The 55,011-nt window shown below is 59.4% G+C and carries 58 protein-coding genes and 1 pseudogene (2 of these 59 running past the window's edge); 33 read left to right on the top strand and 26 right to left on the bottom strand.

Annotated elements, in window-relative coordinates:
• Positions 1-609 carry the final stretch of an NADP-dependent isocitrate dehydrogenase gene (gene icd / locus ACA043_RS18180; RefSeq protein ID WP_187678468.1) on the top strand. It extends 648 nt beyond the left edge of the window, so only the last 609 of its 1,257 coding nucleotides appear in the window; the start codon falls outside the window, past its left edge; the stop codon is at positions 607-609.
• A gap of 78 nt (positions 610-687) precedes the next feature.
• Here icd and ACA043_RS18175 read toward each other — a convergent pair whose 3' ends face one another.
• Positions 688-969 carry a cold shock domain-containing protein gene (locus tag ACA043_RS18175; RefSeq protein WP_497657606.1) on the bottom strand — a complete coding sequence of 94 codons (282 nt, stop codon included), beginning with the start codon at positions 967-969 and terminating at the stop codon, positions 688-690.
• A gap of 224 nt (positions 970-1,193) precedes the next feature.
• Here ACA043_RS18175 and clpS point away from each other — a divergent pair, with 224 nt between their 5' ends.
• Positions 1,194-1,577, top strand: a complete 384-nt coding sequence (gene clpS / locus ACA043_RS18170; protein WP_016987405.1) for an ATP-dependent Clp protease adapter ClpS — start codon at positions 1,194-1,196, stop codon at positions 1,575-1,577.
• Positions 1,578-1,607: 30 nt separating this feature from the next.
• On the top strand, positions 1,608-3,878 hold the full coding sequence (clpA, locus tag ACA043_RS18165) for an ATP-dependent Clp protease ATP-binding subunit ClpA (RefSeq protein WP_187678466.1): 2,271 nt from the start codon (positions 1,608-1,610) through the stop codon (positions 3,876-3,878).
• Between the two features lie 906 nt (positions 3,879-4,784).
• Here the strand turns inward: clpA and infA are convergent.
• From infA to aat, 3 genes are all read right to left on the bottom strand, one after another.
• Positions 4,785-5,003, bottom strand: a complete 219-nt coding sequence (gene infA / locus ACA043_RS18160) for a translation initiation factor IF-1 (RefSeq protein ID WP_002553999.1) — start codon at positions 5,001-5,003, stop codon at positions 4,785-4,787.
• Positions 5,004-5,115: 112 nt separating this feature from the next.
• The gene (locus ACA043_RS18155) at positions 5,116-5,823 is read right to left on the bottom strand and encodes an arginyltransferase (protein WP_187678465.1); all 708 of its coding nucleotides are present in this window, start codon (positions 5,821-5,823) and stop codon (positions 5,116-5,118) included.
• Between the two features lie 57 nt (positions 5,824-5,880).
• On the bottom strand, positions 5,881-6,561 hold the full coding sequence (gene aat, locus ACA043_RS18150) for a leucyl/phenylalanyl-tRNA--protein transferase (protein WP_497657605.1): 681 nt from the start codon (positions 6,559-6,561) through the stop codon (positions 5,881-5,883).
• A gap of 503 nt (positions 6,562-7,064) precedes the next feature.
• On the opposite strand from aat, the gene ACA043_RS18145 reads away from it, so the two are divergent.
• From ACA043_RS18145 to cysG, 6 genes are all read left to right on the top strand, one after another.
• Positions 7,065-9,473, top strand: a complete 2,409-nt coding sequence (locus ACA043_RS18145) for a DNA translocase FtsK (RefSeq protein WP_187678463.1) — start codon at positions 7,065-7,067, stop codon at positions 9,471-9,473.
• 66 nt (positions 9,474-9,539) lie between these two features.
• Positions 9,540-10,160 carry an outer membrane lipoprotein periplasmic chaperone LolA gene (gene lolA / locus ACA043_RS18140; protein ID WP_008087013.1) on the top strand — a complete coding sequence of 207 codons (621 nt, stop codon included), beginning with the start codon at positions 9,540-9,542 and terminating at the stop codon, positions 10,158-10,160.
• Positions 10,161-10,268: 108 nt separating this feature from the next.
• Positions 10,269-11,591: a replication-associated recombination protein A gene (locus ACA043_RS18135; RefSeq protein WP_110719382.1), complete on the top strand. Its 1,323-nt coding sequence runs from the start codon at positions 10,269-10,271 to the stop codon at positions 11,589-11,591.
• Entirely contained in the window at positions 11,591-11,965 is a 375-nt protein-coding gene (gene crcB, locus ACA043_RS18130) for a fluoride efflux transporter CrcB (protein ID WP_187678461.1), read from the top strand. Before ACA043_RS18135 ends, crcB begins: the two co-directional genes overlap by 1 nt.
• A gap of 15 nt (positions 11,966-11,980) precedes the next feature.
• A complete protein-coding gene (gene serS, locus ACA043_RS18125) occupies positions 11,981-13,261 on the top strand; it encodes a serine--tRNA ligase (protein WP_187678460.1) in 1,281 nt (426 codons plus the stop codon).
• Entirely contained in the window at positions 13,262-14,656 is a 1,395-nt protein-coding gene (cysG, locus tag ACA043_RS18120; RefSeq protein ID WP_497657604.1) for a siroheme synthase CysG, read from the top strand.
• A 62-nt stretch (positions 14,657-14,718) separates the two neighbouring features.
• On the opposite strand, the gene ACA043_RS18115 is transcribed toward cysG, so the two are convergent.
• The 8 genes from ACA043_RS18115 to ACA043_RS18080 all read right to left on the bottom strand — a co-directional run bounded on the left by ACA043_RS18115 (position 14,719) and on the right by ACA043_RS18080 (position 19,343).
• Positions 14,719-15,720 (bottom strand): glutathione S-transferase family protein, encoded by a 1,002-nt coding sequence (locus ACA043_RS18115; protein WP_497657603.1) that lies wholly within the window; start codon positions 15,718-15,720, stop codon positions 14,719-14,721.
• Between the two features lie 91 nt (positions 15,721-15,811).
• On the bottom strand, positions 15,812-16,813 hold the full coding sequence (locus ACA043_RS18110; RefSeq protein ID WP_497657602.1) for a glycosyl transferase family protein: 1,002 nt from the start codon (positions 16,811-16,813) through the stop codon (positions 15,812-15,814).
• The gene (locus ACA043_RS18105; protein ID WP_497657601.1) at positions 16,810-17,145 is read right to left on the bottom strand and encodes a TusE/DsrC/DsvC family sulfur relay protein; all 336 of its coding nucleotides are present in this window, start codon (positions 17,143-17,145) and stop codon (positions 16,810-16,812) included. The genes ACA043_RS18110 and ACA043_RS18105 overlap by 4 nt, the downstream gene beginning before the upstream one ends.
• The gene (gene tusB / locus ACA043_RS18100) at positions 17,142-17,435 is read right to left on the bottom strand and encodes a sulfurtransferase complex subunit TusB (protein ID WP_489880247.1); all 294 of its coding nucleotides are present in this window, start codon (positions 17,433-17,435) and stop codon (positions 17,142-17,144) included. The genes ACA043_RS18105 and tusB overlap by 4 nt, the downstream gene beginning before the upstream one ends.
• Positions 17,435-17,791 (bottom strand): sulfurtransferase complex subunit TusC, encoded by a 357-nt coding sequence (gene tusC, locus ACA043_RS18095; protein WP_497657600.1) that lies wholly within the window; start codon positions 17,789-17,791, stop codon positions 17,435-17,437. Before tusC ends, tusB begins: the two co-directional genes overlap by 1 nt.
• 1 nt (position 17,792) lies before the next feature.
• On the bottom strand, positions 17,793-18,185 hold the full coding sequence (tusD, locus tag ACA043_RS18090) for a sulfurtransferase complex subunit TusD (RefSeq protein WP_401267489.1): 393 nt from the start codon (positions 18,183-18,185) through the stop codon (positions 17,793-17,795).
• 98 nt (positions 18,186-18,283) lie between these two features.
• Positions 18,284-18,988: a YoaK family protein gene (locus ACA043_RS18085; protein WP_401267492.1), complete on the bottom strand. Its 705-nt coding sequence runs from the start codon at positions 18,986-18,988 to the stop codon at positions 18,284-18,286.
• A gap of 25 nt (positions 18,989-19,013) precedes the next feature.
• Positions 19,014-19,343 (bottom strand): DUF6388 family protein, encoded by a 330-nt coding sequence (locus ACA043_RS18080; protein WP_187678451.1) that lies wholly within the window; start codon positions 19,341-19,343, stop codon positions 19,014-19,016.
• Between the two features lie 134 nt (positions 19,344-19,477).
• On the opposite strand from ACA043_RS18080, the gene ACA043_RS18075 reads away from it, so the two are divergent.
• Positions 19,478-19,828 (top strand): hypothetical protein, encoded by a 351-nt coding sequence (locus ACA043_RS18075; protein WP_187678450.1) that lies wholly within the window; start codon positions 19,478-19,480, stop codon positions 19,826-19,828.
• A gap of 101 nt (positions 19,829-19,929) precedes the next feature.
• On the opposite strand, the gene ACA043_RS18070 is transcribed toward ACA043_RS18075, so the two are convergent.
• A complete protein-coding gene (locus ACA043_RS18070; RefSeq protein ID WP_497657599.1) occupies positions 19,930-20,355 on the bottom strand; it encodes a GNAT family N-acetyltransferase in 426 nt (141 codons plus the stop codon).
• A gap of 149 nt (positions 20,356-20,504) precedes the next feature.
• Between ACA043_RS18070 and ACA043_RS18065 the strand changes: the two genes are divergently transcribed.
• The 4 genes and pseudogenes from ACA043_RS18065 to ACA043_RS18050 all read left to right on the top strand — a co-directional run bounded on the left by ACA043_RS18065 (position 20,505) and on the right by ACA043_RS18050 (position 23,590).
• Positions 20,505-20,942 (top strand): hemerythrin domain-containing protein, encoded by a 438-nt coding sequence (locus ACA043_RS18065; protein ID WP_497657598.1) that lies wholly within the window; start codon positions 20,505-20,507, stop codon positions 20,940-20,942.
• A gap of 222 nt (positions 20,943-21,164) precedes the next feature.
• The gene (locus ACA043_RS18060; protein WP_187678447.1) at positions 21,165-21,800 is read left to right on the top strand and encodes a lytic polysaccharide monooxygenase auxiliary activity family 9 protein; all 636 of its coding nucleotides are present in this window, start codon (positions 21,165-21,167) and stop codon (positions 21,798-21,800) included.
• Positions 21,801-21,844: 44 nt separating this feature from the next.
• Positions 21,845-22,843 (top strand): annotated as a pseudogene (locus ACA043_RS18055) (chitinase); the annotation flags it as partial.
• A 156-nt stretch (positions 22,844-22,999) separates the two neighbouring features.
• Positions 23,000-23,590, top strand: a complete 591-nt coding sequence (locus ACA043_RS18050; protein ID WP_497657597.1) for an NUDIX domain-containing protein — start codon at positions 23,000-23,002, stop codon at positions 23,588-23,590.
• Between the two features lie 19 nt (positions 23,591-23,609).
• Here the strand turns inward: ACA043_RS18050 and ACA043_RS18045 are convergent, their stop codons facing one another.
• Positions 23,610-24,125: a methylated-DNA--[protein]-cysteine S-methyltransferase gene (locus ACA043_RS18045; RefSeq protein WP_497659663.1), complete on the bottom strand. Its 516-nt coding sequence runs from the start codon at positions 24,123-24,125 to the stop codon at positions 23,610-23,612.
• Between the two features lie 151 nt (positions 24,126-24,276).
• Between ACA043_RS18045 and ggt the strand changes: the two genes are divergently transcribed.
• The 5 genes from ggt (at position 24,277) to ACA043_RS18020 (ending at position 29,096) form a co-directional block, all read left to right on the top strand.
• Positions 24,277-26,004, top strand: coding sequence for a gamma-glutamyltransferase (ggt, locus tag ACA043_RS18040; RefSeq protein WP_489880240.1), 1,728 nt, complete (start codon positions 24,277-24,279; stop codon positions 26,002-26,004).
• Positions 26,005-26,070: 66 nt separating this feature from the next.
• Positions 26,071-26,604: a cysteine hydrolase family protein gene (locus tag ACA043_RS18035; protein ID WP_489880239.1), complete on the top strand. Its 534-nt coding sequence runs from the start codon at positions 26,071-26,073 to the stop codon at positions 26,602-26,604.
• Positions 26,605-26,699: 95 nt separating this feature from the next.
• Positions 26,700-27,710, top strand: a complete 1,011-nt coding sequence (locus ACA043_RS18030) for a lysozyme inhibitor LprI family protein (protein ID WP_497657596.1) — start codon at positions 26,700-26,702, stop codon at positions 27,708-27,710.
• Between the two features lie 163 nt (positions 27,711-27,873).
• On the top strand, positions 27,874-28,332 hold the full coding sequence (locus ACA043_RS18025) for a GNAT family N-acetyltransferase (RefSeq protein WP_497657595.1): 459 nt from the start codon (positions 27,874-27,876) through the stop codon (positions 28,330-28,332).
• A 128-nt stretch (positions 28,333-28,460) separates the two neighbouring features.
• Positions 28,461-29,096, top strand: coding sequence for a hypothetical protein (locus ACA043_RS18020; protein WP_497614588.1), 636 nt, complete (start codon positions 28,461-28,463; stop codon positions 29,094-29,096).
• 41 nt (positions 29,097-29,137) lie between these two features.
• Here ACA043_RS18020 and ACA043_RS18015 read toward each other — a convergent pair whose 3' ends face one another.
• On the bottom strand, positions 29,138-29,683 hold the full coding sequence (locus ACA043_RS18015) for a hypothetical protein (protein ID WP_497657594.1): 546 nt from the start codon (positions 29,681-29,683) through the stop codon (positions 29,138-29,140).
• Positions 29,684-29,734: 51 nt separating this feature from the next.
• A complete protein-coding gene (locus ACA043_RS18010; RefSeq protein ID WP_497657593.1) occupies positions 29,735-30,052 on the bottom strand; it encodes a DUF7693 family protein in 318 nt (105 codons plus the stop codon).
• 159 nt (positions 30,053-30,211) lie between these two features.
• On the opposite strand from ACA043_RS18010, the gene ACA043_RS18005 reads away from it, so the two are divergent.
• Complete coding sequence (locus ACA043_RS18005; protein WP_497657592.1) at positions 30,212-31,657, top strand: SulP family inorganic anion transporter; 1,446 nt, start codon at positions 30,212-30,214, stop codon at positions 31,655-31,657.
• 78 nt (positions 31,658-31,735) lie between these two features.
• Here ACA043_RS18005 and ACA043_RS18000 read toward each other — a convergent pair whose 3' ends face one another.
• Positions 31,736-32,248: a carboxymuconolactone decarboxylase family protein gene (locus ACA043_RS18000; RefSeq protein WP_497657591.1), complete on the bottom strand. Its 513-nt coding sequence runs from the start codon at positions 32,246-32,248 to the stop codon at positions 31,736-31,738.
• A 54-nt stretch (positions 32,249-32,302) separates the two neighbouring features.
• The gene (locus ACA043_RS17995) at positions 32,303-32,488 is read right to left on the bottom strand and encodes a hypothetical protein (protein ID WP_497659686.1); all 186 of its coding nucleotides are present in this window, start codon (positions 32,486-32,488) and stop codon (positions 32,303-32,305) included.
• Between ACA043_RS17995 and ACA043_RS17990 the strand changes: the two genes are divergently transcribed.
• Entirely contained in the window at positions 32,399-33,196 is a 798-nt protein-coding gene (locus ACA043_RS17990) for an AraC family transcriptional regulator (protein WP_497659662.1), read from the top strand. The genes ACA043_RS17995 and ACA043_RS17990 overlap by 90 nt on opposite strands.
• A gap of 3 nt (positions 33,197-33,199) precedes the next feature.
• Here ACA043_RS17990 and ACA043_RS17985 read toward each other — a convergent pair whose 3' ends face one another.
• Entirely contained in the window at positions 33,200-34,093 is an 894-nt protein-coding gene (locus tag ACA043_RS17985) for a DMT family transporter (protein WP_497657590.1), read from the bottom strand.
• Positions 34,094-34,184: 91 nt separating this feature from the next.
• Here ACA043_RS17985 and ACA043_RS17980 point away from each other — a divergent pair, with 91 nt between their 5' ends.
• Positions 34,185-35,516 (top strand): aminotransferase-like domain-containing protein, encoded by a 1,332-nt coding sequence (locus ACA043_RS17980; protein ID WP_497657589.1) that lies wholly within the window; start codon positions 34,185-34,187, stop codon positions 35,514-35,516.
• Positions 35,517-35,568: 52 nt separating this feature from the next.
• Complete coding sequence (locus tag ACA043_RS17975; protein WP_489880227.1) at positions 35,569-35,955, top strand: c-type cytochrome; 387 nt, start codon at positions 35,569-35,571, stop codon at positions 35,953-35,955.
• Between the two features lie 28 nt (positions 35,956-35,983).
• On the opposite strand, the gene ACA043_RS17970 is transcribed toward ACA043_RS17975, so the two are convergent.
• Positions 35,984-36,874: a LysR substrate-binding domain-containing protein gene (locus ACA043_RS17970; protein ID WP_497657588.1), complete on the bottom strand. Its 891-nt coding sequence runs from the start codon at positions 36,872-36,874 to the stop codon at positions 35,984-35,986.
• 160 nt (positions 36,875-37,034) lie between these two features.
• On the opposite strand from ACA043_RS17970, the gene ACA043_RS17965 reads away from it, so the two are divergent.
• Both ACA043_RS17965 and ACA043_RS17960 read left to right on the top strand, forming a co-directional pair.
• On the top strand, positions 37,035-38,336 hold the full coding sequence (locus ACA043_RS17965; RefSeq protein WP_497657587.1) for an NAD(P)/FAD-dependent oxidoreductase: 1,302 nt from the start codon (positions 37,035-37,037) through the stop codon (positions 38,334-38,336).
• Positions 38,337-38,388: 52 nt separating this feature from the next.
• Complete coding sequence (locus tag ACA043_RS17960; RefSeq protein WP_497657586.1) at positions 38,389-39,477, top strand: polyamine ABC transporter substrate-binding protein; 1,089 nt, start codon at positions 38,389-38,391, stop codon at positions 39,475-39,477.
• A 131-nt stretch (positions 39,478-39,608) separates the two neighbouring features.
• On the opposite strand, the gene ACA043_RS17955 is transcribed toward ACA043_RS17960, so the two are convergent.
• The 3 genes from ACA043_RS17955 to ACA043_RS17945 all read right to left on the bottom strand — a co-directional run bounded on the left by ACA043_RS17955 (position 39,609) and on the right by ACA043_RS17945 (position 42,669).
• Complete coding sequence (locus ACA043_RS17955; protein WP_497657585.1) at positions 39,609-41,261, bottom strand: sensor domain-containing diguanylate cyclase; 1,653 nt, start codon at positions 41,259-41,261, stop codon at positions 39,609-39,611.
• Between the two features lie 157 nt (positions 41,262-41,418).
• On the bottom strand, positions 41,419-41,976 hold the full coding sequence (locus tag ACA043_RS17950; protein WP_497657584.1) for a phage infection protein: 558 nt from the start codon (positions 41,974-41,976) through the stop codon (positions 41,419-41,421).
• Between the two features lie 123 nt (positions 41,977-42,099).
• Positions 42,100-42,669 (bottom strand): chorismate mutase, encoded by a 570-nt coding sequence (locus ACA043_RS17945; protein WP_497614570.1) that lies wholly within the window; start codon positions 42,667-42,669, stop codon positions 42,100-42,102.
• A gap of 199 nt (positions 42,670-42,868) precedes the next feature.
• Here ACA043_RS17945 and ACA043_RS17940 point away from each other — a divergent pair, with 199 nt between their 5' ends.
• The 3 genes from ACA043_RS17940 to ACA043_RS17930 all read left to right on the top strand — a co-directional run bounded on the left by ACA043_RS17940 (position 42,869) and on the right by ACA043_RS17930 (position 45,929).
• The gene (locus ACA043_RS17940) at positions 42,869-44,227 is read left to right on the top strand and encodes an MATE family efflux transporter (protein ID WP_497657583.1); all 1,359 of its coding nucleotides are present in this window, start codon (positions 42,869-42,871) and stop codon (positions 44,225-44,227) included.
• An 86-nt stretch (positions 44,228-44,313) separates the two neighbouring features.
• Entirely contained in the window at positions 44,314-45,309 is a 996-nt protein-coding gene (locus ACA043_RS17935) for an acyltransferase family protein (protein WP_497657582.1), read from the top strand.
• A gap of 62 nt (positions 45,310-45,371) precedes the next feature.
• A complete protein-coding gene (locus tag ACA043_RS17930; RefSeq protein WP_187678423.1) occupies positions 45,372-45,929 on the top strand; it encodes a YceI family protein in 558 nt (185 codons plus the stop codon).
• A 19-nt stretch (positions 45,930-45,948) separates the two neighbouring features.
• Here the strand turns inward: ACA043_RS17930 and ACA043_RS17925 are convergent, their stop codons facing one another.
• Entirely contained in the window at positions 45,949-46,986 is a 1,038-nt protein-coding gene (locus ACA043_RS17925; protein WP_187678422.1) for an AraC family transcriptional regulator, read from the bottom strand.
• An 8-nt stretch (positions 46,987-46,994) separates the two neighbouring features.
• Positions 46,995-47,909, bottom strand: coding sequence for a GGDEF domain-containing protein (locus ACA043_RS17920; protein WP_187678421.1), 915 nt, complete (start codon positions 47,907-47,909; stop codon positions 46,995-46,997).
• A gap of 404 nt (positions 47,910-48,313) precedes the next feature.
• Between ACA043_RS17920 and ACA043_RS17915 the strand changes: the two genes are divergently transcribed.
• From ACA043_RS17915 to ACA043_RS17895, 5 genes are all read left to right on the top strand, one after another.
• Positions 48,314-50,857, top strand: coding sequence for a TonB-dependent receptor (locus ACA043_RS17915; RefSeq protein ID WP_497657581.1), 2,544 nt, complete (start codon positions 48,314-48,316; stop codon positions 50,855-50,857).
• A 60-nt stretch (positions 50,858-50,917) separates the two neighbouring features.
• Positions 50,918-52,822 carry a phytase gene (locus tag ACA043_RS17910; protein WP_497657580.1) on the top strand — a complete coding sequence of 635 codons (1,905 nt, stop codon included), beginning with the start codon at positions 50,918-50,920 and terminating at the stop codon, positions 52,820-52,822.
• Positions 52,823-52,913: 91 nt separating this feature from the next.
• Positions 52,914-53,624 (top strand): protein TolQ, encoded by a 711-nt coding sequence (gene tolQ / locus ACA043_RS17905; protein ID WP_497657579.1) that lies wholly within the window; start codon positions 52,914-52,916, stop codon positions 53,622-53,624.
• A 13-nt stretch (positions 53,625-53,637) separates the two neighbouring features.
• Entirely contained in the window at positions 53,638-54,084 is a 447-nt protein-coding gene (tolR, locus tag ACA043_RS17900) for a protein TolR (RefSeq protein ID WP_497657578.1), read from the top strand.
• Positions 54,081-54,878 carry an energy transducer TonB gene (locus ACA043_RS17895; protein WP_497657577.1) on the top strand — a complete coding sequence of 266 codons (798 nt, stop codon included), beginning with the start codon at positions 54,081-54,083 and terminating at the stop codon, positions 54,876-54,878. The genes tolR and ACA043_RS17895 overlap by 4 nt, the downstream gene beginning before the upstream one ends.
• A 39-nt stretch (positions 54,879-54,917) precedes the next feature.
• On the opposite strand, the gene ACA043_RS17890 is transcribed toward ACA043_RS17895, so the two are convergent.
• On the bottom strand, positions 54,918-55,011 hold the 3' end of the coding sequence (locus ACA043_RS17890) for a YXWGXW repeat-containing protein (RefSeq protein WP_497657576.1). Its footprint extends 119 nt past the window's final position; the window shows 94 of its 213 coding nt (coding positions 120-213); its start codon lies beyond the right edge, outside the window; its stop codon occupies positions 54,918-54,920.

Here is a 55,011-nt window from a genome sequence, read left to right as displayed (position 1 = left end):
CAATATGTGGTCGATAACGATCGCGACTCGCTGACCATCGTGCACAAAGGCAACATCATGAAGTTCACCGAAGGTGCCTTCAAGGAATGGGCCTACGAAGTGGCGGCCGAAGAGTTCGGCGCGACCCTGCTCGACGGTGGCCCTTGGATGCAGTTCAAGAATCCGAAAACCGGCAAGAACGTTGTCGTCAAGGATGCCATCGCCGACGCCATGCTCCAGCAGATCCTGCTGCGCCCGGCCGAATACGATGTGATCGCGACCCTCAACCTCAACGGCGACTACCTCTCCGACGCCCTGGCGGCAGAAGTGGGTGGTATCGGTATTGCGCCGGGCGCCAACCTGTCCGACACCGTGGCGATGTTCGAAGCGACCCACGGCACTGCGCCGAAGTATGCCGGCAAGGATCAGGTCAACCCGGGCTCATTGATTTTGTCAGCGGAAATGATGCTGCGTCACATGGGCTGGGTCGAAGCGGCGGATCTGATCATCAAGGGCACCAACGGCGCCATCAGTGCCAAAACCGTGACCTATGACTTCGAACGTCTGATGGACGGTGCCAAGCTGGTTTCGTCTTCTGGCTTCGGTGATGCGCTGATTTCGCACATGTAATAAAAACAGTTGTAACGAAGCCGCCCGGCTCGAGTGATCGAGTCGGGCGGCTTTTTTATGGCGGGCGGTTTTGTTGCGTCAGCTGGTGACTGATTGCTGCTGAGCGGTGGCCGGAGCGGCTTCTTTCACGGTCTCGGTAGGTACAATATTGTGCGCATGCAGGCCTATGGGGCCTTGCACAATATCAAAACTCACGGTTTGCCCGGCCTTGAGGGTTCTATATCCGTCCATCTGGATAGCGGAGTAATGCGCAAAGAAATCAATCTCTTTGCCGTCCTCGTCTCGACCTTCGTGGGTGTCGGTATTAATGAAACCGAACCCCTTGGCATTGTTGAACCATTTCACCTTGCCGACAGCCATGCTCAAATCCCTCTGCAACAGACTCCATCGCTGGAGTATCATCCAAGTCATCCGCAATCTAATCCGTTAAAAGGATTGACTCCGCGGATCTTTTTTACCCACTGTGGGCTCTATTGGTTGTAACACCGTTTTCCCGATAGTCAAGGTGACCGGGCAGTCGGAGTTGAAAACGTGTGCTGCCGCCCCCACCACTGTATTTGCACAACTGACGAACCTTTCTTTCCATGCATGCAATCAGCCAGATTCGACTAACATTCAATCAGGATCGCCCGCTTCTCCAAAAGGATCTTCCAGAGGAGCACGACGACGATTCGGCAGGCGTTGCTGTTCAGGAAGCAAAGCCTGCGTTACAGGCGCCGCCGATGTACAAGGTGGTTTTGTTCAACGATGACTACACACCGATGGATTTCGTCGTCGAAGTGCTCGAGGTGTTTTTTAACCTGAATCGCGAGCTGGCGACCAAGGTCATGCTGGCCGTCCACACAGAAGGGCGGGCAGTATGTGGAGTGTTTACCCGCGACATCGCCGAGACAAAGGCCATGCAGGTCAACCAGTACGCCAGGGAAAGCCAGCATCCGCTACTCTGTGAAATCGAGAAGGACGGTTAATCGCCGACCACTTGGGTATGAGGTGAAGCTATGTTAAACCGCGAGCTCGAAGTCACCCTCAATCTAGCCTTCAAGGAGGCTCGTTCGAAACGTCATGAATTCATGACCGTCGAACACCTGCTGCTGGCCCTATTGGACAATGAGGCTGCCGCCACCGTTTTGCGTGCCTGCGGCGCAAACCTCGACAAACTCAAGCACGACCTGCAGGAGTTCATCGACTCCACCACGCCTTTGATCCCCGTTCATGACGAAGATCGCGAAACCCAGCCAACCCTGGGCTTCCAGCGTGTACTGCAACGTGCTGTTTTCCACGTACAGAGCTCGGGCAAGCGTGAAGTGACTGGCGCCAATGTGCTGGTTGCAATCTTCAGTGAGCAAGAGAGTCAGGCAGTGTTTCTGCTGAAACAGCAGAGCGTTGCGCGCATTGATGTCGTCAACTACATCGCTCATGGCATTTCCAAAGTGCCGGGGCATGGCGATCACTCTGAAGGTGAACAAGATATGCAGGACGATGAGGGCGGTGAGTCTTCTTCTTCAGGCAATCCTCTGGATGCTTATGCCAGCAACCTCAACGAACTCGCGCGCCAGGGTCGTATTGATCCGCTGGTCGGCCGCGAATCGGAAGTCGAGCGTGTCGCGCAGATTCTCGCGCGTCGGCGCAAAAACAATCCGCTGCTGGTCGGCGAGGCAGGCGTGGGTAAAACCGCGATTGCCGAAGGCTTGGCCAAGCGCATTGTCGACAACCAGGTGCCTGATCTGCTGGCCAACAGCGTTGTCTACTCGCTCGATCTCGGTGCTCTGCTCGCAGGCACCAAATATCGTGGTGATTTCGAGAAGCGCTTCAAGGCGCTGCTCAATGAGCTGAAAAAACGTCCGCAGGCCATCCTGTTCATTGACGAGATCCACACCATCATTGGTGCGGGTGCTGCGTCAGGCGGCGTGATGGATGCTTCGAACCTGCTCAAGCCGCTGCTGTCGTCTGGCGACATTCGTTGCATCGGCTCGACCACGTTCCAGGAATTCCGTGGCATCTTCGAGAAGGATCGAGCCCTGGCGCGTCGCTTCCAGAAGGTCGATGTCGTCGAGCCGTCGGTGGAAGACACCATCGGTATCCTGCGCGGTCTGAAAGGGCGTTTCGAAGCGCACCACAACATCGAATACAGTGATGAGTCGTTGCGCGCTGCCGCAGAACTGGCATCGCGCTACATCAATGACCGGCACATGCCGGACAAGGCCATCGATGTGATCGACGAGGCGGGTGCCTATCAGCGTCTGCAGCCGGTCGAAAAACGCGTGAAGCGCATTGAAGTGCCACAGGTTGAAGATATTGTGGCGAAGATCGCGCGGATTCCTCCGAAGCACGTGACCAGTTCCGACAAGGAACTGCTGCGTAACCTGGAGCGTGACCTGAAACTGACGGTGTTTGGTCAGGACGCGGCGATCGATTCGCTTTCTACCGCGATCAAGCTGTCCCGTGCCGGCCTCAAGTCGCCTGACAAGCCAGTTGGTTCGTTCCTGTTCGCCGGACCGACCGGTGTCGGTAAAACCGAAGCCGCGCGCCAATTGGCCAAGGCGTTGGGGATCGAGCTGGTTCGCTTCGACATGTCCGAGTACATGGAGCGCCACACTGTATCGCGTCTGATCGGTGCGCCTCCGGGGTATGTCGGCTTCGATCAGGGCGGTCTCTTGACCGAAGCGATCACCAAGCAGCCGCACTGCGTATTGCTGCTCGATGAAATCGAGAAGGCGCACCCGGAAGTCTTCAACCTGCTGCTGCAGGTGATGGACCACGGTACGCTCACCGACAACAACGGTCGCAAGGCGGACTTCCGCAATGTAATCGTGATCATGACTACCAACGCCGGTGCCGAAACGGCAGCACGCGCTTCGATCGGTTTCACCCATCAGGACCACTCGTCTGATGCGATGGAAGTGATCAAGAAGAGCTTCACGCCGGAATTCCGCAACCGTCTGGACACCATTATCCAGTTTGGTCGCCTCAGTCATGAGGTCATCAAAAGTGTGGTGGACAAGTTCCTTACCGAGCTTCAGGCGCAGCTGGAAGACAAGCGGGTACTCCTGGAAGTCACCGATGCGGCGCGTAGCTGGCTGGCGGCGGGTGGTTATGATGCGGCAATGGGCGCTCGTCCGATGGCGCGTCTGATTCAGGACAAGATCAAGCGTCCGTTGGCGGAGGAGATTTTGTTTGGCGAGCTGGCCGAGCATGGCGGTGTGGTTCACATCGACATCAAGGACGGGGAGCTGACGTTCGACTTCGAGACTACTGCTGAAATGGCCTGACGGCTGGTTGTAAGTAAAAGGCGCCTTCGGGCGCCTTTTTGTTGTCTGGTGTTTTTGGGGGTATATCCGTTGCTGCGGTGATGGCTTCTTAGGGTTCCGCCCTTACGGCGGGTCACTTTTTCCAGACGCCGAAAAAGTAACCAAAAAGGCTTGCCCTGACGTACGGCCCGCTCGCTGAGGCTCGGGGTTCCTTCGCTGCGGGATTGATCCGGGCGCATCGCCTCCGGTTTGCTTCGCTGCACCTCCTCTCGATGTGTTTGGCTGCGCCAAACGGTCGCTGCGCTCCCACCCCCGGATCAATCCCTCCACTCAGCCTTCCGACGGGCCTTCAGATCAAGAGCTTTACTCGAGCTAACGCTCATTGTGTTGAGTGGGGCGGCATGCGCCGCGTGCGGGGTGTACTCAATTTCTTGTGTGAGCTGGCTTGCCAGCGATGGCGGCCTGACAGCCGACCAAGCTCTGGTAGGTGTACTCACTCCTTGTAGGAGCTGCCGAAGGCTCGGGCCGCGATCTGACGATCTTTTGATCTGCTTTGGCTTTGGCTTTGGCTTTTGATCTTCAGCCCATCGGCAGGCCGAGCGAAGGTGTTCATCCGGGGGGTAGGCGCGCAGCGCCGTGCGGCGAAGCCGCACACATCGAGAGGAGGTGCAGCGCAGCAAACCGTAGGCGATGCGCCCGGATGGGCACCGTAGCGAGGGAACACTGAGCCTCAGCGAAGTGCCGTACGCCGGGGCAAAAGCCTTTTGGTTCCTTTTTGGCGTTTGAAAAAGGGACTCGCTGTAAGAGCGAAACCGCCAGCGGCAGCACCCGCAGCAACGGATATGCCCCCCCCCAAAAAAAACCAAACCCCTAAACCGCAGACAAACAAAAACGCCCGGCAAAGCCGGGCGTCTTGTATTGACTTGATTAACGAGCGCGGTAAGTAATGCGCCCTTTGCTCAAGTCATAGGGCGTCAGCTCGACGCGCACTTTGTCACCGGTAAGAATACGAATGTAGTTCTTGCGCATCTTGCCGGAAATATGCGCGGTTACGACGTGCCCATTTTCCAACTCCACACGAAACATGGTGTTGGGCAGGGTGTCGACGACAGTGCCTTCCATTTCGAAGCTGTCTTCTTTCGACATGCAGTAAAGCCCTCGGTATCCAATGAATGGCCCGGTGCAACTGCGCCAGGCAAAAGCGGCGTGCATTGTGCCCGAAAAATGGGGTTTACGCCAAGGGGTTTAGGGTTTGGGTTTAGTTCAGGATCACCCAGCGCTGATTAATCAGCAGTTCGATGGGGCGATATTGCGTCTTGTAGTTCATCTTTTTGCAGTTCTTGATCCAGTAACCCAGGTAAACCGCCTCAAGCCCGAGGCGCTGGCTCTCGGCAATTTGCCAAAGAATGGCAAAGCGTCCCAGGCTGCGGCGTTCTTCGGCCGGTTCGTAAAACGTGTAGACCGCCGACAAGCCGTTAGGCAGTAAATCGGTCACCGCTACGGCCAGCAACCGTCCGTCGAGACGGAACTCGTAGAAACGGGAGAAGGGCAGGTCGCGTACCAGAAAGGTCGAAAATTGATCACGGCTCGGCGGGTACATGTCGCCGTCGGCGTGGCGCTGTTCGATATAGCGTTGGTACAGATCGAAATATTCTTCACTGAACTGGGGTTTCGCCGGGCGCACCTGCAAATCGGTGTTGCGCCTGAAAATGCGCTTCTGCTGGCGATTGGGAATGAACTGCGACACCGGAATGCGCGCAGGCACGCACGCATTGCAGTTCTGGCAATGGGGCCGATACAGATGGTCGCCGCTGCGACGAAAGCCCATTTCCGACAGGTCTGCGTAGACATGCACATCCATGGGCTGGCTCGGGTCGAGAAACAGGGTCGTGGCCTGCTCCTCGGGCAGATAACTGCAAGAGTGAGGTTGAGTGGCATAGAACTTCAAACGCGCCAACTCGGTCATGATCAACCCTCGGGATAAGCTGGTGAATTAAGTGTAAGCCACGCGCGCAAAAGTCGCTCAGCAAACCCAGTTGGCACGACTGGGTTGATCCAGGTGTCGGGCCAGATAGTCGGCGAACTCGAGGCGGGGAATCGCCCGGGCGCCGAGACTGTGCAGATGATCGGTCGGCATCTGGCAATCAATCAGCACGAAGCCCGAGTCTTGCAGGTGTCGCACCAGCGTGGCAAAGCCGTATTTGGAGGCATTGTCGGCCCGGCTGAACATCGACTCACCGAAAAACAACTTCCCCATCGCCAGCCCGTACAGGCCGCCGACGAGTTCGCCCTCATCCCAGACTTCCACAGAATGGGCGAAGCCGCGCCGGTGCAACTCTACGTAAGCATCCTGCATGGCTTCAGTGATCCAGGTGCCGTCGGCGTAATCCCGTGGCGCCGCGCAGGCGCGGATCACTGCGTCGAAGTCCTGATCGAAGGTTACTTGGTAGCGTTGCTGGCGCAGCAATTTGCCCAGGCTGCGCGAAACATGCAGTTCGTCGGGAAACAGTACGGTGCGTGGGTCAGGCGACCACCACAGAATCGGCTGGCCTTCGGAAAACCAGGGGAAGCAGCCATGGCGATATGCCTGAATCAGGCGATCGGCGGACAAGTCGCCGCCGGCGGCGAGCAATCCATTGGGGTCGCGCATGGCCTTTTCCAGCGGCGGAAAAGTCAGGGAGTTGCGTTGTAACCAAGTCAGCATGGCATCCAGGCTTGCGGAAGGGGAGGGCGGTGCGGGCTGTTCGGCCCGCGCTAAAGTGTGCCGTTAAATGACACGAATGTCGTGCCGATCCTGCTTGACGCAGGCAGGGCTGCAACTTGGTGAGCTTGTTGCGGTCGTAAGCGAGCGCTGCGGGCTGGCTTGCAACCGGCCTGGCAATGCTTCGCTACGTTCATCAAATACACCTCATAAGCCTTTGTCACAAAAGGTAATGCATGCTCAAATTGCCTCACAGGTTTTGTACGCTTGGCTATGCTCAACACTGGGCTTTGAAGCATGGCATCAGACGCACAAACCCGTACAATGCCGGGCTGTTACAGAATATTCGCTGCGCGCCGTGTTTATAGCTGTATTTATAAAATCGGCAGCACAGTGTTAAAAGTAGTCTCTGTTGTGCCCTTCAACTTTTTTACCTGCCTGGATTGGGCAGTTTTTTATCGTCATTCAATAGATGGACGCGCCTCGGGCGCAGGAAAAGTAGCGTTTTGAAGAAATCCACCGAAGCACCAAAAACAGTCGTTCCGCTCTGGCGGCAGCAGTTGCACTACCGACTCAAGGAAGGTGCATTGATCGCCATCGGCGCCTTGTGCCTGTTCCTGATGATGGCCTTGCTGACCTACGGCAAGGACGACCCGGGCTGGAGCCACAACAGCAAGATCGACGACGTGCAGAATTTCGGCGGCCCGGCGGGCTCCTACAGCGCCGACATTTTGTTCATGGTGCTCGGCTATTTCGCCTATATCTTCCCGTTGCTGCTGGCGATCAAGGCGTACCAGATCTTCCGCCAACGCCACGAACCGTGGCAGTGGAGCGGCTGGCTGTTTTCCTGGCGCCTGATCGGTCTGGTGTTTTTGGTGCTGTCTGGCGCTGCGCTGGCGCATATTCATTTTCACGCCGCCACCGGTCTGCCGGCCGGCGCGGGTGGTGCGTTGGGCGAAAGTCTTGGCGATCTGGCCAAAAACGCGCTGAATATTCAGGGCAGCACATTGCTGTTCATTGCGCTGTTCCTGTTCGGCCTGACCGTATTCACCGATCTGTCGTGGTTCAAGGTGATGGACATCACCGGCAAGATCACCCTTGATCTGTTCGAACTGTTCCAGGGCGCGCTCAACCGCTGGTGGTCAGCGCGTACCGAACGCAAGCAACTGGTGGCGCAACTGCGTGAGGTCGATGACCGCGTACACGATGTGGTTGCACCGACCGTCACCGACAAGCGCGAGCAAGCCAAGGTCAAGGAACGCCTGATCGAACGTGAGCAAGCCCTGAGCAAGCACATGTCCGACCGCGAGAAGCAGGTGCCGCCGGTTATTGCACCGGCTCCCGTCAAGGCGCCGGAGCCGAGCAAGCGCGTACAGAAAGAGAAGCAGGCACCGCTGTTCGTCGACAGCGCTGTGGAAGGTACCTTGCCACCGATCTCGATCCTCGATCCTGCGGAAAAGAAACAACTCAATTACTCGCCGGAGTCTCTGGCTGCGGTCGGCCACTTGCTGGAGATCAAGCTCAAGGAGTTCGGTGTCGAGGTCACGGTGGATTCGATTCACCCGGGCCCGGTGATTACCCGTTACGAAATCCAGCCTGCCGCCGGCGTAAAAGTCAGCCGCATTTCCAACCTCGCGAAGGACCTCGCGCGCTCCCTGGCCGTGACCAGTGTGCGTGTGGTCGAGGTGATTCCGGGCAAGACCACGGTCGGTATCGAGATCCCGAACGAAGACCGGCAGATCGTGCGTTTCTCCGAAGTGCTGTCGACCCCCGAGTACGACAACTTCAAGTCGCCGGTCACTTTGGCTTTGGGCCACGACATCGGCGGCAAACCGGTTATTACCGATCTGGCGAAGATGCCGCACTTGCTGGTGGCGGGTACGACCGGTTCCGGTAAGTCGGTGGGCGTGAACGCGATGATCCTGTCGATCCTGTTCAAGTCCGGCCCGGAAGACGCCAAGCTGATCATGATCGACCCGAAAATGTTGGAGCTGTCGATCTACGAAGGCATTCCGCACTTGCTGTGCCCGGTGGTGACCGACATGAAGGACGCCGCCAACGCCCTGCGCTGGAGCGTTGCCGAGATGGAGCGTCGCTACAAGCTGATGGCGAAGATGGGCGTGCGTAACCTGTCCGGCTTCAACGCCAAGGTCAAGGAAGCCCAGGACGCCGGCGAGCCATTGAGCGATCCGCTGTACAAACGCGAAAGCATTCACGACGAAGCGCCGCTGTTGCAGAAGCTGCCGACCATCGTCGTGGTCGTCGACGAATTCGCCGACATGATGATGATCGTCGGCAAGAAGGTTGAAGAACTGATCGCCCGTATCGCACAGAAAGCGCGGGCGGCGGGTATTCACTTGATCCTTGCGACCCAGCGGCCGTCGGTGGACGTGATCACCGGTCTGATCAAGGCCAACATTCCGACCCGAATGGCGTTCCAGGTGTCGAGCAAGATCGACTCGCGGACCATTATCGACCAGGGTGGCGCCGAACAATTGCTCGGCCACGGTGACATGCTCTACATGCCACCGGGCACCAGCCTGCCGATCCGGGTTCACGGCGCGTTCGTTTCCGACGAAGAAGTTCACCGTGTAGTCGAGGCTTGGAAACTGCGCGGCGCACCGGAATACAACGATGACATTCTTAACGGTGTCGAAGAGGCAGGCAGCGGCTTTGAAGGCAGCAGCGGTGGCGGCGACGGCGATGATCCTGAAGCCGATGCGCTGTATGACGAAGCCGTGCAGTTTGTACTGGAAAGCCGTAGGGCTTCGATCTCTGCGGTGCAGCGCAAGCTGAAGATCGGCTACAACCGTGCCGCACGGATGATCGAAGCCATGGAAATGGCTGGCGTCGTCACATCAATGAACACCAACGGTTCGCGTGAAGTCTTGGCTCCCGGCCCGGTACGCGACTGACCCCAAAAGCAACAGGCGGGACAATGATGTGCCGCCGCTTTCCCACGAGTATTCAAGAGGACTCCCATGCGTCTTATCCGCATGCTGCTGCCAGTACTGGCTTTGACCACACTCACGGCCCACGCCGATGACAAGGACGTGGCTCGTCTGACGCAATTGCTTGAAACATCCAAGACCCTGAGCGCGAACTTCTCGCAGCTGACCCTCGACGGCAGCGGTACTCAGTTGCAGGAAACCACTGGCGACATGACCTTGCAGCGTCCGGGCCTGTTCTACTGGCACACCAATGCGCCGGCCGAGCAGACCATGGTTTCCGATGGCAAGAAAGTCACCCTGTGGGACCCGGATCTGGAACAGGCAACCATCAAGAAGCTCGACGAGCGTCTGACCCAGACCCCGGCGCTGCTGCTGTCCGGTGATGTGTCGAAGATCAGCCAGAGCTTCGACATCAGCGCGAAAGAGGCGGGCGGCGTGATCGATTTCACCCTCAAGCCGAAAACCAAGGACACCCTGTTCGACAACCTGCGCCTGTCGTTCCGCAACGGTCTGCTCAATGACATGCAACTGATCGACAGCGTCGGTCAGCGCACCAACATCCTGTTCACCGGGGTGAAGGCCAACGAGCCGGTTCCAGCGTCGAAGTTCAAGTTCGATATCCCGAAGGGCGCTGACGTTATCCAGGAATAACGCATAGGCTCTGTGATGGGGCTTTTGTGGTGAGGGGATAAATCCCCTCACCACAGGTTTTCCTACATGTCTGAAAAATCGTAATAACCGAGGTTTCAACGGTACGTGATGGATCTGTTTCGCAGTGCACCGATAGCCCAGCCGCTGGCCGCGCGTTTGCGTGCGACCAATCTGGATGAGTACGTCGGTCAGGAGCATGTGCTGGCTCGCGGCAAGCCTCTGCGTGAGGCGCTGGAGCAGGGTGCCCTGCATTCGATGATCTTCTGGGGGCCGCCGGGCGTGGGCAAGACCACGTTGGCGCGGTTGCTGGCAGAAGTCTCGGATGCACACTTCGAAACGGTCTCGGCGGTCCTCGCCGGGGTCAAAGAGATCCGTCAGGCCGTTGAAATCGCCAAGCAGCAGGCCGGCCAGTACGGCAAACGCACCATTTTGTTCGTCGATGAAGTGCACCGTTTCAACAAATCCCAGCAGGACGCGTTCCTGCCCTACGTTGAAGACGGCACGCTGATCTTCATCGGCGCGACCACCGAAAACCCTTCGTTCGAACTGAACAACGCTTTGCTGTCGCGAGCCCGTGTCTATGTGCTGAAAAGCCTCGACGAAGCGGCGCTACGCAAACTGGTGCATCGCGCGCTGACCGAAGAGCGCGGCCTGGGCAAGCGCAACCTGACGTTGAACGACGAAGGCTTTCAGATGCTGCTGTCCGCCGCCGATGGCGATGGTCGGCGCCTGCTCAATCTGCTGGAGAACGCCTCGGACCTGGCCGAAGACGATAGCGAGATCGGTACCGAGCTTCTGCAAAGTCTACTCGGCGACACGCGTCGGCGTTTCGACAAGGGCGGCGAAGCGTTCTATGACCAGATTTCCGCTTTGCACAAATCGGTGCGCGGCTCCAATCCTGACGGCGCGCTGTACTGGTTCGCGCGGATGATCGATGGTGGTTGCGATCCGCTGTATCTGGCCCGGCGCGTAGTGCGCATGGCCAGCGAAGACATCGGCAACGCCGACCCGCGTGCGCTGAGCCTGTGTCTGGCTGCGTGGGAAGTGCAGGAGCGCCTCGGCAGCCCGGAAGGCGAGTTGGCCGTGGCGCAGGCCATCACGTATCTGGCCTGCGCGCCAAAAAGCAACGCGGTGTACATGGGGTTCAAGACTGCATTGCGCGCCGCCGCAGAAAATGGCTCGCTGGAAGTCCCGCTACACCTGCGCAACGCGCCGACCAAACTGATGAAACAACTGGGTTACGGCGACGAATACCGTTATGCCCACGATGAGCCGGATGCTTATGCTGCCGGCGAAGACTATTTCCCGGAAGAGCTCGAGCCGATTCCGTTCTATCAACCAGTGCCACGCGGCCTGGAATTGAAGATCGGTGAGAAACTCAACCACCTCGCCCAACTTGACCGTTTAAGCCCTCGGCAGCGGAGAAAATAGTGATTCCATTGATCGTTGCGGTCTCCGTCGGCGGGATCGCCGGCACCTTGTTGCGCTTCGCCACCGGCAATTGGGTCAACGCCAATTGGCCTCGGCACTTCTATACGGCGACGCTGGCCGTTAATATCGTGGGCTGTCTGTTGATTGGCGTGTTGTACGGCCTGTTTTTGATACGCCCGGAAGTACCGATCGAGGTGCGTGCCGGGTTGATGGTCGGCTTCCTCGGGGGGCTGACGACTTTTTCATCCTTTTCACTGGATACGGTGCGTCTGCTGGAAAGCGGGCAAGTGTTGCTGGCCCTGGGCTATGCGGCACTCAGCGTATTCGGCGGGCTGCTCGCGACGTGGGCCGGCCTGTCCTTGACCAAACTTTGATAACGAGAAACCGACATGCTCGATTCCAAACTGTTACGTAGCAACCTTCAGGACGTAGCGGACCGCCTGGCTTCCCGTGGCTTTGCCCTGGATACCGCGCGCATCGAAGCGCTGGAAGAACAGCGCAAGACCGTCCAGACCCGCACCGAAGCACTGCAGGCTGAGCGTAACGCGCGTTCCAAATCCATCGGTCAGGCCAAGCAGCGCGGCGAAGACATCGCGCCGCTGATGGCGGACGTCGAGCGCATGGCGGGCGAATTGAGCGCCGGCAAAGTCGAGCTGGACGCGATCCAGACCGAACTGGACTCGATCCTGCTCGGCATCCCGAACCTGCCGCACGAGTCCGTTCCGGTCGGCAAGGACGAAGATGACAACGTCGAAGTACGCCGCTGGGGCACGCCGACTGCTTTCGATTTCCCGGTACAGGATCACGTTGCACTGGGCGAGAAGTTCGGCTGGCTGGATTTTGAAACCGCCGCCAAGCTGTCCGGCGCACGTTTTGCCCTGCTGCGTGGCCCGATCGCCCGTCTGCACCGCGCCCTGGCGCAGTTCATGATCAACCTGCACGTCAACGAGCACGGTTACGAAGAGGCTTACACGCCTTATCTGGTTCAGGCGCCAGCACTGCAAGGCACCGGTCAACTGCCCAAGTTCGAAGAAGACCTGTTCAAGATCGCTCGCGAAGGCGAAGCCGATCTGTACCTGATCCCGACCGCCGAAGTGTCGCTGACCAACATCGTCGCTGGCGAAATTGTCGATTCGAAACTGCTGCCGATCAAGTTCGTTGCGCACACACCGTGCTTCCGCAGTGAAGCCGGCGCGTCGGGTCGCGATACTCGCGGCATGATCCGCCAGCATCAGTTCGACAAGGTTGAAATGGTCCAGATCGTTGAGCCATCGACCTCGATGGAAGCGCTGGAAGGTCTGACCGCCAACGCCGAGAAAGTTCTGCAACTGCTTGGCCTGCCTTACCGCACCCTGGCACTGTGCACCGGCGACATGGGCTTCAGTGCGGTCAAGACTTACGACCTCGAAGTGTGGATTCCGAGCCAGGACAAATACCGCGAAATCTCGTCGTGCTCCAACTGTGGCGACTTCCAGGCCCGCCGCATGCAGGCGCGTTTCCGCAACCCGGAAACCGGCAAGCCTGAGTTGGTACACACCTTGAACGGTTCCGGCCTGGCGGTCGGTCGTACTCTGGTTGCGGTGCTGGAAAACTACCAGCAGGCGGACGGTTCGATCCGTGTGCCGGACGTGCTGAAGCCGTACATGGGTGGCCTTGAGGTCATCGGCTAAATGAAATATCTGCCGCTGTTTCACAACCTGCGCGGCAGTCGTGTGTTGGTCGTCGGTGGGGGGGAAATTGCCTTGCGCAAATCCCGCCTGCTGGCCGAAGCCGGTGCGCTGCTGCGGGTGGTCGCACCTGAAATCGAAACGCAACTGCGTGAATTGGTTGTCGCCAGTGGTGGCGAGTGTCTGTTGCGCGGTTACGTTGAGGCGGATATGGATGGTTGCGTGCTGATCATTGCCGCCACCGATGACGAAACGCTGAACGCCCAGGTTTCCACCGATGCTCATCGGCGTTGCGTGCCGGTCAACGTGGTCGACGCACCTGCCCTGTGCAGCGTGATCTTCCCGGCGATCGTCGATCGCTCGCCTCTGATCGTCGCAATCTCCAGTGGCGGCGATGCGCCGGTGCTGGCGCGCTTGATTCGCGCCAAGATTGAAACCTGGATTCCTTCCACCTATGGCCAACTGGCTGGGCTGGCCGCGCGTTTCCGTAATCAGGTGAAAAGCCTGTTTCCGGATGTGCAGCAGCGTCGCGGGTTTTGGGAAGACGTCTTTCAAGGGCCGATTGCCGATCGACAACTGGCCGGGCAGGGCGCCGAGGCTGAGCGTCTGCTGCAAGCGAAGATTGATGGCGAAGCCGACATCACCACAGGTGAGGTGTATCTGGTGGGAGCAGGGCCGGGTGACCCGGATCTGCTGACCTTCCGTGCATTGCGCCTGATGCAACAGGCCGATGTGGTGCTGTACGACCGTTTGGTCGCGCCGGCCATTCTTGACCTGTGCCGTCGCGATGCCGAGCGGGTCTACGTCGGCAAGCGTCGCGCCGATCACGCGGTGCCTCAGGATCAGATCAACCAGCAACTGGTCGATCTGGCCAAGGCCGGCAAGCGTGTGGTGCGGTTGAAGGGCGGTGATCCGTTCATCTTCGGCCGGGGCGGCGAAGAGATCGAAGAGCTGGCAGCCCACGGAATTCCATTCCAGGTGGTGCCGGGTATTACGGCAGCCAGCGGTTGTGCGGCGTATGCCGGGATTCCGCTGACCCACCGTGATTACGCGCAGTCAGTGCGCTTTGTCACCGGGCACTTGAAGGACGGTTCCACCGATCTGCCATGGGCCGACCTTGTCGCTCCGGCGCAGACGCTGGTGTTCTACATGGGACTGGTGGGTTTGCCGGTGATCTGTGAGCAGTTGATCAAGCATGGCCGTTCGGCGGATACCCCGGCGGCACTGATTCAGCAGGGCACCACGGTCAATCAGCGGGTCTTCACTGGCACGCTGGCCGATTTGCCGCGAATGGTGGCGGAGCATGAAGTGCATGCCCCGACGCTGGTGATCGTCGGCGAAGTGGTGAAACTGCGCGAGAAACTGGCGTGGTTTGAAGGGGCTCAGGCGCAGGTCTGAGCTAAATCAAAAGATCGTCCGATCGCGGCCCGAGCCTTCGGACGATCTTTTGCTTTTAGCTGTTAACCCCTCTGCCAAACTCCTTTGCCGCCCAGCCGCGCGCGATCATGAGCCACAGTGAAATCCTGCTCCGGCCCCTTCGGCACAACCCCCGTCGGATTGATGGTCTTGTGGCTGCCGTAGTAGTGATTTTTGATGTGCTGGAAATCCACCGTCTCGGCAATCCCCGGCCACTGATACAACTCACGCAGCCAGTTTGACAAGTTCGGATAATCGGCAATGCGCCGCAGGTTGCACTTGAAGTGCCCGTGATACACCGCGTCGAAGCGAATAATCGTGGTGAAAAGGCGAATATCCGCTTCAGTCAGGTATTCACCACTCAGATAACGGTTGGCACCCAGCATCCGCTCCAAGTGATCGAGTTCGGCAAACACCTCATCGAACGCTTCCTCATACGCTTGTTGTGACGTGGCGAACCCGGCGCGATAGACGCCGTTGTTTACGGCTGGATAGATTCGCTCGTTCAGCGCATCAATCTCACCGCGTAGCGGAGCAGGATAGAAGTCCAGATCATTGCCAGTCAGATCATCAAACGCGCTGTTGAACATGCGGATGATCTCAGCCGATTCGTTGCTGACAATGCGCTTGAGCTTTTTGTCCCACAGCACCGGTACGGTGACGCGGCCGGTGTAGTCGGGCGTGTCGGCGGTGTAGCGCTGGTGCATGAAGTCGAAGTGATCGAGCTTGTCGCCGGTCGAGCCGAGAGCCTTGTCGAAGGTCCAGCCGTTTTCCAGCATCAACCAACTGACCACGGAAACGTCGATCAGACTTTCCAGGCCTTTGAGTTTGCGCAGGATCAGCGTGCGATGCGCCCACGGACAGGCGAGCGAAACGTAGAGGTGATAGCGCCCGGCTTCGGCGGCAAAACCGCCTTCACCGCTAGAGCCAGGTTGGCCGTCAGCGGTGACCCAGTTGCGGCGTTGCGCCTGTTCGCGCTGGAACGCACCGTCCTTGCTGCTTTCGTACCACTTGTCCTGCCAGTGGCCATCGACTAACAAACCCATGTTCAAGACTCCTGAAACCAATAATCGTTGGAGTCGAGTCTATTCCGATGAGTTCGAACAAAAAGCGCAAAGATCGGGCGCGAATGATCGGTTAAATCGATTTATTCCGCGCGGCCCAGTATTGTTCGGCGGTTTCGAAAGCCTGCTCGCGGCTCTGGCCGAGACCGCGCAGTGCCAGGGCCATGGTCGAAATCAGCGCCATTTGCGGGTAGCTGTCGACCGCGTCTCCGCGCCAAACGGCTTTCAAATGCTCGACGTCCAGCGAGGCCGGTTTGACGTGGCGCTGTGCCGACAACTGCGGCCATTCCTCGTCCCAACTCTCGCCGCCGCTGGTGCCGTAAAGATGGCTGTCGGCATCGGGGTTGATCTCGATTTCACCGCCGTCACCCTTGACCACAATCGCCGTGTCGCCGAGCAAACCGCTGGCATCGCGGTGTACGGCCTGATAGCCGGGGTGGAAGATGCTTTGCAACCCGCAACGCGCGCCCAGCGGATTGAGAATTCGCGCCAGCGAGTGGATCGGCGAGCGCAGGCCCATGGTATTGCGCAGGTCGATCATCTTTTGCAGTTGTGGCGCCCAGTCGATCAGCGGCATGAATGCCAGGCCACCGTTGTCCAGCGCCGTGCCGACCTGCTGCCAGTTGCGGCACAGCGGTATATTCAGCTCGGCCAACAGCTGTTCGGTATACAAGCGCCCGGCGGTGTGCGCGCCGCCGCCGTGCATGAAGATGCGCACACCGTTTTGCGACAGACACTTGGCCGCCAGCAGATACCACGGCAGATGGCGCTTCTTGCCGGCATAGGTCGGCCAGTCCAGATCGACGTTCAAGGCTGGCGCCTCCAAACGTTCGCGCAGGGCTTCGGTGAAACCGGCCATCTCTTCGGCGCTTTCTTCTTTATGCCGCAGCAACATCAGAAAGGCGCCGAGTTGGGTGTCTTCGACTTCGTCGTCCAGCACCATGCCCATGGCTTGCCGGGCTTCTTCGCGAGTCAGATCGCGGGCGCCGCGCTTGCCTTTGCCGAGGATCCGGACGAATTGAGCGAACGGGTGCTCGGCAGGTGTTTCGAGGGTCAGCGCTGGGAAATCGGTCATAAGCAATTCGTCGGTTTGGGCAGGCCCGCCAGTTTCGCGGCGAGTTTGGCAGGGGTGCCTTTGAACAGTCGGTTCAGGTGCAGGCTGTTGCCTTTGTCCGGGCCGAGTTTCAGCGCGGTGTATTTGATCAGCGGTCGAGTGGCCGGGGACAGTTGGAACTCATCGTAGAAACAGCGCAGCAGTTCGAGCACCTCCCAGTGTTCGGGGGTCAACTCGATATCTTCGGCGGCGGCCAGGGCACTGGCGACGTCGTGTGACCAGTCGCTGAGGTCGACAAGGAAGCCGTCCTTGTCCAGTTCGATGGCGCGGGCGCCGACGGTCATGCAATTCATAGCCAGCTGTTGACCTTGTCGTGTTGGATCGACAGTTCGACGAAGGCCGGGTAGTCGATGGTTTCTGCCCATTCTGGAACCTGTACAGCGCGGGCCTCTGCATCTTCGGCCAGCACGTACAGTTTCACCCGCCGAGTTTGCAGTGCGGTGAAAGGAGCGGTGCCCGGTTGCAGGGCATATACCGCGTCGCCGGATAGCAGCAAAGCGTCGGCATGGCCGATCACTCGCAGGCAACTGGTCAGGCGATCGTCGCCGAACGGGGAATGAGACAACACATGCAAAGTCGACATCAGAGGGTGATCACCTGGTCGTAACGGTCAATAAGGGCGGTGATTTGCTCGGCTGCGAGCGGTTGCGCTTCGTCCAGCGACAGCGTGTTCAGGCCACGGCTGGTGGCGCTGTCGATGCAATAAAACAGCTCTTCAACGTCGAACATTGGCAGCGCTTGCAGGTTGGCGCTCAGGTCTTTCTGTTGCAGGGCCTTGGCCTTTTGCCCGGCGGCCAGTTGCAGCACGCCGTCATCGAGAAACAGCAGACCGATCGGCAGATCGAAGGCACCGCCGGCCAGCACGATGTCCAGCGCTTCGCGGGCACCGGGGCCGGACCATGGCGATTGGCGACTGATGATCAACAGGGATTTGGCCATGTCACGCGCCTCCGAAACAGATCAGGCGGTCAGCGTCTTGCACCGCGTCATGTAACTGGCCGAGGCCGGATAACTCCCACGGCGCGCTGACGGAGACGGCGTCACGCTGATAGCGCTTGGCTTCTTCGTCATTCAGCACGCCCCTGCGCAGAGCGGCGGCGATGCACACCACGCCATCCAGTTGCTGCTCGTTGATGAAGGTGCGCCATTGCTTGGGCAGATCCAGTTCGTCCTGCGGAGTAACCACCGCGTCAGAGGCGTTGTAGACGCCATCCTGATAGAAAAACAGCCGGACAATCTCATGCCCACCGGCCAGTGCAGCCTGCGCAAACAGCAGGGCACGGCGCGAGGAGGGCGCATGGGCGGCGGAAAACAGTGCGATGGCGAACTTCATGACGGACTCGGTCAGCAAAACTGCGGCCATGATAAAGCTTTATCGAGGCGGTCGCGAAACCCAAGTTGCGTACCCGCCCACGGGGAGGCAGACATCGGTCAGCGCGGCATGTAACCCAACTGCCAGCGTCGGGGGATTTTAAGCGAGAGCAGCCCGATCAATGCCGCCAGCAAACCGCTGACAAACATCGCCTTCAGTCCCAGATGATGCTCCAGCACTGCGCCCAGAATGGCGCCGACGAACATCCCGCTCCACGGCACCAGTTGCACGCGCCAGCCACTGCGCCGCTCGCCGAGCATCCAGCGGCCCAGTCCTCGGCCGAACCGCGACAGTGCGCCAGTGACATACGTCAGCCCGACCGGCAGACCATTCACTTCCTCGACCGACGCGTTGAGCATGCCCATCGCAATGATCGCCGCCAGCAGTGCCGGCAGTTGCGAGTCAAACGGCCAGGCTGCCGCCGCGCAGAGCAGGGTGGCGATACACAGTAGAAGCGGCAGCGCCCGTCGTCCGCCGAGACGCGCGACGAGAACGCCCAAGGCATTCCCGACAATAAAGGTTGCGACGAGAATCACCAGGCGCACGGTCAGCCCAAGATCGCCGTCACTGATCGCCACCGCCAGCCTCGTGGTGTTGCCGCTCATGAACGAGACGAAGTCGCCGCTGGCCATGAAACCGATGGCGTCCGTCATCCCCGCCAGCACCGAAAGGCTGGCCACCAGCGCCAGTCCCACGCGCCCACGCCATTTTTTCGAATGCAGATGGCCGGGACTGGCGCGGTGAGTCGAGGCGGAAGGCAGCATCGTCGATTGTTTCCTTGAGCGGCGGTTACGGTTTTATTCCATACAAGTCGCAATACTCCAGCCAGTCCATGCCGGCCATTTCCGCCACCTCGCGATGAACGTTCAGACGCTGGGCCTGATATTCATCAGGCGTTGCTGCCGTCAGTTGCAAGGTCAGTTCCCAGGCAAACAACCCTAGGCTTTCCGCCTCGGCCTCGAACGCTTCATGCAGGCGTTCTTCGCGATACTGTGCCTGGGTTTCACCCTTGGCCTGAGCCAACAGCGGATTGAGATGGTCGAGGGTTTCGCGCAGTTCGGGGCGTGCGTCGAGAAACAGTTTCAGGGCGTGTTCATGTCGCTGCTCGGTAGGCGCCATGTGTTTTCCTTGTGAGGCTGATGACCTTAGGTTGCCGCAGCGGCTCGCGTGTGTCGCGCTATAAATGCAGTAAAGCAGAACGATTCGGGCTGCTGCGGTGATACAGTCCGCTTTTTTCTGAATGAGCGAATGCAATGCGAATTCTGATGGTGGCGCTGGCCGCGACGGTGCTGGCCGGTTGCGCGGGTTCGATGATGGACGATGCTCGCACTAAAACGCCCTACAAAACCCTGACCTCGAACAAGCCCGAGAAAGTCGTCGCCCAGTGTGTGCAATTTGCCTGGCAGGACGAAGCGGTGTTCGGAGTGGACGCCGGGGCTTATCTGCAACCGGGCAAAAAGTCCGGTTCGACGGTCTACACGCGTTCGGCAGAATCGTTTGTCGATGTCAGCACGGAGGCGTCGGGCACGGCGTTGAGTTACTACGCGCAGAAGGACGATTTCGTGGCCAAGCGCCGGTTGGCGGCGTTGGCGACCTGTCTCTGATCATGTATTGAGGCGAGTGCCCCTTCGCGTGCAAGCTCGCTCCCACATTGGAATGCATTTCAAATGTGGGAGCGAGCCTGCTCGGGAAGGGGCTATCAAATTCAATCAATCAAGCGCTTCTGGAAAAAATGCCGCTTGTGCCCCAGCGGATAATCCACAATCTCGCCACACTCGCTATAGCCGACTTTCCGGTAAAACTCAGGCGCCTGAAATGAGAAGGTGTCGAGCCAAATCCCGACGCAATCTTTCTTCCGCGCAAACTCTTCGGCCATCTGCATCAATTTCGAGCCGATGCCCTGACCGCGCCCCTGCTCCGGTACCGCCAACAACTCAATGAACAACCACCGATAGAACGTGTGGCCGTACAGGCCGCCGAGGATCGCGTCGTGCTCGTCGCGAACCAAAAGGGCAATCGGCTCCAATGTCGAGGGGCCTGCTTTGGCTGCGTTGTGGGCACGCAGTGGCGCCAGAATGGCGTTGCGTTGTTCTTCGTTGGGGTTCTGCGATAACTCGATACGCAAGTTCATGGATGACTTCCTTGTGGTCTGAGGTGCCAGATTATCCTGCCCGGTGGTCGTGTTCCAAGCCCTGAAGCAACGCTGGTGGAACCGCCGTTCACGCGCTGCGGTCTAGCCTTAACAGCGTCATTCCAGCACGCGGTTGATGAGGACACCCCATGAACATTTTTGAAGCCCTTCGCGAAAGCCACGACCGCCAGCGCACCTACGCCAAAGCCCTGATCGAAACCAGCGGCGATACGCCGGAGCGCGTCGAGGCCTACAAGCAGCTCAAAGCCGAGCTGAAAGCCCACGAAACCGCCGAAGAGCGCCACTTCTATATCCCCCTGATGAAGTTCGACGACGGTGTCGACCTCAGCCGACATGCCATTTCCGAACACCACGAAATGGACGAAATGATGGAAGAGCTCGACGAGACCGAGATGTCCAGCCCGGCATGGCTGGCCACTGCGAAAAAGCTCTCGGACAAGGTTCATCACCACCTCAAGGAAGAGGAGCACAAATTCTTCCAGATGGCCGGCAAATTACTCGACGAAAAACAGAAAGAACAGCTCGCCGGACAGTACGAAAAGGAGTTTCAGGCGCAGTTACCGTGAGTCACCCATGCGGGATTTCGTAACTTCGACGTGTACGCCTTTGGCTATGCGTCGAGTGCGATTCGCCACAATATACTGTGTTTATATCCAGTGTTTTCGCTGTTTTACTGATTGTGTCGGACAGATCTGCGACAAAACCGCCGATGGACAAAAAAATCACCTCCGTTAGCTTGAAGGCCTCTCCTCGGAAAGGAGAGTTCTTAAATCAACGGAGTGAAAAACATGAATCAACCACAAGCACAAACCCAACTGCGACACGGTCGCGTCACCTCCCCGGCGAGTCGTGGTGCGGTCGCTATTGAGCAAGGATTGCTCGGTGCCTGGCAGGTCAACGAAATGGAAGGCGGCAAGAATTTCCCGGCGCTGGTGGCCGGGCCGTTTCCAGCGCCCTACGAATCCGACTCTGCCAGTGTCGCGCCGCCGGCCGACGGCTACATTCTCAGTGGCGGCAAAACCGATCCGCGTGATTGCGTGAACTTCACGAATGAGGAGATGAGCCAAAAGCTCGGTCGTCCGTTCACCTGGCCGCTGCTCAATGTCACCCCGGGTCAGACCCTCGAAGTCAAATGGGAATACACCGCGCCGCACACCACCCGCGGCTATCGCTGGCTGATCACCAAGGATGGCTGGGACCCGAAACAACGCATCACCCGTGCGCAACTGGAAGCGCAGCCGTTCTTCGAGGACTTCTATACTCAGGTGCCTTACTACAGCCATTCAGCGGAGCTGAAGGCCAAGGTCAATCACTCGGTGAAACTTCCGGCGAACAAGCAAGGTCATCACGTTATCGTCTTGATGTGGATCGTCGCCAACACCGGCAACGCGTTCTATCAGGCCTTCGACGTCGACTTCAAATAACGACGCAGCGTCGTCAAAACCCACACGTTCTGAAGGATTAGAACATGTCAAATATCGACTTCTCTTTAATGCAAAACGCGGCGAGCGATGCGGCGTCATTGATGCCGAGCATTGCCGACAAAAAGATCCTCATGGGCTTCTGGCACAACTGGCCGGCGGGACCGAGCGACGGATATCGCCAAGGCCGCTTTGCCAACATCGCGCTGGAGGAGGTCCCCAAGGAGTACAACGTGGTCGCCGTGGCCTTCATGAAGGGCAGCGGGATTCCGACCTTTAAGCCGTTCAACGTGACCGATGCCGAGTTCCGCCGTCAGGTCGGCGTGCTCAACAGTCAGGGGCGGGCGGTGTTGATTTCCCTGGGTGGCGCGGATGCGCACATCGAGTTGCACAGCGGCCAGGAACAACCACTGGCCAATGAAATCATCCGTCTGGTGGAAACCTTTGGCTTCGACGGCCTGGACATCGATCTTGAACAGAGCGCGATTGATTTCGCTGCCAACAAGACCGTCCTGCCGGCTGCGCTGAAACTGGTCAAGGATCACTACGCGGGCCAGGGCAAGCACTTCATCATCAGCATGGCCCCGGAGTTTCCGTACCTCACCAGCAGCGGCAAGTACGTCGGTTACTTGCAGGCACTGGAAGGCTACTACGACTTCATCGCCCCGCAGTTCTACAACCAGGGTGGCGACGGGGTCTGGGTGCCGGAGGCCAACAACGGTGCCGGCGCGTGGATCGCGCAGAACAACGATGAGCTGAAAGAGGATTTCCTCTATTACCTGACGGAAAGTCTGGTGACCGGCACGCGTGGTTTCACGAAGATCGCGGCGGACAAGTTCGTCATTGGTCTGCCCGCCAACGTCGACGCGGCTGCTACCGGTTATGTGATCGACAAGACCGTTGTAGGCAATGTGCTCAAACGGTTGGCGATCAAAGGACACCCGATCAAGGGCCTGATGACGTGGTCGGTAAACTGGGACAACGGCGTCAGCAAGGATCGTGTGCCATACAACTGGGAGTTCAGTCGGCGTTATGGGCCGCTGATCACCGGAGTGCAGGCAAGCGCACAAGAGGTGGATGAAACGGTGCTGCACGTCGCCCGTTAGTTGTGAATAAAAAAGCCCGGTAGCGCTGCCGGGCTTTTTTTGTCGGTTCGATTAATCGACTATGAACGCTTTCTGATGACAAAAGGATGAGGCGTCATGGCTAACACAGCCGAACGGGTCAATATCATCGAGACTCAGGTGTTGTCCCACGACTGGTATCTCTTGAAGAAAATCACTTTTGACTACCACCGCAATAACGGCGAGTGGCAGCGCCAGACGCGCGAAGTGTATGACCGCGGCAATGGCGCGGCGATTCTGCTTTTCAATCGCGAGAAGCGCTCGGTGGTGCTGACCCGTCAGTTCCGCTTGCCGGTGTTCGTCAATGGTCATGACGGTCTGCTGATCGAAGTGGCGGCGGGGTTGTTGGAGGGGGCGGCGCCAGAGCAGCGCATTCGCGACGAAGCCGAAGAGGAAACCGGCTATCGCGTGCATGACGTGAAGAAAGTCTTCGAGGCCTATATGAGCCCCGGTTCGGTCACCGAGAAGCTGCACTTCTTTATTGCCGAGTACGACTCGGCGTCGAAGGTCAGCGAAGGCGGCGGTCTGGAAGAAGAGACCGAAGAGCTGGAAGTGTTGGAGTGGTCATTCGATGAAGCCTTGGCGGCCTTCCAGCGCGGCGAGATCTGCGACGCCAAGACCATCATGCTGTTGCAGTACGCGGCGATGAATAACCTGTTCGATCGATAAGGCTGCGATCTTCTGATCTTTAAAATAGCTCACCAGTTTTGCCAACCTCTGACCAGTCACCACCTTCCAACGTCAACAATCGCTCTTTAGCCTCAAGCCCCCCGGCAAACCCGGTCAATTTCCCCAATGCGCCAATTACCCGATGACACGGCGCAACGATTGAGATCGGGTTCCGTCCATTTGCCGCGCCCACCGCCCGCACGGCACTTGGATTGCCGATTTGCAGAGCGATCTGGCTATACGTGCGAGTCTCGCCGAACGGGATCGTCAGCAGCGCCGCCCAGACCTTTTTCTGAAAATCCGTGCCGGCAAAATCCAGCTCCAGGTCGAAGCGATCTCGCGTCCCGGCAAAATATTCTTCAAGTTGCCGCGCGGTTTTCAGCAGGATCGGATTGTCCGGCGCTTCACTCATCGGCCCAAGGCGCACCCGGTTGGGTTTATCGTTTTCCCAGAGGATGGCCGCCAGTCGTGAACCGTTCGCGACCAGCTTCAACTCGCCGACCGGCGAGGGCAGGGTGATGAACGTGTAGGGCATGGGGAAGAACTCCGGATCAGCACGGCAACAGCGCCCAGCATACTGCCTGACCGGGAAGGCGCAAACCGCAAACCCGACCATACTGCTTGTTGCTTTTGAAGCGTTCGCCTCTGTTTTGCACAGACCCTGAAAACAAAAAAGAGATCGACTCATGAAGTACGAACCTTTGGCCAAATCGCTGATAGCGACCTCACTGGCACTCAGCTGCCTTATGGCTCACGCCGCCTCGGTGGCACCGGTTGCCGCAGAAAACGGCATGGTGGTCACCGCGCAACATCTGGCCACTCATGTCGGTGTCGATGTGTTGAAAAGCGGTGGTAACGCCGTCGACGCGGCGGTCGCGGTGGGTTATGCGCTGGCGGTGGTCTATCCCGCAGCGGGCAACCTGGGTGGCGGCGGTTTCATGACCATTCAACTGGCGGACGGGCGCAAGACCTTCCTCGATTTCCGCGAAAAGGCCCCTCTGGCCGCGACCGCCAACATGTACCTCGACAAGGATGGCAACGTCATTCCGGATCTGAGTACCCGTGGCCACTTGGCGGTCGGCGTGCCGGGCACTGTGTCCGGCATGGAGCTGGCGCTTAGCAAGTACGGCACCAAGCAGCGCAAGGAGATGATCGCCCCGGCGATCAAACTGGCTGAAGACGGATTCGAGTTGCAGCAGGGTGACGTGGAGTTGCTGGAGTACGCCACGGACGTGTTCAAGAAGGACATGCGCGATTCCGGTTCGATCTTCCTCAGCAACGGCGAGCCGATGCAGGTCGGGCAAAAACTGGTGCAGAAAGATCTCGGCAAAACCCTGCGGACCATTTCCGAAAAGGGCGCCGACGGTTTCTATAAAGGCTGGGTGGCCGATGCCATCGTCACCTCCAGTCAGGCCAACAAGGGCATCATCACCCAGGCCGACCTCGACAAATACAAGACCCGCGAACTGGCTCCGGTGGAGTGCGATTACCGTGGCTACCATGTCGTTTCGGCGCCACCACCAAGCTCCGGCGGGGTGGTGATCTGCCAGATCATGAACATTCTTGAAGGCTATCCGATGAAGGATCTGGGCTTCCATTCGGCCCAGGGCATGCACTACCAGATCGAAGCGATGCGCCACGCCTATGTTGATCGCAACAGTTACCTCGGCGACCCGGACTTCGTGAAGAACCCGATCGAGCATCTGCTCGACAAGAATTACGCGACCAAACTGCGTAACGCCATCCAGCCGCAAAAGGCTGGGGTCTCCGCTGAACTGAAACCCGGCGTTGCGCCCCATGAAGGCAGCAACACCACTCATTATTCGATTGTCGACAAGTGGGGCAACGCGGTCTCGGTTACCTACACGCTCAACGACTGGTTCGGTGCGGGTGTGATGGCGAGCAAGACCGGGGTGATTCTCAACGACGAAATGGATGACTTCACTTCGAAAGTTGGCGTGCCGAACATGTACGGTCTGGTGCAGGGCGAAGCCAACGCCATCGCGCCGGGCAAGGCGCCGCTGTCGTCGATGAGTCCGACCATCGTCACCAAGGACGGCAAAGTGGTGATGGTGGTCGGCACGCCGGGTGGCAGCCGGATTATCACGGCCACCTTGCTGACCATGCTCAACGTCATCGACTACGGCATGGGCTTGCAGGAAGCGGTGGATGCGCCGCGTTTTCACCAGCAGTGGATGCCGGAAGAAACCAATCTCGAAGACTTCGCCGCCAGCCCGGACACGAAGAAGCTCCTCGAGAGCTGGGGCCACAAGTTTGCCGGCCCGCAGGACGCCAACCATATCGCCGCGATTCTGGTCGGTGCGCCATCACTGGAGGGTAAGCCGGTAGGCAAAAACCGCTTCTACGGTGCCAACGATCCACGGCGCAACACCGGGTTGTCATTGGGTTACTGAGAGGCGTAAAAAGGGGGCGGGCGCACGTCCGCCCCTGTCTCAAGGATCGATCAAGGAAGGCCCACCATGACCACCGCATTACTGATCATCGACGTCCAACGCGCACTTTGCTCGGGCGAATACCAGTGCCACGACATCCAGCGCGTGATCGGCACCATCAACGACCTCAGCACCCGCGCCCGAAAGGCCGGGGTTCCGGTGGTGCTGATTCAGCATGAGGAAAAGGACAGCCCGCTGGCCCACGGCGCTGAAGGCTGGCAACTGGCCGAAGGGCTTGAGACGTCCGCCAAAGATCTGCGCGTACGCAAAACCACCCCGGACTCGTTCTACCAGACCGACCTGCGTAAACTGCTGCCGAGCGAAGACTTTGAAAAACTGGTGATCTGCGGCCTGCAAACCGACTATTGCGTCAACGCTACCGTGCGCCAGGCCCATCAACTGGGCTACGACGTGGTGCTCGTGTCAGATGCACATTCCACCGTCGACAACGGCAACATGAGCGCCGAAGACATCATTGCCGAACACAACAAGGATCTGGCACACCTGACCGGTTCCGTGGCGCGGATCGATGTAAAACCTGCCGCCGATATCGTGTTCTGATCACAAATCCTACAGGGGGCGCGTTTTGTGTACACCGAGGATTTCCGGCAGCAGCACTGGCATACTGCCCGTCGCCTGAAGAATGGAATCTCTCGATGCTCGCTTTCACTCACCGTCATGCCCTGGCGCTGACCGTCCTCGCGTTTACCTCCGTTACCCACGCCAGCAGTTTTGATTGCGCCAGTGCCATCAGCAAGACTGAAAAAGCCATCTGTGGCAATCCGGATATTTCAGTCCTTGACGAGAAACTCGCAGAGCGTTGGCGCTCGACCCTGGCCAAAGTCCCCGATCCCAAAGCCCTAAAGACAGATCAACGGCAGTGGCTGAAAAGTCGCAACGCCTGTGGTGACTCGGCTGCCTGTTTACGCCGGGAGTATTTGATGCGTCTGTCCGAGCTCGAACACGCCACTCAGCCCTTCAGTTGGAATGCGACTTGGCAACTGATTCCGCCAAGTTCTTCGACATCGGCCACGGTGATGACTAAACGTATTGATGCCACGCACATAAACTTCGACATCACGGCGGGTGAGGGAGCCAACTCCGGTGATCTGGATGGAGTCGCCACACTGAATGGCAGTGAAGCCCTATATGAAGAAGGCGAATGCAGGCTGAGTTTCACGCCCATCAATGGCGTGCTCGATATCTCGAACGTTAGTTCGGGTGGCGATTGCGGAGGTGGTATGGGCGTGTATTACACCGGCCGTTTTATTGCCTCGCAGCAACCGTTGGCACTGGATTACGACATGCTCAGCCTTGGCCTGGCACGAACGCCAGAGGAAAACCAGGCACTGCACACACTGCTCAAAGACGATTATCAGAGGCTGGTGGAAGTGTCCGGCTCTTTGATGACGGGCGAGCCTTCAACCGACGTGCCAGGTAGTGAGGTCGCGGAGATGTGGATGCGTGGTCTGGGCGGCACTGGCGTCGTGATGCGGGCAAGCGACGCGCGCTTCTGGGTGTTGTTGGTGACTTACAATACAGGCCACGCGCGCCTGCGCTATTACACCAACGTGCGGCAATGGAAAACTCGTCTACCTGACGCCTTGCAAGCCTGGAATGAACGTATGAAAAACCAGCTTGAACTCCCCGTGGACTTCATGCCCTGAACTGCGACACAAATCACAAACAAACCCCCACTAATCTCTCTCATCTACCCGCCGGTGGGTCGCCGACCAAATGAACTGCATCAAGTGCTGAGGATCCACCGGGGCATATTCGACGGGCAGCGCTATGCTGGTTCGAGCATCAATGTGAAAGCAGGGTGTTGAAATGACTATTCATGTATTAAGAGCCAATGCCACGCATCTGGACGCGGTGGCAAAACTGTTCGACGCCTATCGCGGTTTCTATGAACAACCGTCGAACCTTGAGCAATCGCGAGCGTTCATTGCCGAGCGCATGGCCGGCAACGAATCAGCGATTTTTCTTGCTCAGGATGAGAGCAGCGAGGCGTTGGGTTTCGTCCAGTTGTACCCGACCTTTTCGTCCATCGACGCCCATCGCACCTGGCTGCTCAGCGATCTGTTCACTGCGCCGGCCGCCCGTGGACATGGTGTTGGCAGATTGCTGATGAACACTGCACGCGATTTCGCCGTGGAGACAGGCGCGAAAAGTCTGGTGCTGGAAACAGCAACCGATAACTTCACCGCGCAAGGTTTGTACGAGTCACTGGGGTATGTGCGAGATACGGGTTACTACACCTATCTCCTCGATTTACGGCAGGGCTGAGCAAATATTTTTGTCATTTTCCCGAATTCGGTCTTTCCCCAGACGATCACTGTCTCTAGAATCCGCCCGGCTTTCGACATGAAGGCTCATTGCCATCATTTGGCATTGTTCATATAGGGACGGACATCATGCAATTCGGGAAAATTCTGGCGCTGGGCCTGGTGCTCGCGCTGGGCGGTTGTGCCAGTTTCACCAAGGACGAAGTGGCGCCGGTGACATTGCCTTCGATGGCCAACTACGCCAACAAGCCAAACGTCTATGTCGATTTCGACTTCTATCAGGGCGAGCCGAAAAGTGCTTCCGCTGTGGAAGTACCGCAAGCGCGCGATCAACTGAAGCCACAGCTACAAAAAATACTCGCTGATTCCGGCCTGTTCGGCCGTGTCACCCTGGATGAATTCCAGAAGCAGCCGGGCGATTACAGCCTGCGCCTGAAGATGTACAACCATCCGCCGAACGCCGGCTCCATGGTGTTGGCGTTCATCAGTGGTTTCAGCATGGGGGTGATCCCGGCCTATGGCACCGATCAGTACACCCTGAGCCTGGAAAGCGTGGATGGACAAGGGCAGGCCCTGCCCACCGCAAGCAATCACGACGCGGTCGGTACCTGGATCGGCATCTGGTTTATCCCGCTGATGGCCAACACACCAAAAGAGGCGGTGAATGACACGTTCACCCGTCAGGTCAATGCGCTGCTCAAACAAATGGTTGATAACAAAAACCTGAAGTACTCGGCACTCGAAAGCCTTACTCCACGGGCCTGAAGCCAAAAAAAGAGCCGCGATTGCGGCTCTTTTTTTGTCTGTTACTTCAATGCCTGGATGAACTGCGGGTCGCTGTACAGATCCTTCAGCAGATCGCGCAACATCGGGTTGTAAGCGTTGACCGCGTTGGGGATCGCAATAAAACCGAAGAAGCTACTGCTCCATTGGCTGCTGACATCCTTGGTCGCGTTGTACACGACATCGTTGCCGTTGAGCAAGGTGAAGCGCGCCGCAAGCTTGCCGGTACCCGTGCCCATTCCAGCGGTGAGTTCATTCTTCACCACCAGCACTTTCAGCTGACGCTGGGCTTGCGGATCGAGCAGGCCGGCCTTGCGCAATTCTTCGGTTATCGCGTCCTGAATGTGCGCCGGGATACTGCCGGACGGCGAACGGACAGGGTTGGCACGTACCACCAGCGAACCTTCACCGAATTCGGCGGTGACCTGAGGATTGCTGATCGCATGCAGTGGCGGAGTTTGCTTTAGCTTCTGGACGTTCTCAAAGCTCGGCTCGTAGCGGGTCATGGTCATGCCACAGCCTTGCAGCAACAGCGCCAACATCGGGATCAACAACAGCGACTTCTTCACGGCAGTTCCTTGCGTGGGAATAGAGGGGGGCGAATTATGGGCAGAGTGCCATCATTGATCAACCGTGTTTATTATCCCCGCCAATAACCTCTCCATCTGTGTCAATTCCCAAGTGCTCAGCAAACTCACCGGATCGGTGCCATAACGCTGCCACGTCTCAAGCGCACCCTCATGGCCATCGGCGCTGCGGGCGTATTCACAGTGATGCAACCGTTCACCCTCAAAATCCAGCAGTAGATGCCAGCCTTCGATATCCACTGCGACCAGTACGGCCTCGGAGGGTGTCTCGCAACGTTTGAATGCGAGCACGCCCAGTGCAGCCTCGCGCAAACGCTGGCAAACCTCACGGGCGGTCAGCAATGAAGACATGTTCGAACTCGATGAGTGCAGGAGCGCGCCAGCATAATGCGCGAGTCGATCGGTGTCAGCGATCACTGGCCCGATCCCGGACAATTCCGTAACATCCGCAGCCCTCTTTTTCCGCAAAACATTGCGGCCACACTCTTCGGCCGCTCAGTCAGGTACACCATGAAACCGATTCGTCTGCGCGCCGATGTCCTGGCCGGACTCACCACCTCGTTTGCCCTGTTGCCCGAATGCATTGCGTTTGCGCTGGTGGCCCACCTCAATCCGCTGATGGGCCTGTACGGCGCCTTCATCATTTGTACGCTGACCGCGCTGTTCGGTGGCCGGCCTGGGATGGTCTCCGGTGCGGCGGGTTCGATGGCGGTGGTGATCGTCGCGCTGGTGGTGCAACACGGTGTGCAATACCTGCTGGCGACCGTGTTGCTGGGCGGTTTGATCATGATGGCGTTCGGGTTGTTGCGTCTGGGCAAACTGGTGCGGATGGTGCCGCACCCGGTGATGCTCGGGTTCGTCAACGGTCTGGCGATTATTATTACGCTGGCGCAACTGGAGCATTTCAAGAACGGTGAAGACTGGCTCAGCGGCACGCCGCTGTACCTGATGACCGGGCTGGTGCTGCTGACCATGGCCATCGTCTACATCCTGCCGCGCCTGACCCGCGCGGTGCCGCCGGCACTGGTGGCGATTCTTGGCGTGGGTCTGCTGGTCTACCTGTTCGGCCTGCCGACCCGCACCCTTGGCGACATGGCGCACATTGCCGGCGGCTTGCCGACTTTCGCCTTGCCGGACATTCCGTGGACGTTGGAAACCCTCGGCATCATCGCGCCTTACGCGATTCTGATGGCGCTGGTCGGTCTGCTGGAAACCCTGCTGACCCTCAACCTCACCGACGAAATCACCGAAACCCGTGGCTACCCTGATCGCGAGTGCGTGGCGCTCGGCGCGGCAAACATGGTCTGCGGCGCATTCGGCGGCATGGGCGGTTGCGCAATGATCGGCCAGACCGTGATCAACCTGAGTTCCGGCGGGCGCGGGCGTCTGTCCGGCGTGGTGGCTGGTGTGCTGATTCTGCTGTTCATCCTGTTTCTGTCACCGCTGATCGAGCGTATTCCGCTGGCGGCGCTGGTGGGCGTGATGTTTGTAGTGTCGCAACAGACCTTCGCCTGGGCCTCGTTGCGGGTAGTGAACAAAGTGCCGCTCAACGATGTGCTGGTGATCATCGCTGTGACCACCATCACCGTGTTCACCGATCTGGCCACGGCTGTGCTGTGCGGGATCATCATCGCTGCGTTGAATTTTGCCTGGCAACAGGCGCGTGAACTGTATGCCGATGAGCATCTGGAAACCGACGGCAGCAAACTCTATCGCCTGCACGGCACGTTGTTCTTCGCCTCGACCACGCCGTTTCTCAACCGGTTTGACCCGGCCAATGACCCGGCGCGGGTGACGTTGGATTGCCGGCATCTGAGCTTTGTCGATTATTCGGCGATTGCCGCGCTGAAAACCTTGCGTGAACGCTATGAGAAGGCTGGCAAGCATTTGCAGGTGTTTCATCTGTCGGAACGTTGCAAGAAGTTGTTAAAACGCGCGGGCGTTGATCACGATTAAACGCCTTTGCAGTAGCAACCTAATCCCTGTGGGAGCTGGCAAGCCAGCTCCCACATTGGTTTTGTGTGTGGCCAGGTTTCAAATCGCCGGAAAGTCGATATCGGTCAGCGCCGCGTTGTTCAGGTAGTTGGTCAGCGACTGCACCGCCACCAGCGCTATCACCTCAATGATCTTCGTGTCATCGATCCCGGCAGCGCGGGCGGCGGCGATCTGCTCGTCGTTCAAGTGGCCGCGGCTTTGGGTGATTTGCTGGGCAAGTGCGGCGTAGGCGTTGAGTTCGCCCTGACGTGCCGCGACGATGTCCTGCGCTGATAGCCCGGCCTTGCTTGCGAAGAACGTGTGGGCCGACAGGCAGTAATCGCAACCGTTGACCTGCGACGTGGCGAGGTAAACCGCTTCTTTCTCCTTGGCGTTCAGCGAGGTTTTGCCGAGTATCGTCGAGGCTTGCAGGTAGGTTTCAAGGGCGACCGGTGCCTTGGCCAGTGTGCTGAACACGTTCGGCAGGAAGCCGATTTTCTTCTTCACGCCTTCCAGCGCTGGGCGGGTGGCGTCGGTGGCGGATTCGAGGCTGATAGCGTTGATGCGGCTCATGGTGATTCTCCGAAAGACGGGCGCGAAGTGCGCCGGCGATGGAGTTAATGTTAATCAGCGCGTCTGGTGCTTTGGCTGCGGATCGTCGAGGATATGCGACAGATCGTCCAGATATTCGCTCGGGAGTCGCCCATGGATCGCCTTTCCACCTTGCTCAGCCATTTCGCTGTACATGCAGGCACTTTTCACAGCGGCGACTTTTGCGGCGTCAGCGTTCATGAGGGCGAGCAGAATGGTCATGTGCATCTCTTGCAAGCTGGCGAGTTGCTGCTCAAGCCGGGCAATCAGCGCGAGATCCGACTTGATGAGCCCGCACTGATTTTCTTCCCCAGACCCTTTGCCCATCGCATGGTGGCCGATGAGACCATGAAGACGAAACTGGTCTGCGCATCGCTGACGTTTGATGGCGGTTCGGGCAATGCTCTGGCGGCGGCGCTGCCGGATTATCTGGTGCTCAAACTCAGCGAAATCCCGGAATTGAACAGCACCCTGGAATGGCTGTTCAAGGAAGCTTTCGAAGGTCATTGCGGGCGCGTGGCGGTGATGGATCGGCTGTTCGAATTGCTGGTGATTTTGCTGTTGCGTCATCTCATCAGCCGTCGTGATCAACAACCGGGAATGATGGCCGGGCTGGCCGATTCACGCCTGTCTCGCGCCTTGAATCTGATGCATGAACAACCGGCGAAAGCGTGGAGCGTGGCCGATCTGGCGACAGCGGCCAACCTTTCACGTGCCGGATTTGCCGAACAGTTTCGTCGCGTCGTCGGCCAGCCCCCGGCGGATTATCTGCTGAGCTGGCGGGTCAGCCTCGCGCAAAAACGCCTGCGCGAGGGCAAGCCGATTGCGCTGATCGCCGAAGAAGTCGGTTACGAAAGCCCTTCGGCGCTGGCCCGGGCATTTCGGCGCAAGACCGGGCTCAGTCCTCGGGAGTGGAAGGCAGGAGCCTGAGTTTTATTTGGCGAATTTCTTCGCTCCCGCCACACACAGAATTACCCCCAGCGTTACCGCGAGCATGCCGACGCTGACCTGTTCATGCAGCAACGTCGCCGCCAGCGCCAGGCCGAAAAACGGTTGCAGCAATTGCAACTGCCCGACGGCCGCGATCCCGCCCTGCGCCAGGCCGCGATACCAGAACACAAATCCGATCAGCATGCTGAACAGCGACACATAGGCCAGGCACAGCCATGCCGAAAGGCTGATGTGGCTGAACGAGGCGGGCGCCAGCCACAGGCTGAGCAGTGCCATCAGCGGCAGCGACAACAGCAGCGCCCAGCAGATCACCTGCCAGCCACCAAGAGTGCGCGACAGTTTTGCGCCTTCGGCATAACCGAGGCCGCAGGCCAGAATCGCCGCGAGCATCAGCAAGTCACCGGTGGGCGAAGCGGTCAGCCCCTGCGACAAGGCGAACCCAACCACCAATGCGCTACCCAGCACCGAAAAAAACCAGAACACCGCTCGCGGACGTTCACCGCCACGCAACACGCCAAAAATCGCCGTCGCCAGTGGCAGCAATCCTACAAACACAATCGAATGTGCCGACGTCACGTGTTGCAGCGCCAACGCCGTCAGCAATGGAAAACCCAGCACCACACCCATCGCGACGATGAACAACGACAGCCACTGGCCGCGCGCCGGACGCCGTTCACGAAACAGCCCTAACAGAATCACTGCCAACACCCCGGCGATAGCCGCGCGCGCAACGGTGAGAAACACCGGGTCGAACTCCAGCACCGCCAGACGGGTGGCCGGCAGCGAGCCGCTGAAGATCACCACACCGATAAAGCCGTTGATCCAGCCGCTGGTTTTTTCGAGAGCCGGGTTTGTCAGGTTTGATGTCCGTTCCATACGAGGTCACGCTCAAAGGTGGGGTTGCGTTGCCGCCATCCTGCGGCCGAGAATCAGCACAATCAAAAAATTGTCATGGATACATCCCGACATGCCGCGCTCCCGCTACAAGAACCTTGTCGATGCCTATGCGGCAGATATTCGCGCTGGACGCCTGGCGCCCGGCACGCGACTGCCGACTCATCGAGAACTGGCGGCAAGGGAAGGGCTGGCGTTGGTCACGGCCTCGCGGGTGTACGCCGAGCTGGAGGCGATGGGCCTGGTCAGCGGCGAAACCGGGCGCGGCACGTTTGTGCGGGAAACCTCGTTGTTGCCAGGGCAGGGCATTGATCAGAAGGACGTGGCGGTCGGCATGATCGATCTCAATTTCAACTACCCGTCATTGCCCGGGCAGGCTGATCTGTTGCGTACGGCGTTGCGGCAATTGGCGTTGTCCGGGGACCTGGAATCGCTGCTGCGTTATCAACCCCACGCCGGCCGCCAGCATGAGCGCGCTTCGGTCGCGCGTCATTTGCTGAGCCGCGGCGTTAGCGTCGAGGCCGAGCAAGTGCTCATCGTCAACGGCGCCCAGCAAGGGCTGGCGGTTGCGTTGATGGCGCTGCTCAAACCGGGTGATGTGATTGCGGCGGATGCGCTGACCTATTCCGGGTTCAAAGTGCTGGCCGAAGCGCTTCATCTGGAAGTGGTGGCAATCCCGATCAACGAGCAAGGGCCTGATCTGGCGGCGTTGGACAAACTCTGCTGCAGCCGCTCGGTGCGCGCCGTGTACAGCATGCCGACTCTGCACAATCCGCTGGGCTGGGTCATGCCTCTTGAGCAGCGCGAGCAACTGGTCTCGATTGCCCGTCGGCATGATCTGACGATCATTGAGGACGCGGCCTACGCCTTTCTGGCGGAAAACCCACCGCGAACGTTGGTCGACCTGGCACCGGAGCGCACGGTTTACGTGTCGGGACTTTCCAAGAATATCGCCACTGGTCTGCGCGTCGGTTTCATCGCGGCGCCTGCGCTCATGGTGCCGGCGCTGGAGCGCATCATCCGTGCCACCACCTGGAACACTCCCGGAATAATGACGGCGATTGCTTGCGGTTGGCTCGATGATGGCACCGTCACTCAGCTTGAGGAGCAAAAACGTAATGATGCGCGAGCCCGTCAGACAATGGCCGCCGAATTGCTCCACGGATTGCCCTGCATCACTCACCCGTCCTCGTACTTTTTGTGGCTACCGCTGCCGGAAGACGTGCGCGCCGATCAGATTGTCGTGGAGCTGATGCAGCAACAGATTTCAGTCACCACCGCCGAACCGTTTTCGGTGGCGACGTACGTACCGCATGCGATTCGGCTGGCGTTGGGGTCGGTGGACATGGAGGTATTGCGTCAGGCGTTGATCACTGTCAGAAGGGTTGTCGGCGCTTACCTGTAAAAACAAAGTGCTACTCTTGCGCCGCCCGATTCCTGCCGTTCCGGAACCCTAAATGAAAAACACCGCTTCACTGTCCCTCGCCCTGATCCTCACTACTGGCCTGGTCAGCACCGCCGTGAACGCCGCAGGTGACCCTGAGGCTGGCGCAAAAATCTTTCCGCGTCTGTGTGGCGGCTGCCATCAAGTCGGCGAGTCCGCGCGTCCGGGGTTCGGCCCGCAACTCAACGGCATCATCGGTCGGCCAGCCGGGATCTCGGCGAACTACGTGTATTCCGATGCGATGAAGAATTCAGGAGTGACGTGGGATCACGAAACGCTGAAGGCTTACCTGAAAGATCCAAAAGGCGTGGTGCCGGGCACGCGGATGATTTTCTGGGGGCTGAGTGATGAGGAGAAACTCGAAAATCTGTTGGCGTATCTGCAAACGTTCCCGCAATAACAACCCGCTCGATCCCCTGCGGCAGCGCCTACAGGGCAATTGGGTTCATGGCCTGCTCGGCAAACCAGCGCATCACCAGTGTGCATTGCGGGTGCGATGCCGCCGAAGGCTGCGGACAAAACGAATAAATCCCCCCCGTCCTCAACGGCTCACCAAACGGCACCACCAACACCCCACGCTCAAGCGACTCCGCCGCCAGCGTCATGTCCGTCACCGCCACGCCCAATCCCCGCGCCGCCGCATCCAGCGCCAACTCATCGAGGTTGAACGGGATGTGCCGGTAATCCTCCAGCGGTTTGCCGTCATTCGCGGCCAGCCATTCGATCCATGCCTGGCGATCCGCCGAACGATGCAGCAAGGCAAAACGCAGCAACTCCTCTACCGAGCGCGGCGCGTTTGCCAGGTTGGGTGAACACACCGGCACCAGCGTTTCTTCGAACAGCGTCAGGCAGTCCGGGTCGGTCGACGGCTGCGGCAGATAAAGAATGTAGGCGTCACTGTCATTGCCCGGTTCGACGACTTCGGTGGCGACGGTTTCAATCGCCAGCGACACCTCGGGATGGCTCAGATAAAAGTCGCTGAGTTTCGGCAGCAGCCAACGCACCGCCAGTGACACATGCATGCGGATGCGGAATGGGCGCTTTTGGGGGGCGAGGCGTTCTTCAAGGGTTTTCAATTGATCAAGGATGCTGCGGGCGCTGGCCAGCACTTGTTCGCCTTCCGGGGTCAGGTGCAGGTTGCGGCTGGTGCGGATGAACAGAGCGACATTGAAGTGGCTTTCCAGTTGTTGGATCTGTCGGCTCACGGCGCTTTGGGTCAGGCACAGCTTTTGCGCGGCGGTGGTGAAGCTGCCGCAACTGGCGACTTCCACGAGCGCCTGCATGGCTTGCAGTGAGGGAACGTGGCGAATTTTATCCATGCGTTTTCAGAATGGCTCGATGATTTTATAGCGTTGGTCGGTCCGGCAAATACCTTATAGATTCTAGCTCTGGCGGCAGATTTCTCCATCGGCGCATGCGATTCACGCATGAACGCCAGGCAGAAGCAAGGCGCAGAACGACAGTCGAATGAGGTGGTGCATGGAAAACGTATGTGGCTGGATCGCGCAGGCTGGCAGCTCGCCGGAGCGCGGTCGCCTGAGTGGTGCGCAAAAAGCCGACTGGCTGATTATCGGCGCCGGAATCACCGGCCTCAGTGCCGCGCATACCCTCGCCGAAATGCATCCTCAGGCGCGCATTGTGGTGGTTGATCGGCAGCGGGCAGCTCAAGGTGCTTCGGCGCGCAATTCGGGTTTTGTCGTGGCCCACGAACATCCCGCGCACAGCGAGTTGATTGGTGCTCAGGGTTTCGCCGGGTTTGAAGTCGACACAATGATTTCCCGTGCGGCCAGCGAAGAAGTGCGCCAGCGGATCACTCGCCATGCGATCGACTGCGATTTTCGCGACAGCGGCTACTACTTCGCCGTTAACGACCGGGCCAAGCTTGACCATGTCGATGCCAAATTGGCGACGCTGCGCGCCCTCGGCGCCCGCGCAGAGTTTGTGCAAGGCGCGGCCCTTGCGCAGAAACTTGGCACTCGCCACTACGAAGCGGCGATCTGGTGCGGCCACGGCAACGCATTGCTGCAACCGGCCAAATATGTGAAAGGTTTGCTCAACGCATTGCCGGACAACATCACGGTTTACGAAAACACGGACATCACCGGTATCGAGCGCCTGAGCCAGGGACGGCTGCGCGCCCATACGATGGATGGCAGCATCGAAGCCAAACAGATTCTGGTCTGCCTGAACGCGTTCATTCCCCGGGTCGGCATTGCCGACAGTGCGACGTTCCCGATGGAACTCAGCGCCAGTCTCACGCGGCCGCTCAGCGATCAGGAATTTCAGGCCATCGGCGCGGTGGAGCCTTGGGGTGTGTTGTCGACCCGGCCCCTCGGCGCCACGGTGCGGCTGACTCCGGATCGCCGGGTGATGATCCGCAACACCGCCGAATACCGCACTCGCGATCTTTCCAACAGCGAACTCGCGCTACGCCGTCAGCACCATGTTCGCGGACTGCAACGACGTTTTCCGTTCCTCGGCGAGCAAGACATTCAGTACACCTGGACCGGCCATTTGAGCGCGAGCCGCAGTGGCCAGGCGTATTTCGACCGGGTCGAAGAGGGCGTGTTTGCCGTGGCGGGCTGCAATGGTTCCGGCGTGGCGCGCGGGACGTTGTGGGGCCGGTTGTTGGCGGAGCTGGCCTCGGGCGTCGATTCGCCATTGCTGCAATCGGTGATGCAGCGGGCCGAGCCCGGTTGGCTACCGCCGCGACCCTTCTTCGATATCGGTGCCATGCTTCGCATGCGCGTGGAGGCGGTCAGTGCCAGAACTGAAATCTGAATTTTCCGCATATCGCACAAGAACAAAAGCCACTCAACACAGGTGATAGAACATGCGCATCCATCCACTTTCTCTGACGGTCGTACTCGCGGCTACATCGGTATCCGTTTATGCCGAAGAAACCATCAACATCTCCAACTGGAATAGCTACATCGCCCCGGACACGTTGGCCAACTTCACCCAGGCCACCGGCATCAAGACCACTTACGACATCCATGACAGTAACGAAGTGCTGGAGTCGAAGTTGATGACCGGCAATACCGGTTATGACGTGGTCAGTCCGTCGAACCACTTTCTCTCGCGCCTGATCAAGGCCGGAGCGATCCAGAAACTGGACAAGGCGCAGCTGCCGAACTGGAAAAACCTCGATCAGTTGTTGATGCAGAAACTTGAAGTCAACGACCCCGGTAATCAATACGGCTATCCCTACATGTGGGGCACCGCCGGCATTGGTTACAACGTCGAGAAGATCAAGGCGATTTTCGGCAACACTGATATCACCCGCTCGTGGAAGATGTTGTTCGATGAAGAGAACATCAAAAAACTCAGTCAGTGTGGTGTGGCATTCATTGATAACCCGACCCAAGTGCTGCCGATCACCCTCAACTATCTGGGCCTGCCACCGCATAGTCACGAACCGGACGATTACAAAAAGGCTGAGCAGGCCTTACTGAAAATCCGTCCGTACATTCAGTACTTTCACGCTTCGAAATACATCAGCGATCTGGCCAACGGCAACGTCTGCGCGGTGATCGGCTTCAACGGCGACATTGTCCAGGCTGCGGCGAGTGCCAAAGAAGCGAAGAACGGCGTCGATATCGCTTACTCGATCCCGGACGAAGGCACGACCTTATGGTTCGACATGATGGTCATGCCAAAAAGCGCGCCCCATGAGAAGAACGGCTACGCCTACATGAACTACCTGCTCGAACCCAAGGTAATCGCCAACATCAGCAACAGCATCCACTACGCCAACCCTAACGCGGCAGCCAGTGAGTTCCTGAACCCGGACGTGAAGGGCGATTCGGCGATTTATCCGCCGAAAGCGGTGATGGAAAAGTTGTTCACCGTGGAAGAACTGCCGGCGAAGATTGCGCGGCTGACGACGCGGTTGTGGACCAAACTCAAAACCAACACCTGACGGTCCCTGAGCTGCCGAAGGCTCTGGCCGCGATCGGACGATCTTTTGACTTTGTTTTTTTAAATCAAGATCAAAACATCGTCCGATCGCGGCCCGAGCCTGCGGCAGCTCCAAGGGGGCGGCGCTGCACGTTAAACGCTGCTAGCCACCTGATTACGACCCGCAGCTTTCGCCTGATACAGCTGCTGATCGGCACGTTTGATCAGCGCTGTCTGGTTGTTGTCCGCCGGATCCGCCAGGCCGACGCCGATGCTCACCGTCACCTGACCGATGCCAGGGAAGTTCGCATCGGCAACCGCTGAGCGAATCTTCTCGGCGACCACTTCCGGGGTATCCGGTTGGGCGATTTCCGGCAGCAGTACGGCGAACTCTTCACCGCCGTAGCGCGCCACGAAGTCGGTGGTGCGCAGGTTGGTTTGAATCAACTGCGCCAACTGTTGCAGTACATCATCACCCACCGCGTGACCGTGAGTGTCATTGATGCGTTTGAAGTGGTCGGCGTCGATCAGCAGCAGGGCAAAAGGGCGCCCCGTGCGCCGGGACAGCAGGCTGTATTCTGTGAGTTTTTCGTCGAAGCGACGGCGGTTGTAGACGCCGGTCAAGGCATCGTGAGTCGCCAGACTCAACAGTTCTGCGTTCGCCTGCATGAGCGCGGCGGTGCGTTGCGCCACAGTGGCCTCAAGCGAAGCATTGGCTTCTTGCAGTTCGCGTTCCTTGCCGAGCAGCGATTGCGTCATCGCATCAATCGACTGGCCGAGCTGAGCAATTTCCCGCACCGGATGCTGAAGCGGGAAGTGCGCGCCGGGCTGATTGTTCTGAACCTGCCTGGCCGAGCGGACGAGTTGTTCGATCGGACGGCTCAGGTACAGCGCCAGGTAATACCCCACCAAGGCGAATACCACCGCTGCGAACACGCCCAGGAACAGCAATTTATAGAGCAGCAGTCGCGCCGGTTGCAGCGCGGTTTCCAGTGGCTGACGGACGGCAATCGACCACGATAGCGCGGTGCCCGATGGCGTTGGTACGGTCACCATGCTGGTCAGATAGCCGTTACCCACCGACCAGCCCGGCAACGCTGAATCACCAGCCGCCAGTTGCTGGCCCATCATTGCTTCCGGGTACAGCACCTTGCCGTCGTGATCGATGATCAGTGCCTCGATATCCGGCGAGGAGTTTTTATGTGAAAACGCTGCCGATTCGACAATACGTGTCACCCAACTCCAGTGCGCGTGTGCGCCCAGCACACCGATCACCTGACCTTCGGCGTCATGAATCGGTGCGGCAAAATCGATGAAACGCAACGGCTCGCCATTGGGCGTACCCGGCAACAACTTGGCCAGCAGCACGGCTTCATGGGGATCGCCGGTGTATTCGCCGCGCAATCCGGACTGAAACCAGGGGCGCGCTTGTACAGATTGACCAACCAGCAAACCATTCACCGCTTGATGCACCTGGCCTTTGGCATCGGTCACCCCCATCCACGCATACTCGTTGCGGGCCTGGGTGCGCAGTTGCATCGACTTCAGTATCGCCGGGTTATCCAGATCGCCACGCTCCAGATGTGGCGCCCGGCTGAGCATATAAACCTCAAGCTGCCGTTCACGTAACTGCTCGCCCAGTAGCGTCGCCGCCGACCGTGCGGTATTCAACAGCGCATTGCCGCTGGCCTGTTTCATCTGTTCGGTGGCGATATGCCCGACATAGAAGCCCACGCTCAATAGCGTCAGCAGGGACAAACCGGCGAACCACAGGGTCAGGTGGCTGCGCAGACTGGCTTTGAGCATGGGCGATGTCTGTCTTTATTTGAGTGGCGCCATGGTATGCGACATTGTCGATGGGCTGCCAGCGACGTAGTTCATGAAACGCGTCGAAACTGCGGGCGCAAAAAAGCCCGGCTGATCAGGCCGGGCTTTTCTGGGGGACTGCGGTAGAGCTATTGATTCATGCGACGCGGCGCTCGATCAGACGATCGGAGCCACCTTCGGCAACGCGGCGCTCTTGCAGACGATCGGAGCCACCTTCTGCAACACGGCGTTCGATCAGACGATCGGAGCCACCTTCGGCAACGCGGCGTTCGATCAGACGATCAGAGCCACCTTCGGCAACACGGCGTTCTTGCAGACGATCAGAGCCACCTTCAGCAACGCGGCGTTCGATCAGACGATCAGAGCCACCTTCGGCAACGCGGCGTTCGATCAGACGATCAGAGCCACCTTCGGCAACACGGCGTTCTTGAAGACGATCAGAGCCACCTTCGGCAACGCGGCGTTCGATCAGACGATCGGAGCCACCTTCGGCAACGCGGCGTTCGATCAGACGATCGGAGCCACCTTCGGCAACACGGCGTTCGATCAGACGATCCGAACCGCCCTCAGCCACACGACTTTCAATCAACCGATCCGAGCCGCCTTCAGCGACCATGGTGTGAGTCGGGGTTGCGGCAAAAGCGTTAACTGCGAAAACCGAGAAAGCGATGCTGAGAAGGGTTTGGCGTTTCATGATCGTGTGCTCCGGGGTGTTGTTGGTTGGTATGGAGCCGATCTTACGCCGCGGATTTTTTATGAGAACTTCATTGACGTGATGGTGACTATCGACGCCAGCAATGTTTGCCCGAACGCCGGATTACGGGGCCGTCGCGCGAACGCAAAGCTCACCGGTGGCGCGGGTCAAGGCCAGCTCATGCAACGCATCGTGGGTCAGACCCGTGCGCGCCTTCGCCAGCCAGACCGGGCAATTCGGGTCATGGCGATAAGGCAAGAAGTCGGCGTATTGCGCAAGCAACCGGGTTTGCAGCTCATCCAGGCGCGGGCGGATCTGCTTGCCCAGATCAGGACGCTGCGTGTCGGGTGCGGCGCCCGCCGCTTGCCACTGCGCGAGCAAACCGTATTGCACCAGTTTGTTGGCCTCCATTTGCGCGGCGATCAATTGCGCTACATCTTCCGGGTCGAGCTTGCGCTCGGCGGCCAGCGTGCGGGCATTGGCGATGACTTGCGCCTCGCGGGGGCTGTCCTGGATCGGCTTGCCGCTGTCCCATTTGGTCAACGCGACGTGATCGCCGATGTTCAGGCGTTCGTTCAGTGTTTCCAGCAGCGGTTTCAGCGCCTCAGGTGCTGGAGGAGGCGAGGCGGCTTGAGCGGTGCAGGCGAACAAAGCAAGAAGGGTGCTGGTCAGTAGTTTTCGAGAGTGGGGCATGAACAGAGCCTCAATGGCTGAGATTGTAATGGGCTGTTGTTTACCACAGCTACGAACGGTCACCTACAGAACCATGGCCGTCACACAGACGATGAACGCAACAATCAACACCCACCTGAAATGTTAATTGCACCCCGTCCCCAACTCACCGAAGCTATCCTTCATAAGCCCTCCCGCCGTCGAGATGGACCTCTATTCAATGCAAACCCCCAGCGTCACCAAACCCCTCTGGCACACCTACCTGCTGTTCCTGGCGCCGATGGTGCTGTCCAACTTTCTGCAATCGATGTCGGGCACGGTCAACAGCATCTACATCGGCCAGATGCTTGGCACCCAGGCGCTGGCGGCGGTATCGGGGATGTTTCCCGTGGTGTTCTTTTTCATCGCCCTGGTGATTGGTCTCGGCGCGGGTGCAGGGGTGTTGATCGGTCAGGCGTGGGGCGCGCGCGAGCCGCACTTGGTCAAGGCGATTGCAGGGGCGACGCTGTTGCTGGGGGTATTGATCGGCTTGGCGGCGGCGGTATTGGGCAGTGTGTTCGCGCGGCAGGCGCTGGCGGGGCTGGGGACACCAGCGGATGTGCTGGACGATGCGGTGGCGTATGCCCATGTGATGATGTGGATTCTGCCGTCGCTGCTGGTGTTCGTGCTGTTCACGCAGTTGCTGCGCGGGGTAAGCGATACGCTGTCGCCGTTGCTGGCGCTGGTGGTGTCGACGTGCGTCGGGCTGGCACTGACGCCGGCGCTGATTCGCGGCTGGTTCGGCCTGCCGCAACTGGGGATTCAGAGTGCGGCGTATGCGGGGCTCGCGGGTAACCTGGCGGCGATGGCGTGGCTTTCGTGGCGGCTGATTCGCAAGGGCCATCCGCTGGCGCCGGACCGGGAGTTTTTTGCGGCGCTGCGCTTCGACGGCGCGATTCTTGGCAAAGTGCTGCGCATCGGCCTGCCGACCGGCGTGCAGATGATTGTCTTGTCGCTTTCAGAGCTGGTGATTCTGGCCCTGGTCAACCAGCACGGCTCGCAAGCGACAGCGGCGTATGGCGCGGTGACGCAGATCGTCAACTATGTGCAGTTCCCGGCGCTGTCGATTGCGATCACCGCTTCTATCCTCGGGGCGCAGGCCATCGGGGCAGGGAGGCTGGAACGGATGGGGCCGATTCTGCGCACCGGTCTGTTGATCAATGTGTGCCTGACCGGCGGCCTGATCGTGCTGGGCTATCTGTTGTCGCACTGGTTGCTCGGCCTGTTCCTGACCGAAGAGTCGACCCGGGCGATGGCCGAGCATCTACTGCACATCATGTTGTGGAGTCTGTTGGTGTTCGGCTTCCAGGCGATCATCGGCGGCATCATGCGCGCCAGCGGCACGGTGTTGGTGCCGGTGGTGATTGCGATCATTTGTGTAGTCGGGGTGCAGTTGCCGGCTGCGTATTGGCTGGATGGCCAGTATGGTTTGCAGGGTGTGTGGATGGCGTTTCCGGTGGCGTATCTCGGGATGCTGGTGTTGCAGACTCTGTATTACAAACTGGTCTGGCAGCATCAGAAGATCGAGCGGCTGGTTTGATCCATGCGGGAGCAGAAAACTCTGTTTTCGCGGAGCAAAGCGTCGTAGGTTACGCAGCACAAATATAAGAGCGTTCGAGGTTGTAGGTGGGAGCTTTTCGACTGCTGTTGGCCGTTCTGGTCGCCGTGTCTCATATGGGCAAGACCATCGCTGGGCTTAATCCCGGGGTGGTCGCCGTCATTTCTTTCCTGATCATCAGCGGTTTTGTGATGACTTCGCTGATTGAGCGCAATTACCACACGCCAGAGAAAATCAGCCTGTTTTATCTGGATAGAGCGCTCAGACTGTATCCCCAGTTCCTGTTGTATTTCGGCATGTCCTGCGCGGTCATTTACTGGCTCTTGCCCGGAACCGGGCAGGCGGCTGAACTGACGTTCTCGCGGATCGCCAGCAGTCTTGCCATCGTGCCACTGGGTTTCTATATGTTCGGAGTTGCCAGCACATGGATTCTGCCTCCAGCGTGGTCGTTGGGATTGGAGGTTTGTTTCTACCTGCTGATTCCGTTTCTGCTCATCTTCAGGCTGCGAGGCGTTGCGTTCGTCTTATCTGTCAGCGTTTTTCTAGTGGCGTGCCTCGGCTACATCGACACCGATATCTACGGCTATCGATTGTTGCCGGGCGCACTGTTCATGTTTCTCTGCGGTAGTTATTTGTATGGCGCGCGGGCCAGGGGCATGGTCATCGCTGCCAGCACCGCTGGGGTGGCCGCCCTGATATTCGTGGCCATCATGGCGGGAGTGATCGAGCGCCGACCCAACAACGCAGAGGTGACTCTGGGGATAGCGTTGGGTGTCCCGGCCGTTTACCTGTTGAGCAGGCTCAAGTCCCGCTGGATGGACGAGTTTCTCGGCAACATCAGCTACGGCGTGTTTCTCAACCACTTTGTGGTGATGTACGCCCTGTATGCTCTCTGGCCGGCTGATTACGACGCTCAAAGGGTTATTACGGTGTTGATGCTGTCGTTGCTGTTGAGCTGCGTTTCGTATTACTACGTCGAGCGCCCGGTGCTGGCGCTTCGTCACCGGCTGCGACGCGGTGTCAGGTATGGCGCGACGTCCTCGCACGGCGGCGAGGTGGCGTAACCGCCGGTTGTTTGCTTAAGTCAACCAAGTCCCTCGACGGCAGCGCTGCCCGGAGAAATTCCATGTCGATCCGATTGCTGCTGGCTGTCGCGTTTTATCTGTGCGCCACCCCTGCCGTGCAGGCTGTCGAGTACAACCGCGTCAACACCACCGCCAGCCAGATCAGTTTCACCTACAACCAGATGGGCTCGCGGATGTATGGCACCTTCGGCAAGTTCGATGCGACGCTGGACTTCGACACCGATAACCTCGCCAGCGCCCGCACAACGTTGCGCATCGACCTCAGCAGCATCGACGCCGGCAGTGAAGACGCCAACACTGAATTGGTGAAACCGGCGTGGTTCGACACGCAGCAATTTCCCGTGGCGCTATTCGAATCCAGTCATTTCACGCAAGTGGCCGAAAACCGCTACCTGGTCGCCGGCCAGCTCACTCTCAAAGGCATCACCCGTGAGGTGCAAGTGCCGGTGGAGCTGAAGCCGGACAGCGCCATCGGCATTTTCGACGGTGAGTTGCTGCTCAAACGCGACGAGTTTGGCCTCGGCGCGGGGGAGTGGGCGGACACGGTGGTGTCCAAGGACATCGCCATCAAGTTTCGGGTCGTGGCGCCCCAGCAGTGACTTCAGGTTATGCACAGAATCAATGGCTGCCGAACAACTGGCGGATGAGATTCGGTGTGCTGCCGGTCCAGCGCTTGAAGGAGCGCCGGAAGTTCGCCGGATCACTGAAACTCAGGTAATCGGCCACTTCCTCGTTGCTCAGCCCTTTGACCTGATACAGGTACAGCGCGACGTGTTTGCGCACCAGATCCACTTGTTGCTGGAACCCGGTGTCGTGTTTTTGCAGTTTGCGTTTGAGGGTGGCCGGGCTCATGGCGAATGCCTGCGCGGCTTGTTCCAGACTCGGCGGCTGGCGGACTTGATCTTGCAAGTGGCGGTACAGGCAATCGGTGAAGCTTTCGGCAAACCCCAGTTGCTCGATCTGCCGCACGGCTTCCTGACGGGCGACCTGGCCGGCAGTCGCCGAGGCGTCGGGCCAGGGCCGGGCGAGAAACTCGCGGGGAATGCGCATCAAGTCCAGCGGGCGTTTGAACTGAGTCTGCTCGCCCAGATGCACCCAATATTGTTCGACGTAACGCGGCTCGGCATGGCTGAAACTGCATTCCCATGGCAGGCGCTCGCCGCTGAGCCACTGACTCATGGCCACCAGTGACGTCATGCCCGCTTCCAGCAAAAACCGCCATTGTTCGCCGGCACCGCAACTGTCCAGCCAATAGACGTACGCAAAGCGCTCATCCAGCAGCAGGCGCGGCGTCATCAGCGGACTGAGCAGGGCTTGTTGCTGGACCAGCGTATCGAGCGCCTGATGCAGGTTTTGCGCGTGACGCAAGGCGTGGCTGGCGGCGCCGTAGTGACCGGGCAGCAAGCGCTGGCCGAAGAGGAAGCTGCTGTCATCGGCGTCGAGCAAGCGGCGACTATTGTCGATCAGGCCGAGAAACTGCTGCGGGCTGAGGCGCGTCTGGCCGGCCAGAATGTCTTCATGGAACAGGCCTGTACCGCGCAAAAGACGATGGCTGTCGATATCGCGAGACAGGGCCAGATCGATCAATGTCGCGGGTTGGTAATGCCCGGGGATGAAGCGACTGTCGGCTTCGTACCAAGTGGATTTAACGGTCATGGTCGGCCTCAGGCGCTTTTGGCTAAGGGTGACTTGGCGCGGGCCAGTGCCAGGTTTAGGCGTTTGAGCAGCACTTCGGGCGTCTCGTCCAAGGCCATGACCGCCGCCGTGCTGGCCGCCAGTTGCAGGCGTTCGCCATGCTGTCGGGTCTTGTGCGCCAGGGCGTGTACGGCGGCTTGCAGCTCTTGCGCGAGCAGTTGCGCCTGACGCTCGCCGGTGTTGGGCAGCAACACCACAAAGCGATCACCGGCCAATCGGCAGAGCAAATCCTGACGGCGCAGATTGAGCAGCAGCAAATGGCTGAGGGCCTGCAACACCGCGTCCCCCTCGGCATGTCCGTAGGCCTGATTGATCGCGGCAAAGTTGTCCAGATCCAGCACCAGCAATGACAGCGGTTGCTGGTGCGCGATGCTCTCGCCAAGGCTGTCGGCCAGTTGCCGCTTGAGATAGTCGGCACCGCCCAGCGGGGTGAGCTTGTCGAACAGCCGATGCTCGCGGAACAGCCGCTCGCGTTTTTCCATTTGCGCGCTGATCGCCAGTTGCTCGCGGTGCCAGTGATAGATACCGATGGTCAGCAGAATCATGCCCACCGGCATCGGCCCCGACTCCAGCCAGTGATCCCAGGTGATGCTGTCGGGCAGGCGGATGAACTCGTCGAGGCTGTCGATCCACCAGGAAAAGAAGATGCAGCTCAGGCCCAGCGCCAGGTAATTGGTCACGCGCCCGGCCGGACGACTTTTCAGTACCAGCCCCAGCCAGACCAGTGCCAACAGCGCCGAGCCGCCTTCGCCGATGATGTCCAGCCAGACCCATTCACTGAATGACTTCAGGTCGCCGCAGGCCAGATGCAGAAGCAGACCGAGGTTGGCCGCCAGCAGCAGTGCAGCGAGTTTCCAACGGTGAGGTTTGAGCACTGAGAACATGGCCGCGATCCTTTGGCGAAGAAGCAATGCGCGTCAGCACAGCAGATGTTTGTGACAGCCGGGTGACGCCGTGGGGAGGTCGAATCAGCTCATCGAGGCGGGTGATTTTTTTCGCAAAACACCACCGACCCTGTGGGAGCGAGCCTGCTCGCGAAGGCGGTGGGTCAGCAAACGCATTGTGAATGACACACCGCCTTCGCGAGCAGGCTCGCTCCCACAGGAGACGATGGTGGTTTGAAGAGGTCATTTCAGCTCATTTGTCCCCGCAGTACCCGCGAAACCCCGGGTTTACGGGCTCTGCCGCCACGTCCTGTCACAGAAGCGTCATCCGTCGCCCCTAGCTTGCCCTCTCAGTTGCTGGGCCATTTGCCTGGCCTGACCGGACTCTTTGGGGGAGAACAATCATGTACCAGCGCAGCAGTCATCCGCGCAGCGGCACCGTCGGGCTCTTCAGTTTCGCCCTGACCGCATTGGCCATGGCGATGGCCAGTGAGCGCCTGCACGCCGCCGACGCCACCGCCAATGTCGAGCACGTCGAAGTCGTCGGCCAGGCCGCCAGCATTGACTCGGCGCTCAAGCAGCAGCGCCGCTCCGACAGCATCGAAAGCGTGGTGCATGCCGACGGCGTGGCGCAGTTGCCGGACGAAAACGTCGCTGAAGCGGCGCAGCGTTTGCCGGGCATCAGCGTTGAACGTGATCAGGGCGAAGGACGGTTTGTCAGCGTGCGTGGCCTGGGGCCGGACCTGAACAGCGTGACCATCAACGGCACGCTGGTGCCGTCGCCGGAAAGCGAACGCCGCGCCGTAGCCCTCGATGTGTTGCCCTCGGAGCTGGTGCAGTCGCTGTCGGTTATCAAAACCCTGACCCCGGACATGGACGCCAACTCGCTGGGTGGCACGGTCGACGTCAGAAGCCTCTCGGCCTTCGATCACAAAGGCCTGTTCTATACCGGCGGCACCGAAGCCAGCTACGACAAGAACAGCCACCAGACCAGCCCGAAATTTTCCGGCGCAATCAGTGACCGTTTCAGCCTCGGCGACGGCATCGACAACTTCGGTGTGGCTGCCGCGCTGAGCTGGCAGAAGCGCGATTTCGGTTCCGACAACGTCGAAACCGGCGGCGCCTGGGATTTCCAGCGCGGTGCGCAATTGGAAGAGTTCGAACAGCGTGACTACGACATCAGCCGCGAACGCACCGGTGGCGGCCTGAACTTCGATTACAAGCCCGACGACCTGAGCAGCTATTACCTGCGCACCCTCTACAGCCGCTACAAGGACAGCGAAACCCGCAACTCCACCAGCCTCGAATTCGCCGAGCCGCAAGCCGCCGGCATACTGGGCGACGCGGAAGGCTCACGCAAACTGAAGCAGCGTGAAGAAACCCAGGAAATTCAGTCCTACGTGTTCGGCGGCGAGCGCATGTTCGGTCTGTGGACTCTCAGCGGCCAGGCCGGTTACAGCCGCTCCAGCGAAGACAGCCCCGGCCACATCGCCAATGCGGCGTTCGCGGGCAATGACGATTTCAGCGACAGCGGTTTCTACAGCAACGACAAGCCACGGCCGATCATTGGCCAAGGCTTCTACGACGCCAACAACTTCAGCCTCGACAAGGTCGACTGGGAAAAGCAGAACACCAAGGACACCGAGAAAAACCTGCGCCTGGATCTGGCCCGTGACTATGACTTGAGCGGCTATGCGTCTCAGGTCAAGTTCGGCGGCAAAGTCAGCCGCCGCAACAAGGACAACGACCTCGACGCCTGGGTCTACGAGGACTTCGATGACCTCGGCTTTAGCGACGATCAACTCAACCTCAGCCGCTTCGCCAAGGGCTCGGTGGATTATCGTCTCGGCCAGTTCGGACCGGGCATCAGCGGCAGCGCGATCAAGAACCTGATCGGCGGGCTCAACCGCGACGACTTCTATGACGAGACCGAATCGACCGTCAACGACTTCAAGATGCGTGAGGACATCAACGCCGGCTACCTGATGAACACGATCGACATCGACGACTGGCGCTTCATCGCAGGTCTGCGTTACGAGGGCACCGAGTTCGAAGCCAAAGGCACTGGCGCCACTGACGACGACTTCGAGGCGACCGAAACCAAGCGTCGTTACCACCACTGGCTGCCGGGCCTGCACGCACGCTATCAACTGGACAAAAACACCCAGGTTCGCGCGGCGTGGACCAAATCCGTGGTGCGCCCGACCTTTGGCCAACTGGCGCCGGGTTTTGTCATTGATGACGACGAGGCAACGTTCGGCAACCCGGACCTCAAACCGCTGGAGTCGAGCAACCTCGACCTCGGTATCGAACACTACATGGGGCATGCCGGTACGGTGTCGGCGTTCGTGTTCTACAAAGACATCAAGAACTTCGTCTACAACACCGACCTGGCCGGCACGGGCGCCTGGACCGATTTCTCCGAAGCGAACACCTTTGCCAACGGCGACAGCGCCAAACTCTATGGCCTGGAGTTGGCCTACTCACAGAAATTCGACTGGCTGCCGGCGCCGTGGAACGGCTTGCTGCTGGGTGCCAACACCACCTTCAGCCGCTCTGACGCCGAGATCGAAGGCTTCGACGCGGCCAGCGGGCGCAACCGCAAACGCAGCATTGATCTGCCGAGCCAGTCCGACACCGTGGGCAACCTGATGCTCGGCTGGGAGAACGACAAGGTCAGCCTGCGCCTGTCGGCCAACTACAAATCCGACTACCTCTACGAGTTGGCCTCGATCAACGACAAGGCCCACGACCTGCATGTCGATGCGCAAACCTTTGTCGATTTCAGCGCGCGCTATTCGCTGAGCAAAAACCTGCAACTGAGCTTCGAGGCGCAAAACCTCACTGACGAGCCGTACTTCGTATCCACCGGCCACCGCTCCTACAACGGCCAGTACGAAGAGTACGGCCCGACCTACAAGCTCGGTCTGACCTTCACCCACTTCTAAGCCTCGGAGGGCGGCCGGGTGCCGCCGTCGATCCATGCACGACAAGGATTCTGCCGGTTCATGAGTATTTCTTTGCGACATAAAAATTGGCTGTTGGGCGCACTGATCGCGCTGGCTGCCGGCCAGACGCTGGCCGCCACACCAAGCCTGACGCTCACCCCTTGGGCGCCGAAACTGAAGCTTGAAGAACTGAGTTTTTTACCGGGTGACCTGCGCCTTGGCGTCAGTCCCGTCAACGGCCTGTTGTTACTTGATGACCAAGGCGCGGAGCTGGCGCACCTGAAGGGCTCTTTCAGCAGTCTGGACAGCCGCGCCGATGATCGCCGGGTGTGGGTGGCCAGCCTCGACAACGCCAACCAGCAGGCACTGGTGGTCGGACTTGATCCGGTCAAGCGCACCTGGGGCACGCCGCTGCATTTGCCCGCGCGGGATTTTGCGGTCAACGGCGTGTGCCTGTATCGCGATGACGCCGACAACCTGTTCGTGTTTCTGGTGGGCGAGGAGGGCAAGGGCGAGCAATGGCTGGTGGGCAAGGGCGCGAAGCTGAACGCGCAGGCGCAACGGGTGCGCGGTTTGCCGCTGCCACCGTCGGCGAAGTTCTGCCGGGTCGATGACGCCGCGCATCAGTTGGTGGTCAATGAAGAGAATGTCGGCTGGTGGACTTACCCGGCGCAGGCTGAAGGCGATGTAACGCGTTCGCCAGTGGCCATGCGTGAACCGTTCGGCCAGATCAAAGCCGAGGCGGGCGCCGTCGCGCTGGTGCCTGGCGGCATTGTCGGCCTCGATCCGAAAGCCGCGCAATTGCATCTGTTTCAGCAACAGGGTGAGCGCTGGACGGTGCAGGCAACGTTGCCTGTGCCTGGCCTGAAAGAACCGGAAAACCTCGCCCTGCGCGAAACCGCCAAAGGCCTGCAAGTGTTGATCCGCGACGATGATGATGGCCGTGTCTATCAAGGCGATCTCGACTGGCGCGCGACACCGTTGGCATTGCCGCCAGTGCTGCCGAGCGTCGCGGCGCAAGTGCAGAGCGACCCGGTGGCACGCCAGGGCGATGCGGCGGACGATCCGGCGATCTGGGTGCATCCGCAGCAGCCATCCCTCAGCCGCGTGCTCGGCACCAACAAGAAGCAAGGTCTGCTGGTGTATGACCTGCAAGGCAAATTGGTGCAGGAGTTGCCGGTCGGGCGTTTGAACAACGTCGACGTGCGACCGAACTTCAAACTCGGCGAGCAGACCGTCGATCTGGCGGTGGCCAGCCATCGCGATCACAACAGCCTCAGCCTGTTCGCCATCGACCGCCGCAGTGGCGAGTTGCGCGACATCGGCGAAGTGCCAACGCCACTCAAAGACATCTACGGCATTTGCCTGTTCCAGCCCGCCAGCGGCGAGATCTACGCGATCGCCAACGACAAGGACGGCACCTTCCTGCAATACCGCCTCGATGCGCCGAACGGCAAGGTGCAGGGTGAGTTGGTGCGCCAGTTCAAAGTCGACAGCCAGCCCGAAGGGTGTGTCGCCGACGACCAGCGTCAGCGCCTGTTTCTCGGTGAAGAGGACGTCGGCGTCTGGGCCGTGGATGCCCGCGCCGATCAGCCTGCGACCCTCGCCAGTGTGATCAAGGTCGGTGGCCCGTTGCATGCCGATGTCGAAGGTCTGGCGCTGTATCAGAGCGCGGCGCGCGACTATCTGGTGGTGTCCAGCCAGGGCAACGACAGCTATCTGCTGCTGGATGCCGAACCGCCATTCGCCGTGCGCGGTGCGTTCCGGGTTGGCCTCAACGCGGATGCAGGGATAGACGGTGCCTCGGAAACCGACGGTCTGGAAGTCACTTCAGCCAACCTCGGCGGGCCGTGGGGCAAAGGCTTGCTGGTGGTGCAGGACGGCCGCAAGCGTATGCCCGAGCAAAGTCAGAATTTCAAGTTCGTGCCGTGGGATGAAGTCACCCAGGCGCTGAAGTTGCCCTGATCCGTCATCAATCGGTCATTTGTTTTTCATCGAATAGCGACGCGGTCGACGTCTCTGGCGGCGACCGCCATTGCCCACAAGGAGTTTCACCATGCAGGCCACACTCGAACACATGACAATCTGGGGGCTGATCAGCGATGCGAGCCTGTTGGTCAAGGCCGTGATGCTCATTCTGCTGCTGGCGTCGATGCTCAGTTGGTATCTGATCGTGCTGCGCAGTCGCGTGCTGCAACAACGCGAGCGACGCCTGAATGATTTCGTCCAGCGTTTCCGCCACACCCCGGAGTTGTTGCCGCTGTATCGCGAGTCGGCGCAGGTGTCGGTGGCCGAGGCTGGGATCGAGCCGATTTTCAATGCCGGATTTGCCGAGTTCAATCACCTCAACCGGCACGCTGACGGCAACGCCGGTGCGGTGCAGGAAGGCGTGGAACGCGCGCTGCACGTCGCCATCAGCGAGCAGGAAGTGCAACTGGAAAAGGGCCTGCAGTTTCTCGCCACGGTCGGTTCGGTCAGCCCTTACATCGGCCTGTTCGGCACCGTGTGGGGGATCATGAACTCGTTCCTCGGTTTGTCTCAGGTGCAACAAGCGACGCTGTCGACGGTGGCGCCGGGCATTGCCGAAGCGTTGATCGCCACGGCCATCGGCCTGTTCGCGGCGATCCCGGCGGTCATCGCCTACAACCGCTTTTCGGCACGCAGCCAGACTTTGCTCACCCGTTACTACGCCTTTGGCAACGAGCTGCAAGTGCGCCTGCATCGGCAATTGCACGGCTCGCCGTTGAACCTCGCCGCTGCGGCTTGAAAGGAGAAACACGATGCTAGTCAGGCCGCAACGCAAGCACGGGCCAAAGGCCGAAATGAACGTGGTGCCGTACATCGACGTGATGCTGGTACTGCTGGTGATTTTCATGGTCACCGCGCCGATGCTCACCCAAGGCGTGAAAGTCGAACTGCCGAAGATCGCCAGCGAAGCCCTGGCTACCGACACGCGCCAGCAAATCCTGACGTTGTCGGTGAAAGCCGAGGGTGGTTATTACTGGAATCTGGGCGGCGAACTCGACACCCAACATCAGACCGACAGCGCCGTGGCCCTTGATGAAATGCGCGCCAAGGTCGAGCAGATCGTTGCGCTGCGGGCTGACACGCAGGTGTACATCCGCGCCGATAAGGACGCCGGTTACGGCAGTGTTGTGGCGGCCATGGCGGCGTTGCAACAGGGTGGTGTCACTAACCTCGGGCTGGTGACCGAGGCCCCGCAATGACGGCGATGATCATGCACAGTCCTGCAACGATTTCAGTGCCGATGCCGCGCAACCCTTTCTGGCAACACAGCCTCGCGGCGACGCTGGCGGTGGCCTTGCACGTCGTGGTGCTAGTGCTGCTGATCAACGCCTGGTCGCCGCCGATCCCGCAGGTTCCGCCACCTCGGGTGCTGACCACGCAATTAGTGATGTTGGCACCGCCCGTCGCGCAACCTCCCGCGCCTGAACCGACGCCTGCACCGGTCATAGAGCCGGTGGCGGCGGCGCCGGTCGAACCCGTCAAGCCAAAGGTCGAGCCAGCACCGCAAACGCAAAAAATCGAACAGGCGGCCTTGGCGCGCAAGCGAGTGGAAGAGCGCAAACGCGAGCAACTGGCCGAGCAACAACGCGAGCAAGCGCGCAAGCGTGAAGATGACGCCGCCCGGCAACGTCTGGCGCAGCAACAGGCTGCGCAGCAACAGGCCGCCCAGGCCCAACAGCAGGCGCAGCAGGCCGAACGTGCGCGCCAGCAAGCGCTGGCCGACAGCCGCCAATACCTGCCGCTGAGCAAAGAAGCGCCGGAATATCCGGAGCGGGCACTGGATAAAAACATCGAAGGTGATTGCTCCGTGGAATACACGGTCAACCCGCAAGGCCGGGTCGAAAACCCCAAGGTGCTGGACGGCTGCCATCCGTTGTTTATTCGCCCATCGATGGCCGCGGCGCAAACCTTCCGTTATCAGCCGCGGATCATCGACGGCGTCGCCGTGTCAGTGCCGGCGGTGCGCAATACCTTTCACTATCGGATCAAGTGAATGCGGCGGCGCCACCGCGGTGACGCCAGTCCTCAACGATCAATACGCCCGCCAGTGCCCCGGTACCCAGCGCCATTGATTACCGGTCCAGCGGTGGTGGCCGGCGACCCAGTGATAACCCGGTGCAGGCATG

This window comes from Pseudomonas sp. LBUM1648, assembly GCF_059716145.1.
The sequence above is the reverse complement of the archived record's forward strand: the minus strand, read 5'-3'. Positions and strand labels throughout refer to the sequence as shown.

Excerpts from the sequence above, each read along its gene's own strand:
- serS (WP_187678460.1), top strand. The coding sequence starts at position 11,981 with ATGCTCGATTCCAAACTGTTACGTAGCAACCTTCAGGACGTAGCGGAC.
- ACA043_RS18010 (WP_497657593.1), bottom strand. The coding sequence starts at position 30,052 with ATGTCTTCATTGCTGACCGCCCGTGAGGTTTGCCAGCGTTTGCGCGAG.
- ACA043_RS18080 (WP_187678451.1), bottom strand. The coding sequence starts at position 19,343 with ATGGCGCCTACCGAGCAGCGACATGAACACGCCCTGAAACTGTTTCTC.
- ACA043_RS18035 (WP_489880239.1), top strand. The coding sequence starts at position 26,071 with ATGACCACCGCATTACTGATCATCGACGTCCAACGCGCACTTTGCTCG.
- ACA043_RS18000 (WP_497657591.1), bottom strand. The coding sequence starts at position 32,248 with ATGAGCCGCATCAACGCTATCAGCCTCGAATCCGCCACCGACGCCACC.
- ACA043_RS18175 (WP_497657606.1), bottom strand. The coding sequence starts at position 969 with ATGGCTGTCGGCAAGGTGAAATGGTTCAACAATGCCAAGGGGTTCGGT.
- cysG (WP_497657604.1), top strand. The coding sequence starts at position 13,262 with ATGAAATATCTGCCGCTGTTTCACAACCTGCGCGGCAGTCGTGTGTTG.
- ACA043_RS17925 (WP_187678422.1), bottom strand. The coding sequence starts at position 46,986 with ATGACCGTTAAATCCACTTGGTACGAAGCCGACAGTCGCTTCATCCCC.
- ACA043_RS17895 (WP_497657577.1), top strand. The coding sequence starts at position 54,081 with ATGACGGCGATGATCATGCACAGTCCTGCAACGATTTCAGTGCCGATG.
- ACA043_RS18020 (WP_497614588.1), top strand. The coding sequence starts at position 28,461 with ATGCAATTCGGGAAAATTCTGGCGCTGGGCCTGGTGCTCGCGCTGGGC.
- ACA043_RS18065 (WP_497657598.1), top strand. The coding sequence starts at position 20,505 with ATGAACATTTTTGAAGCCCTTCGCGAAAGCCACGACCGCCAGCGCACC.
- ACA043_RS17940 (WP_497657583.1), top strand. The coding sequence starts at position 42,869 with ATGCAAACCCCCAGCGTCACCAAACCCCTCTGGCACACCTACCTGCTG.
- ACA043_RS17985 (WP_497657590.1), bottom strand. The coding sequence starts at position 34,093 with ATGGAACGGACATCAAACCTGACAAACCCGGCTCTCGAAAAAACCAGC.
- tolR (WP_497657578.1), top strand. The coding sequence starts at position 53,638 with ATGCTAGTCAGGCCGCAACGCAAGCACGGGCCAAAGGCCGAAATGAAC.
- ACA043_RS17970 (WP_497657588.1), bottom strand. The coding sequence starts at position 36,874 with ATGGATAAAATTCGCCACGTTCCCTCACTGCAAGCCATGCAGGCGCTC.
- aat (WP_497657605.1), bottom strand. The coding sequence starts at position 6,561 with ATGCTGACTTGGTTACAACGCAACTCCCTGACTTTTCCGCCGCTGGAA.
- ACA043_RS18110 (WP_497657602.1), bottom strand. The coding sequence starts at position 16,813 with ATGACCGATTTCCCAGCGCTGACCCTCGAAACACCTGCCGAGCACCCG.
- ACA043_RS18045 (WP_497659663.1), bottom strand. The coding sequence starts at position 24,125 with ATGCCCTACACGTTCATCACCCTGCCCTCGCCGGTCGGCGAGTTGAAG.
- ACA043_RS17960 (WP_497657586.1), top strand. The coding sequence starts at position 38,389 with ATGCGCATCCATCCACTTTCTCTGACGGTCGTACTCGCGGCTACATCG.
- infA (WP_002553999.1), bottom strand. The coding sequence starts at position 5,003 with ATGTCGAAAGAAGACAGCTTCGAAATGGAAGGCACTGTCGTCGACACC.
- ACA043_RS18075 (WP_187678450.1), top strand. The coding sequence starts at position 19,478 with ATGCGAATTCTGATGGTGGCGCTGGCCGCGACGGTGCTGGCCGGTTGC.
- clpS (WP_016987405.1), top strand. The coding sequence starts at position 1,194 with ATGCATGCAATCAGCCAGATTCGACTAACATTCAATCAGGATCGCCCG.
- ACA043_RS18050 (WP_497657597.1), top strand. The coding sequence starts at position 23,000 with ATGGCTAACACAGCCGAACGGGTCAATATCATCGAGACTCAGGTGTTG.
- ACA043_RS18085 (WP_401267492.1), bottom strand. The coding sequence starts at position 18,988 with ATGCTGCCTTCCGCCTCGACTCACCGCGCCAGTCCCGGCCATCTGCAT.
- ACA043_RS17955 (WP_497657585.1), bottom strand. The coding sequence starts at position 41,261 with ATGCTCAAAGCCAGTCTGCGCAGCCACCTGACCCTGTGGTTCGCCGGT.
- tolQ (WP_497657579.1), top strand. The coding sequence starts at position 52,914 with ATGCAGGCCACACTCGAACACATGACAATCTGGGGGCTGATCAGCGAT.
- ACA043_RS17995 (WP_497659686.1), bottom strand. The coding sequence starts at position 32,488 with ATGACCATTCTGCTCGCCCTCATGAACGCTGACGCCGCAAAAGTCGCC.
- tusB (WP_489880247.1), bottom strand. The coding sequence starts at position 17,435 with ATGTCGACTTTGCATGTGTTGTCTCATTCCCCGTTCGGCGACGATCGC.
- ACA043_RS18115 (WP_497657603.1), bottom strand. The coding sequence starts at position 15,720 with ATGGGTTTGTTAGTCGATGGCCACTGGCAGGACAAGTGGTACGAAAGC.
- tusD (WP_401267489.1), bottom strand. The coding sequence starts at position 18,185 with ATGAAGTTCGCCATCGCACTGTTTTCCGCCGCCCATGCGCCCTCCTCG.
- ACA043_RS18105 (WP_497657601.1), bottom strand. The coding sequence starts at position 17,145 with ATGAATTGCATGACCGTCGGCGCCCGCGCCATCGAACTGGACAAGGAC.
- ACA043_RS17920 (WP_187678421.1), bottom strand. The coding sequence starts at position 47,909 with ATGTTCTCAGTGCTCAAACCTCACCGTTGGAAACTCGCTGCACTGCTG.
- ACA043_RS18070 (WP_497657599.1), bottom strand. The coding sequence starts at position 20,355 with ATGAACTTGCGTATCGAGTTATCGCAGAACCCCAACGAAGAACAACGC.
- ACA043_RS18025 (WP_497657595.1), top strand. The coding sequence starts at position 27,874 with ATGACTATTCATGTATTAAGAGCCAATGCCACGCATCTGGACGCGGTG.
- ACA043_RS18060 (WP_187678447.1), top strand. The coding sequence starts at position 21,165 with ATGAATCAACCACAAGCACAAACCCAACTGCGACACGGTCGCGTCACC.
- ACA043_RS18030 (WP_497657596.1), top strand. The coding sequence starts at position 26,700 with ATGCTCGCTTTCACTCACCGTCATGCCCTGGCGCTGACCGTCCTCGCG.
- ACA043_RS17965 (WP_497657587.1), top strand. The coding sequence starts at position 37,035 with ATGGAAAACGTATGTGGCTGGATCGCGCAGGCTGGCAGCTCGCCGGAG.
- ACA043_RS18135 (WP_110719382.1), top strand. The coding sequence starts at position 10,269 with ATGGATCTGTTTCGCAGTGCACCGATAGCCCAGCCGCTGGCCGCGCGT.
- ggt (WP_489880240.1), top strand. The coding sequence starts at position 24,277 with ATGAAGTACGAACCTTTGGCCAAATCGCTGATAGCGACCTCACTGGCA.
- ACA043_RS17950 (WP_497657584.1), bottom strand. The coding sequence starts at position 41,976 with ATGAAACGCCAAACCCTTCTCAGCATCGCTTTCTCGGTTTTCGCAGTT.
- ACA043_RS18005 (WP_497657592.1), top strand. The coding sequence starts at position 30,212 with ATGAAACCGATTCGTCTGCGCGCCGATGTCCTGGCCGGACTCACCACC.
- ACA043_RS17975 (WP_489880227.1), top strand. The coding sequence starts at position 35,569 with ATGAAAAACACCGCTTCACTGTCCCTCGCCCTGATCCTCACTACTGGC.
- ACA043_RS17915 (WP_497657581.1), top strand. The coding sequence starts at position 48,314 with ATGTACCAGCGCAGCAGTCATCCGCGCAGCGGCACCGTCGGGCTCTTC.
- lolA (WP_008087013.1), top strand. The coding sequence starts at position 9,540 with ATGCGTCTTATCCGCATGCTGCTGCCAGTACTGGCTTTGACCACACTC.
- ACA043_RS18155 (WP_187678465.1), bottom strand. The coding sequence starts at position 5,823 with ATGACCGAGTTGGCGCGTTTGAAGTTCTATGCCACTCAACCTCACTCT.
- ACA043_RS17945 (WP_497614570.1), bottom strand. The coding sequence starts at position 42,669 with ATGCCCCACTCTCGAAAACTACTGACCAGCACCCTTCTTGCTTTGTTC.
- ACA043_RS17910 (WP_497657580.1), top strand. The coding sequence starts at position 50,918 with ATGAGTATTTCTTTGCGACATAAAAATTGGCTGTTGGGCGCACTGATC.
- ACA043_RS17930 (WP_187678423.1), top strand. The coding sequence starts at position 45,372 with ATGTCGATCCGATTGCTGCTGGCTGTCGCGTTTTATCTGTGCGCCACC.
- clpA (WP_187678466.1), top strand. The coding sequence starts at position 1,608 with ATGTTAAACCGCGAGCTCGAAGTCACCCTCAATCTAGCCTTCAAGGAG.
- ACA043_RS17980 (WP_497657589.1), top strand. The coding sequence starts at position 34,185 with ATGCCGCGCTCCCGCTACAAGAACCTTGTCGATGCCTATGCGGCAGAT.
- tusC (WP_497657600.1), bottom strand. The coding sequence starts at position 17,791 with ATGGCCAAATCCCTGTTGATCATCAGTCGCCAATCGCCATGGTCCGGC.